The organism is Streptomyces sp. NPDC048288 (genome assembly GCF_043201555.1).
Lineage (GTDB): Bacteria > Actinomycetota > Actinomycetes > Streptomycetales > Streptomycetaceae > Streptomyces.
Genome location: NZ_JBICZD010000017.1, coordinates 114,633 through 170,235, shown reverse-complemented (window position 1 = coordinate 170,235; position 55,603 = coordinate 114,633). Strand labels below are relative to the sequence as shown.

Below are 55,603 nucleotides of genomic sequence, written 5' to 3'. Positions count from 1 at the left end.
ACGGTCGGGGACCTGCACCTGCCGGGGATCGTGGGATGGGCGCTGGCCGGGGACCGGTACGCCGACGACGAGGCGATGCTGCGGTTGCTGGAGCCGTACGCGGGGCAGCGGCACCGGGCGGCCCGCCTGATCCTGCTGAGCGGGCAGACCCCGGCGCGGCGGGCACCGCGGATGCCGCGGGGGGACATCGGCCGGTTGTGAGGTGCGGGTGGGTGGGCGCAGCTATGTAGCTGACGCGAGTACAGCGCCCCTTCAGGGGCGCGGGGAACTGCGCGGCCAGCCCCCACGCACCCGCAGACGTACGGCTACCGGTCCGAGGAGAACCGCACCGCCCCCGCCGGGATCCGGGCGTCGCACCACACCCGCGCGCCCTCCTTGAGTTCGTTGTCGGCGCCGATGACCGCGCCGTCGCCGATGACCGTGCCCGTGAGGACCGCGCGTTCGCCGACGCGGGCGCGGTTGCCGATGAGGGAGTCGGTGATGACCGCGCCGGTCTCGATGACGGCGCCCGGCAGGATCGTCGAGCCGAAGACCCGCGCGCCCTGCGCCACGAACGCGCCCTCGCCCACCACCGTGCCGCCGGTCAGCTTGGCGTCCGCCGCCACCCGTGCCGTGGGCAGGATCAGGCGGTCGCCGCAGCGGCCGGGGACGGCGGGGGACGGGGCACGGCCCAGCACGAGGTCGGCGGAGCCGCGGACGAAGGCCGCGGGCGTGCCGAGGTCCAGCCAGTAGGTCGAGTCGACCATGCCCTGGAGATGGGCGCCGGCCGACAGCAGCTGCGGGAAGGTCTCCCGTTCCACCGACACCGGACGGCCCTGCGGGATCGTGTCGATGACCGAGCGGCGGAAGACGTACGCCCCCGCGTTGATCTGGTCGGTGACGATCTCCTCCGGCGTCTGCGGCTTCTCCAGGAACGCCAGGACGCGGCCGGTTTCGTCGGTGGGGACCAGCCCGTACGCGCGCGGGTCCGTCACCTTCGTGAGGTGGAGGGAGACATCGGCGGCCGTCGACTCGTGCGTGGCCACGAGGGCGCGGATGTCGAGCCCGGTCAGGATGTCGCCGTTGAAGATCAGCACCGGGTCGTCGGGGCCCGAGTGCAGCCGGGACGCCACGTTGCGGATCGCGCCGCCGGTGCCGAGCGGTTCCTCCTCGGTGACGTACTCGATGTGCAGGCCGAGTGCCGCGCCGTCGCCGAAGTACGGTTCGAAGATCTCCGCCAGGTAGCTCGTCGCGAGGACGATGTGGTCCACGCCCGCCGCTCTGGCTCTGGCCAGCTGGTGCGTCAGGAACGGCACGCCCGCCGCCGGGACCATCGGCTTGGGTGTGTGGACCGTGAGCGGGCGCAGCCGGGTGCCTTTGCCGCCGACCAGGAGGATCGCTTCTGTCACCTGTCGTCTCTGCTTCCTGCCGGGACCGGCCGAAACTCTGTGTCGGCCGGCCAGTGTATGCAGACCGTGCGACGGCGCCCTCGACGGCCGCGCGGAGGCGCGCGGTATCGGCATGCGGTTTTCCCCCGACTGTCCCCGACGGCGTTGAACGCGGCCCCCGTGCTCAGCGTCCCTGGAGGTGCGCGGAGCTGGTCCGGGCCGAGCCGAGCTTGGCGTAGAGCTTGGCGCCAGGACACTCGGTGGCGTACCCGTCCCTATGGCCGGAGATCACGTTCAGTCGTACGTTCTTCCCCTTTGGGTAGAGATTGCCACCTCCGGACTTCAGATATGTCTTTCCCTTGGGATTGGCCCCGAAGAGCCCGAGCTTCCACGCGGTGAGCTTGGCGACGGCGGTCACGGCGGCGGCGGACGGCTTGTGCGAGCCGTAGGTGCCGATCACCGCGATACCCATGCTGTTGTTGTTGAAGCCCAGGGTGTGGGCGCCCCTGACGGCCTTCGCCACTCCCCCGGCGCGGCCCTCGTAGATGGTTCCGCACTTGTCGACGAGGAAGTTGTAGCCGATGTCCCGCCAGCCCATGCTCACCACGTGGTAGCGGTAGATACTGCGGATGACCGACGGGGCCTGGGAGCACGTGTAGCCGTTCCCGGAGGCGGTGTGGTGGACGAAGGCCGCCTTGATCTTGCCGGTGTAGACGAACCCCCTCTCGCGCAGCGACTCGTCGGCTCCCCAGCCTCGGCGGGTGACGATCTTCGGGCGCGGTCCGATGTACGGCCTGGCGAGCAGGGCGTCGGTGTCGTTCAGTTCGGACAGTTCGCGTTCGGTGTCCTCGCGGCTCAGCGCGGGGATCTCGGTGGTGTCGACGTCCGTGAGGTCGGAGTTGACGGCGGCCGACGCGTCGTCCTCGGTGTTGGTGCGGGGGCCGTCGGCGGGCTCGTCGTAGGGCGGGGTGTCGTCGCCGGGGTCGACGAGTTCCAGGCGCAGCCCCGCGGGCAGCAGGTCGCGCCCGCCGACGGGCGGTCCGCCGGCCGGGCCCGAGGCGTCGTCGTCGGCGTCGGCATCGACTCCGTCTCCGTCCCGCTCTCCGGCGCGTACGCGTACGTCCACTCCGTTCGAGTCGCCGACCCACAGGGGTGCGGTGGCGCCGTGGACCCGGCCCGAGGCGGCTTCCGCGGTGCCCGGGTCGGCGCCGTGGTCGGCGTTGTGGGTCTCGACGTCCTGCCAGCCGGACCACCGGCCGGTGGCGGTGGACCGGGTGCGGACCTGGACCCGGCCGTCGAGTGCGGTCCCCGGGTGGTCCCAGACGACGCCGACGAGCGAGAAGGGCCGTACGTCGGCGCTGTACGCGCCCTGCTCGGGGGCCTGGCCGAGGACGCGTTCGCGGGTGCGGGGGGTGAGGGGCAGCGACTGGGTGCTGCCGCGGAGGGTGGTCGTGGTGGTCCGCTCTGCCGGTGCGGCGACGGCGGACGGCACGTTCAGCACGGCCGGCGGGAGGGTGAGGGCCGCCGCGCAGGTGACGCCGATCGAGGAAGTCAGGAGTCCACGCATGCCCCTGATATTGAACATAGTCATACATATCTGTCCATACGGGATCTGACGGCCCGTCGGGAACGGTTGCGCCGAACCGGTGGCCCCGCCGGTCGGTGCGGGCAGCGGGCGCGGCGTACGCTTGCGCGGGTGAACGCCACCGATCGCACCCCTGCCGACCTGCTGCGTTCCGCGCTCGCCGCGGATCCGGGACGCCCCCTGGTGACCTTCTACGACGACGCCACGGGCGAACGTGTCGAATTGTCCGTGGCCACCTTCGCCAATTGGGTGGCCAAGACCGCGAACCTGCTCCAGGGCGACCTGGCGGCTTCGCCGGGCGACCGGGTGGCCCTGCTGCTGCCGGCGCACTGGCAGACGGCGGTGTGGTTGCTGGCGTGCTCGTCGGTGGGTGCGGTGGCGGACGTCGCCGGCGATCCGGCCGCGGCCGACGTGGTGGTGAGCGGGCCGGACTCGCTGGAGGCGGCCCGGGCGTGCCGGGGCGAGCGGGTCGCGCTCGCGCTACGGCCGCTGGGCGGACGCTTCCCGACGGTCCCGGACGGGTTCGTGGACTACGCGGTGGAGGTGCCGAGCCAGGGGGACCGGTTCGCGCCGTTCTCGCCCGTGGATCCGGAGGAGCCCGCACTGATCGTGGCGGGCGCGGAGATGAGCGGCGCCGAGGTGGTGGAGCGGGCGCTCGGGGACGCGCCGGGGCTGGATCTGACCGGGCCGGGCTCGCGGCTGCTGTCGGGGCTCGGTTTCGACACGTGGGAAGGGCTGAGCGCGGGGTTGTACGCACCGCTCGCGGTCGGGGGGTCCGTGGTGCTGTGCCGGCGTCTGGACGAGCTGGGCGAGGAAGGGATCGCGAAGCGGATCGAGAGCGAGCGGGTCACCGCTTCGGCGCGGTGAGGTCCTCGTTCATCTGCGGGCCCAGGTAGGACCACTCACCCGGGTGGAGCAGTTGCCGCCGCCTCCGGCGCCCGCCCCGGGGCACTGTTGAGTAGTGACCGACGTCGTAGGGACATCCGCCACCGGGGACGGGCTTGCCCGGCGGCGGCGGAGGCGTTGGATACGGGGGACGGCTCTCGGTGCCGGTGTCGTGGTGGTCGCCGCGCTCGGGGGCGGCTGGGCGCTGTACGCGAAGCTGAGCCACAACATCACCGCCGACGACGCGGCCGCCGCGGAGCTGGCCCGGTACGAGCGGGAGCGGCCCACCGCGCTGGTGCGGGGCGCGCAGAACATCCTGGTGATCGGGTCGGACTCACGGGCCGGTGAGGGCAACCGGCGCTACGGCAAGGACTCGGGCACCGAGCGGTCCGACACCGCGATCCTGCTGCATCTGGCCGCCGACCGGCGCAGTGCCACGGCGGTGTCGCTGCCCCGGGACCTGATGGTGCACGTGCCCGGCTGCCTGCGCGGCGACGGGCGCCGCAGCGAGCCCTCCTTCACCCTGTTCAACTCGGCCTTCGAGGTGGGGGGTTCGGCCTGCACGGTCCGTACCGTGGAGAAGCTGACCGACATCCGCGTCGATCACTACGTGGTCGTCGACTTCAGCGGGTTCAAGAACATGGTCGACGCGATCGACGGGGTGCAGGTGTGCCTGAAGGAGCCGATCGACGACAAGGCGGCCAAGCTGCGGCTGCCCGCCGGGCGGGTCACGCTCGACGGGGAGCAGGCGCTGGGGTACGTACGGGCGCGCAAGTCGCTCGGGGACGGCAGTGACACCGAGCGGATGGACCGGCAGCAGCAGTTCCTGGGGGCGCTCGTCAACAAGGTGCAGAGCGGTGACGTACTGCTGAACCCGGCGAAGCTCTATCCGCTGCTGAACGCGGCGACCTCCGCCCTCACCACCGATCCGGAACTGGCCAGTCTGCGGGGTTTGTACCAGCTTGTTCGCGGGCTGCGGAACACCCCCACCGAACAGGTGCAGTTCCTCACCGTCCCGAGGGAGCCGTATGTGTACGACTCCAATCGTGACCAGCTCGTGGAGGGCCGGGCGGACGCGCTGTTCGCGCTGCTGCGGGCCGACCGGCCGGTGCCGGTGACCAAGAAGAACGCTTCCTCCGCCGACAACTCCCGGTCGCCCGAGTTTCGCGGGAACACCGCCGCCGAGGACAGGTGCGAGTGAGCCACCCGCCAAGGCGGCGAACTTCCGCGCCGTTCATTGTCAGTTAAATGAGACGGATTGCCCGCTTGTAGGGAGGATGAATTTGTCACTGGCGTCACTCGACGCTGAACTGGGCGGATAGTGTGAGCGCTCCGGTGCACCCAACCGCGAGGTCCGTCCTGGGGTCGTGCACTGCGAAACGTGACCGAGCGCCTTGATGGGGGGAAGGCGCCGCGTGGCCCCGACGGAGGATTCTGACAACCGTGGACGCGCAAGGCCGTGGGCGGGCGGACAACATCGATCCCGCAGACCAGTGGGTGCTCAATCCGAACACCGGTGAATACGAACTGCGACTGACTCCTTCCGCACCGCAGTCGTCACCGCAGTCGTCGGTGCCCGGACCGCGCAGACCGGCGCCGTCGCGCCCGGCTGCGGGCGGGACGCGGGAGGCGGCGGGCCAGGAGACGGCGAACCGGGAGGTGCCCGGGCAGCGCCGGCGGCGCGCCGAGCCCGAGCCGCCGGCCGGGCGGCGTTCGCGGCGGCCGGTGAAGAAGAAGTCGAAGGCCAAGAAGGCCCTGCTGTGGACCGGCGGCTCGATGGCCTTCGTGCTGGTCGCCGTCTCGGCCGCCGGCTACCTCTACATCAAGCACCTCAACGACAACATCACGTCCGTCTCCGACGACGGCGCGAGCACCGGTGGCTTCAGCAAGGACAAGGCGATCAACCTGCTGATCATCGGCACCGACAAGCGCACCGGCGCGGGCAACGAGGGCTACGGCGACACCGGCAGCGTCGGGCACGCCGACACCAACATCCTGCTGCACATCTCCAAGGACCGCTCCAACGCGACCGCGTTGAGCATCCCGCGCGACCTGATCGTGGACGTCCCGGACTGTCCGACCGAGCAGTCCGACGGCAGCCAGAAGGTCATCGCGGGCACGACCGACGTCCGCTTCAACACCAGCCTCGGCCAGGACGGCCGTACGGCCAGCTGCACCGTGCGCACGGTGACCGAGCTGACCGGGATCCAGCCGGACAACTTCATGGTCGCCGACTTCAACGCGGTCAAGACGCTGACCGACGCGGTCGGCGGGGTCGAGGTGTGTCTCGCCAAGGACATCGACGACAAGCAGTCGCATCTGAAGCTGTCCAAGGGCACCCACAACATCTCCGGCGAGACCGCGCTGGCCTTCGTGCGCACCCGGCACTCGGTCGGCTTCGGCGGTGACCTGAGCCGGATCCAGCTCCAGCAGCAGTTCCTGAGCGCGCTGATGCGCAAGCTCAGCTCCAACTCGACGCTCAGCAGCCCGAGCAAGCTGCTGAAGCTGGCCGAGGTCGGCACCAAGGCGCTCACCGTCGACTCCAAGCTGGACAGCATCGGCAAGCTGAAGGACCTGGGGCTGGAGCTCGGCAAGCTCAACCCGAAGAACCTGACCTTCACCACCATCCCGGTGCTGGACAACCCGGCCGAGACGGTGAAGGCGACCGTCGTGCTCAACGAGTCGAAGGCGCCCGCGGTCTTCCAGGCGATCAAGGAAGACGTGTCCTTCACCGCGGTCAAGAAGAAGCAGGCGAAGGCCAGCAAGGACGCGGCGGCCGCCCGGCTGAAGGGCACCAAGTCGGCCGCCTCCGAGGTGCGGGTACGGATCCTCAACGGCGGGGCCCCGGCCGGCAGCGCCCAGGAGACGCTCAGCTGGCTGCAGAACGACAAGGGCGTCACCAAGTCGGAGAACGCCGGCAACGCGCCCGCCGAACTCAGCAAGACCACGCTGGAGTACGCCCCCGACCAGGCCGACCAGGCACGTGAACTGGCCAGCCTCATGGGGCTGTCCGGCTCGGCGATGAAGCCGGGCAAGAGCGTGACCAACTCCCAGGGCCTGCCCGCGATCACGCTGACCCTGGGCAAGGACTTCCAGGGGGCGGGAGTGTCCCTCACCACACCGACAAAGGCGCCGGACGTGGACAGCAAGACGACGGCCGACAAGGTGACCTGCGCCAAGTAGTGACCAGCGGGCGCCCGGTAGCGGGGAGTTGCCCCCTCGCGACACCAAGTCATACCGAATAAGTAGGTAACCCTATGGGTCCGTCACGCGTCTAACCGGGCGCGGGGCGGACCCGTGTGGTCCGTGGTGCGTCCGACGGGGGGCGTTGGCGGCGGGCCTGTGTGCGCAGGGCGGGGAGGGCAGGGAGTTGACGCAGAGCGATGTGCGGGGGGAGGTGCCTGCGGTCGAGGACACGATGTCCCTCGCACCGAAGGCACCTGACACGCCGGGCGGATCCGGCGGCGGGCGTCGCAAGGACGGCTCGGGCGGTGGCGCGGGCGACGGCGCGAAGGGCGGCCGGCGCCAGCGCGCACGGCGTGCGCTGCGCTGGTCGGCGGCCGTGCTGTCGGTGGTGATCCTCGGTACGGCCGGTGCCGGTTACCTCTACTACCAGCACCTGAACGGCAACATCCAGAAGGGCCGGCGCGACATCGGCGACGCCAAGGCGCGCAAGACCGCGGCCAACGCGGCCGGCCAGACTCCGCTGAACATCCTGCTGATCGGCTCCGACAGCCGTAACTCCGACGAGAACGTGAAGCTCGGCGGCGCCAAGTACGACCGGGGCAGCCCGCCGCTCGGCGACGTGCAGATGCTGATCCACCTGTCGGCGGACCGGAAGAGCGCGGCGATGGTGAGCATCCCCCGGGACACCCGCGTCGACATCCCCAAGTGCACCGACCCGGCGACCGGCAAGGTGTACCCGGCGACCAACACCATCATCAACGAGTCGCTGGCCCGGGGCGGCGCCGGCTGCACGCTGGCCACCTGGGAGAACCTCACCGGGGTCTACATCGACCACTGGATCACGATCGACTTCGCGGGCGTGGTGAACATGGCGGACGCCATCGGCGGGGTCGACGTCTGTGTGAACCAGAACGTGTGGGACCGGCCGACGGCCGCGGTGCCCGGCGGCTCGGGGCTGAAGATGACGGCCGGCACGCACAAGGTGCAGGGCGAGAAGGCCCTGCAGTGGCTGCGCACCCGGCACGCCTGGGGCAGTGACCCGCTGCGGGCCAAGGCCCAGCACATGTACCTCAACTCGATGATCCGCACGCTGAAGGGGCAGAACGTCTTCACCGACACCGGCAGACTGATGGACCTGGCCGAGGCGGCCACCAAGTCGCTGACGGTCTCCGAGGAGATCGGCACCCCGAAGAAGCTCTACGACCTGGGCATGCAGCTCAAGTCGGTGCCGACGGACCGGATCACCTCGCTCACCATGCCGAACGTCCAGGACCCGCAGAACAGGGACCACCTGGTGCCGGACGGCACCAACGCCGACAAGATGTGGCAGATGCTCCGCGACGACGTGGCGTTCGACAAGAACGGCAAGAGCGAGAAGAGCGAGAAGGCCTCGGACGCGGCGAAGCAGACCGAGGCGACCAAGGAGCCCTCCGTCTCCGCCGGCCGGCTCGGCGTCCAGGTGCGGAACGCGACCGGCTCCGCCACCGAGGCCGCGGTCCCCGGCCGGGCCCGGACACTCGCCCAGGAACTGGCCGCCAAGGGCTACACACAGGCCTCGGCGGACACCTCGGCGGTCGCCCAGTCGGTGGAGAAGACGGTCGTGGAGTACCCGAGCGCGGACCTGCAGGGCGACGCCCAGGGGGTCGCCAAGGCGCTGGGGATCCCCATGAGCCAGGTGAAGCAGAGCACCGATGTGTCCGGCGTCACGCTCGTCGTCGGAACCGACTGGCGGGACGGCGCGGCGTACCCGAAGCAGTCCGCGCCGAAGGCCGGTGACCTGCCCGACAACGCCGACGCCATCAACGGCTCGGACACCAAGCAGTGCATGGACGTGTACGCGCCCTATCGCTGGTGACGGGCACGATCGGGCGGTTCCCACAGGTCCGCACAGGTACGCACAGGTGAGTCCTAGACGCCTGCATGACACTGCCGCCGTGCTCAGAGGAGCCCGGAGTCCCGGGCGCGGCGGCAGGTGTGAGCGGGAGGGCGGGCAGTGGTGCGCAGCAGTGTGCGGGGGGAGATGTCGGATGTGGTCTCCGCGGTCGAGGACACGATGCCCCTCACGCTCCGGACCGACGACGACGGCGGGCAGGACGGCGGACGGCGTGGGAACGGCGACCGCAGACGCCGCAGACGCCGTGTCGTGCGCTGGACGGCGACGGTGCTGACCCTGGCCCTGGCCGGCACCGCCACCGCCGGGTACCTGTACTACGAGCACCTCAACAGCAACCTCAAGAAGGAGACCCTGAACATCGGGGACTCCAAGGACCGCGCCACCAAGACCAAGGCGAACGCGGCCGGGCAGACCGCGCTGAACATCCTGCTGATCGGCTCCGACGCCCGGGACACCGCCGAGAACCAGAAGCTGGGCGGCGCCAAGGACATCGGCACCGCCGCCCGCGCCGACGTCCAGATGCTGCTGCACGTCTCGGCCGACCGCACCAACATGTCGGTGGTGTCGATGCCCCGCGACACGCTGGTCTCCATCCCCAAGTGCACCGACTCGAAGACCGGCAAGGTCTACGCGGCCACCGCCGACACGATGACCAACGCCTCCCTGGAGCGCGGCGGCCCCGGCTGCACGGTGGCCACCTGGGAGAAGCTCACCGACATCCACATCGACCACTTCATGATGGTCGACTTCTCGGGCGTGGTGTCCATGGCGGACGCGATCGGCGGGGTGCCGGTGTGCGTGGACGCCAACATCTACTCGCACACCTCCACCGGGCACGGCTCGGGCCTGAAGCTGAAGAAGGGCACCACCGCCGTCAAGGGCAAGCAGGCCCTGCAGTGGCTGCGCACCCGCTACGGCTTCGAGGACGGCAGCGACATAGCCCGTACCAAGGCCCAGCACATGTACATGAACTCGATGGTCCGCCAGCTGCGCTCCAACGCCACCCTCAGCAACCCCGACAAGCTCCTGGGGCTCGCCGAGACCGCCACCAAGGCGCTCACGGTCGACACCGGCCTCGGCACGGTCACCAAGCTCTACGACCTGAGCAAGGAGCTGAAGAAGGTCCCCACCAACCGCATCACCATGACGACGATGCCGTGGGTCTACTCCTCGGACGGCAACCGCGTCCTGCCCAAGCCCACCGACGCGGACAAGCTGTGGCGGCTGGTCCGCGAGGACATCGCGCTGGACGGCAAGGACAAGAAGAAGACGACGACCGCGACGAAGGTCACCGACAAGGCGGCGGCCGACGACAAGATCGCCGTCCAGGTGCAGAACGGCACGAGGAGCAGCAGCGAGAGCGCGGTCACCGGCCGGGCCGCCGCCGTCACCGCGTTGCTGGTCGGCAAGGGCTTCACCGAGGCGGCCGCCGACGCCTCGGCGCTGCTGAGCGAGGACCGCACGCTGGTGCGCTATCCGAGCGCGGACCTGGCGGGCGACGCCCAGCGGGTGGCGAAGGCGCTGGACATCCCCACGAGCCAGGTGAAGAAGTCCACGGACGTCTCCGGGGTCACGCTGGTGGTCGGCGCCGACTGGCGCTCGGGCAGCAAGTACACCGCCGCCGACGACACCACCCCGGCCTCGGCGAGCGCCCTCAACGCCTCGGACACCAAGGCGTGCATGCACGTCGACCCGGACTACACCTGGTAGTCCGGGCCGTACGGGGGCCGGTGCTCAGCGGGAGGCGGAGCTGAGCACCGCGGGACGACGGGACGCGATGACCCGCTTCGCCAGCGACCTGGGGCTGGTCAGGAAGCCCCAGCCCCACGTCATGTGCATGGTGGCGAGGGCCAGGGGGATCCGCAGGCGCGCCTTGAGCGGCAGCCCCTTGCCCGCCGGGACGGACCCGGCGACGATCGCCGCGAGATAGCCGCCCGGTATCACGAACCCGAACGGGGTGACCAGGGCGCCCACCACGACCCCGGCCGCCATCGCGCACAGCGCGGTCGGCGGGGCGAGGTAGCGCAGGTTGATGGAGCCCTCGTGGTAGCGGGCGACGACGTGCCGCCAGCGGCCGTAGTCCTTGTACTGCTTGGCGAGGGCCCGCACGCTCGGCCTGGGGCGGTACGACACCCTCAGCTCCGGCGAGAACCAGATCAGCCCGCCGGCCTCGCGGATCCGGAAGTTCAGCTCCCAGTCCTGGGCGCGGATGAACTCCTCGTTGTAGCCGCCCTGTTGCTCCAGGGCCTCGCGCCGGAAGACGCCGAGGTAGACGGTGTCGGCGGGGCCGGCCTCGCCGCCCGTGTGGAAGGCCGCGTTGCCGACGCCGATCTTCGAGGTCATGGCCGCGGCGACCGCGTGCTCCCAGTCGTTCTCGCCCTCGGCGTGCATGATGCCGCCGACGTTCTGGGCGCCGGTCTCCGCCAGGAGGCGGACGGCGGTGGCGATGTAGTTCGGGGAGAGCATGCCGTGGCCGTCGACACGGACCACGATCGGGTGCCGGGACGCCTTGATCGCGGCGTTCAGCGCGGCCGGGGTGCGGCCGGTCGGGTTCGGGACGGTGTGCACGCGGGGGTCTTCGGCCACGAGCTCGGCGGCGATCTCGTCCGTGCGGTCCTTGGACGGACCGAGGGCGATGACGACCTCCAGCTCGCCGGCGTACTCCTGCGCGAGGATCGCTTGGACGGCCCCGCGCAGATGCCGTTCCTCGTCGAGGACGGGCATGATCACGGAAACTGCGGGGTGCCGCACGTCGGGCTTGGCGTTCATAGGGGGCTCACGTTACCGCGAACGGGGGACACCGGTGCGCGCCGCCGGGGCCGTAGCGCGGGCTGAAGGTCGTATCGGCCTACCGTGCTCATGGATCCCACGTACGGCCTCGTCCGGAGGTGTCCTTTGGCCGCCAGCCCGCCCCGGTCCCCCGCCCGGCCCGCACGGCCGCAGCGCAGACCGCAGCCCACCCGTCAGGCCCCGCGGCCGCCGGTACGACCCATGAGGCCCCGGCGGCCGCGCTGGGCCATGCGGGCGGTGACCACGCTCTCGGTGGTGGTGCTGGCGTCGGCCGGGATCGGGCACTCGGTGATGGCCAGCCTGGACGCGGACATCGCCCGGGTCGACCCGTTCAAGGACATGAAGAACCGTCCCGCCGCGGGTCACGGCATGAACGTGCTGCTGGTCGGCACCGACGGCCGCGACCAGGTCACGGAGCGGGAGCGGCGCAAGTACCGCCTGGGCGGGGCGCCCTGCCACTGCACCGACACGATCATGATCGTGCACATCTCGGCGGACCGGGAGCGGGCGACGGTGGTCAGCCTGCCGCGCGACTCGTACGCCGAGGTCCCGCCGCACGTGGACGAGACGACGGGACGGCAGCACGCCGCGCATCCCATCAAGCTGAACGCGGCCTACGCGGAGGGCGGCCCGCAGCTGACGGTCCGCACGGTCGAGGACATGACGCATCTGAAGATCGACCACTATCTGGAGGTCGACTTCATCACGTTCATGCGGACCGTGGACGTGCTCGGCGGGGTCCGGGTCTGCACCGCCCAGCCCCTGAAGGACTCCTACACCGGCCTCAACCTCTCCCCCGGCACCCACACCCTCAACGGCGGCCAGGCCCTGCAGTACGTCCGGGCCCGGCATGTCGACGGGGCGAGCGATCTGGGGCGGATGAAGCGGCAGCAGCGGTTCCTGGCCGCGCTGATCGAGCAGGTGTCGGCGAACGGGGTGCTGCTCAACCCGATCAGGTTCCGGGACGTGACCCGGGCGGTGCTCGGTTCGGTGCGGGCCGACACGGGGTTCGGCACGGACGAGCTGCTGGACCTCGGGCGGGCGATGCGGAACTTCTCGCCCTCCTCGTCCGAGTTCACGACCGTGCCCATCGGGCAGCTGGCGTACCCCGTGAAGGGCATCGGCTCGACGCTGAAGTGGGACCGGGCCCGGTCGGACCAGCTGTTCCGGTCCCTGCGCGACGACCGGCCGCTGGAGCCGCCGGCACCGCCGAAGCCGAAGCCGCGCGGTCCGGTGCCGGCCACCGTGGAGGTGGCGCCGGCCCAGATCCGGGTCCAGGTGGAGAACGGCACCGGGACGGCGGGGCTCGCACGGCGGATGGACGCGGCGCTGGCCGCGACGGGCTTCGCGACGACCCACCAGCCGGTGACCGCCCCGCGGCACGACGTACGGCGGACGGTGATCTCCTACGACCCCCGCTGGGACCGTTCGGCGCGGTCGCTTGCGGCGGCACTGCCGGGGAGTGAGGTGCGGGCGGTGCGGGGGATGGGGCCGGTGTTGCGGGTGACGACCGGGGCGGACTTCAAGGGACAGGTCCGCACGGTGCGCGCGGACGATCCGGCGCCGCAGGGGGCCGCTGCCGTTGTGCGGGGCGACGAGTCGGTGTGCTGAGCGTGGTGTCTCGGGTGCGGGTGAGTGGGGGCTGGTCGCGCAGTTCCCCGCGCCCCTAAAGGGGCGCAACCGGCACCGCCCTCGCTCAGTCCTCGAAGCCCTCGGCGATGCGGCGCTCGCGCAGTTCTCTGATCTCCCGGCGCCGCGCCAGCCGGTGGGTGCGCCTGATCTGGGCCTCCTGGTAGCGGCGGCGGTCGTTCTCGGTCTCGGGTACCACCGGCGGCACCCGGCGCGGCTTGCCGTCCGCGTCCACCGCCGCGAAGACCAGGTAGGCCGAGCCGACCTGGGTCGCCGGGGCCGACTCGTTCCAGCGCTCGGCCAGGACCCGCACGCCCACCTCCATGGAGGTCCGGCCGGTCCAGTTGACCTGGGCCTTGACATGGACCAGGTCGCCGACGCGGACCGGCTCCAGGAACGCCATCTCGTCCATGGACGCGGTGACGGCGGGACCGCCCGAGTGCCGGCCGGCGACCGCGCCCGCCGCGTCGTCGACGAGCTTCATGATCACACCGCCGTGCACCGTGCCGAGGAGGTTGGTGTCGTTGTGGGTCATGATGTGGCTGAGGGTGGTCCGGGACGCGGACGTCGGCTTGCCGGGTATGTCGGGTTCCGCCTCGGGGGCCTGGTCTGTCATGGCCCCCACCTTATGCCGAAGCGACATTCGCGGAATTTGTGTCGGGTTCGCAACAGCGGTGACCTGATTTTCCGACGACCCTTGTAACGGGCACCACCGCTGCCTGCACACTGGGGCCCATGAGCGAATGGCCCCAGGAATGGTCGAACGACAGCCGCGGCAACCGGTACGGCCGCGGCAGCGCCGGCGCGCAGCCTGAGGGCGCCCGCGTGATGCGCCAGGTACGGCGCGGAGATCCGTCGGCACCGCCGTACGGCGGCCCGCAGCAGGGCGGCGGTTACGGCGGGGTCCCGCAGCAGCCGTCGTACGGCAACGCGGGCGGGTACGACGGCGGCGGCGGGTACGACGACGGGTACGACAGCGGCTACAACACGGGCCAGGTCTACGGCGGCGGCCCCGGGGGCGGGGGACCCGGCGGCGAGTACGAGCGTGGACCGCGGCCGGCTCCGAACTGGCGCAAGCGGATCAAGTGGACGGCGATCGTCGTCCTCGGTGTGGTGATCGTCACCTCCGTGTCGACCTACTTCTGGGCCGACTCCAAGCTGCACCGGGACGTCGACCTGTCGAAGGTGATCGACCGGCCCGCGGCCGGCGACGGCACCAACTACCTGATCGTCGGCTCCGACAGCCGCCAGGGCCTGTCCGACGCGCAGAAGAAGGCGCTGCACACGGGCTCCGCCGAGGGCAAGCGCACGGACTCGATGATGATCCTGCACGTCGGCGACAGCGGCGACACCCTGATCTCACTGCCGCGTGACTCGAACGTGGAGATCCCGTCGTACCAGGGGTCGACGTCCGGCAAGGTCTACAAGGGCACCGGCCGGACCACGAAGCTCAACGCGGCGTACGCCGAGGACGGTCCGACCCTTCTGGTCCGCACGGTCGAGTACAACACCGGGCTGCACATCGACCACTACGTCGAGATCGGCTTCGCCGGCTTCGCGAACATCGTGGACGCGGTCGGCGGGGTCACCATCGACATCGACAAGGGCTTCAAGGACAAGTACTCGGGCGCGGACTTCAAGGCGGGCAAGCAGACCCTGAACGGCGAGGAGGCCCTCGCCTTCGTCCGCACCCGGCACGCCTTCGCCGCGTCGGACCTCCAGCGCACCAAGAACCAGCAGAAGTTCCTGGCGGCGCTGGCCCACCAGGTGGCCACCCCGGGGACGATCCTGAACCCCTTCAAGCTCTACCCGACGCTCGGCGCTGGCCTGGACTCCCTCACCGTCGACAAGGACATGAGCCTGTGGGACCTGGGCTCGATGTTCTTCGCGATGAAGGACGTCAACGGCGGCAACGGCGTCTCGATGAACATGCCGATCTCCGGCTCCACCGGAGGCAACCTCGTCTGGGACAAGGCGAAGGTGAAGACCCTGGTCGACGAGTTGAACAACGACCAGAAGGTCACCGTCTCCGGCAACTAGCGAACGGCTGGGCCGTACCGGCGGCGAGCAGTGCCACATGGGGAAGGGCCAGGCGCCCTTCCCCATCGGCGTATCCGGCGGCGAGCCGCTCGTACTCCTGCCTGATCCGTACGACCGTCCCCGCCTCCTGCGAGGTCAGCACCAGTCCGACGGTGGCCACCCCGCCGGCGGCCCCGCCCCACCACTCGTCGAGCCCGGCCCGGTGCTCCCACTCCAGTTCCGTGGCCTCGGCACGGCGGAACCCGGCCTCCGCGAGCAGCCCCGCCAGGCCCTCGGCGGTGCGCGGGAAGTCCTCCGCCGGATCGAGGCGGGGCAGCCGCGCCGGCGGTACGGCGCCGCCCGCCGCGCAGGCCTGCCCGAGCAGTTCCTGGCCCGCCCCGCGCCGGGCCGCCCAGGTCGTCACGGCGAGCCGGCCGCCCGGGCGCAGGACGCGGTGGAGTCCGGCGAGGGCGGCCCGGGGGCGGCCGAGGTGGTTGAGGACGAAGTTGCCCACGACGGCGTCGAAGGTGGCGGCGGGGAAGGGGAGTTCGGGCAGGACGGCGACGCGGGCGTCGACTCCGCGCTCGCGGGCCGCGGCCACCATGCCGGCGTCCGCGTCCACCGCGGTCACCCGGGCACCGCGGGCCAAGGCCGCCAGCGCCGCCGTGCCCGTTCCGGTGCCGACGTCGAGGAGCCGTGTCCCCTCGGTGACGCCCGCCGCGTCCAGCAGGGGGGTCACGGGGTGGGCGCACAGCCGGGCGAAGCTGTCGGCGTACGCGGCGGCCCGGCCGGCCCACATGGCCCGCTCGGCGGCGTCGAAGGTGTCGGCGGTCATGGGGCAAGCGTGCCGGGTCATACGTCGAGGGCACCCGGGCGGGGTGCCCTCGACGGGGTTCAGCGGGGTGTCACATGGAGACGCCCGCCATCGAGCGGCACATCTCGGCGCAGCGGCGACACGCCTCCGCGCAGCGCTTCATCTGTGGGTCGTCCGGCATGGTCATACACGCCTCGGCGCACATGTCGCAGGCCTTGGCGCACATCGCGCACATCTCGGGCGAGAGCGGCGAGCGCCGCATCATCATGTCGGCGCACATCCGGGTCATCTCGGAGCAGTCCATCAGCGCGCGCATGATCCGCATGTGGGCGGGGCCGCCCTCCATGGACATGCAGGAGCTCATGGTCTCCTCGCACATCGTGTGGGTGGCCATGCACATGTTGACGCATTCCTGCATCTGCTTGGACATGGCCGTCATGGGTCCGGTCTGGGTCATGGCTCCTCCAGGGGAGGGGGAGGGCCCGGGGCGGGCCCCGTTCGCTTTCGTTCCTAAGCCCGACCGGCCGGTAGTGCCATTCGGGGCGGCCATGGAAAAGGCGCCCCGAGGGGCGCCTCTTCGCCGGATGCCGGTGCGGTTACGGCAGGTTGCGGGCCATGACGATCCGCTGGACCTGGTTGGTGCCCTCGTAGATCTGGGTGATCTTCGCATCGCGCATCATGCGCTCGACGGGGTAGTCACGGGTGTAGCCGTAGCCGCCGAGCAGCTGGACGGCGTCCGTGGTGACCTCCATGGCGACGTCGGAGGCGAAGCACTTGGCCGCCGCGCCCTGGAAGGTGAGGTCGGCGTCGCCGCGCTCGGAGGCGGCCGCGGCCTGGTAGGTGAGGGCGCGGGCGGCGGTGATCTTCATGGCCATGTCGGCGAGCATGAACTGGATGCCCTGGAAGTCGGCGATCGGCTTGCCGAACTGCTTGCGCTCCTGGACGTAGCCCTTGGCGTAGTCGAGGGCGCCCTGGGCAACACCGAGCGCCTGGGCGGCGATGGTGATCCGGGTGTGGTCCAGGGTCTTCATCGCGGTGGCGAAGCCGGTGCCCTCGGCGCCGATCATGCGGTCGGCGGGGATGCGGACGTTGTCGAGGTAGACCTCGCGGGTCGGCGAGCCCTTGATGCCGAGCTTCTTCTCCGGGGCGCCGAAGGAGACGCCCTCGTCGGCCTTCTCGACGACGAAGGCGGAGATGCCCTTGGTGCGCTTGTCCGGGTCCGTCACGGCCATCACCGTGTAGTAGTCGGAGACGCCCGCGTTGGTGATCCAGCGCTTCACGCCGTTGAGGACGTAGTGGTCGCCGTCGCGGACCGCCTTCGTCTTCATGCCGCCCGCGTCGGAGCCCGCGTCCGGCTCGGAGAGGGCGTACGAGAACATCGCGTCGCCCTTGGCGAGCGGGGTCAGGTACTTCTTCTTCAGGTCCTCGCCGCCGGAGAGGATCACCGGGAGCGAGCCCAGCTTGTTCACGGCCGGGATGAGGGAGGAGGAGACGCAGGCGCGGGCCACCTCCTCGATCACGATGACCGTGGCGAGCGCGTCGGCGCCGGCCCCGCCGTACTCCTCGGGGACGTGCACCGCGTGCAGGTCGTTGGCGACCAGCGCGTCCAGCGCCTCCTGCGGGAAACGGGCCTCCTCGTCGACCGCGGCGGCGTACGGGGCGATCTTCGCCTCGACCAGCGCGCGGACGACGTCACGGAGCATGTCGTGCTCCTCGGACGGGCGGTACAGGTCGAAGTCAGCCGATCCGGCCAAGGTCTCTCACTCCAGACGCAGTGGTGCTGACGCTAATTACTGTTAAGTAACTCAAAGTTTAGAACGCGGCCCACGGATAGGTCACGTGAGCTTGGCGACAGCGGGAAAGTTGCCCGGAAGACGGCCCGGTTATGCTCGGGCCGCAGCCCGCACCACCGTCCCCGAGCTGGAGCATCCATGAGCCTCAAGATCACTGTGATCGGCACCGGCTATCTCGGCGCCACGCATGCCGCGGCCATGGCCGAGCTGGGCTTCGAGGTGCTCGGTCTCGATGTCGTGCCCGAGAAGATCGCGATGCTGGAGCGCGGCGAGACCCCGATGTACGAGCCGGGCCTCGACGAGCTGCTGCGCAGGCACGTGGCCGGCTTCGAGGGCTCCAGCGGGCGGCTGCGCTTCACCACCGACTGGGCCGAGGTCGGCGCCTTCGGCGATGTCCACTTCGTCTGTGTGAACACCCCGCAGAAGCACGGCGAGTACGCCTGCGACATGTCGTACGTCGACTCCGCGATCGCGTCGCTGGCCCCGCATCTCACCGAGCCCGCGCTGGTCGTCGGCAAGTCGACGGTGCCGGTCGGTTCGGCGGAGCGGCTGGCCGCGTACCTCGCGGAGCACGCGCCCGCCGGGGCCGATGCGGAGCTGGCCTGGAACCCGGAGTTCCTGCGCGAGGGCTTCGCCGTGAACGACACGCTGCACCCCGACCGGATCGTGGTCGGCGTGCGCAGCGAGCGTGCGGAGAAGCTGCTGCGGGAGGTGTACGCGACGCCGGTCGGCGAGGGGACGCCGTTCGTGGTGACCGACTTCCCGACGGCCGAGCTGGTGAAGACGTCCGCGAACTCCTTCCTCGCCACGAAGATCTCGTTCATCAACGCGATGGCGGAGGTGTGCGAGGCCGGCGGCGGTGACGTGGTGAAGCTGGCGGAGGCGATCGGGTACGACGACCGGATCGGGAAGAAGTTCCTGCGGGCCGGGATCGGGTTCGGCGGCGGCTGTCTGCCGAAGGACATCCGGGCGTTCATGGCGCGCGCCGGTGAGCTGGGTGCCGACCAGGCGCTGACCTTCCTGCGCGAGATCGACTCCATCAACATGCGGCGCCGGGGGCAGATGGTCGAGATGGCCCGGGAGGCGCTGGGCGGGGGGTCGTTCCTCGGGAAGCGGGTCGCGGTGCTCGGCGCGACGTTCAAGCCGGACTCGGACGACGTGCGGGACTCGCCGGCGCTGAATGTCGCCGGGCAGATCCATCTGCAGGGCGGGCAGGTGACGGTGTACGACCCGAAGGGGATGGAGAACGCTCGGCGGCTGTTCCCGACACTTGGCTACGCCGTCAGCGCCGGGGAGTGTGTGCGGGGCGCCGATGTGGTGCTGCATCTGACGGAGTGGCGGGAGTTCAGGGAGCTGGATCCGGCGGTGCTGGGTGCGGGGGCCGCGGCGAAGGTGATTCTCGACGGGCGGAACGCGTTGGATCCTGAGGTCTGGCGGCGGGCCGGGTGGACGTATCGGGCGATGGGGCGTCCGACCGCGTGAAGGTGCGGGTGAGTGGGGGCTGAGCGCGCAGTTCCCCGCGCCCCTTTCGGGGCGCTCCAGTGCGGGGCGCTTCGAAGAACTGGGGGCGCTTCATAGACATAGGGCCAGGCGACACCGGTTCGGCCGAGGCTCAGTCGGCCGAACCGGTGTCTTGTTGCATTCTGCACCACTGGGCACTTGCGTCGCGGGGGAACTGGCTGTGTGTTACGTGTCCTTGGCGCGGTAGCGGCGCATCTTGGCGCGGGCGCCGCACACCTGCATCGAGCACCAGCGGCCGCGGCCGGCGGGGCTGCGGTCGTAGTAGGCCCAGTGGCAGGTGTCGGCCTCGCAGGCCTTGAGGCGGGTCCAGGTGCCCTCGACCAGGGACGTGGCCACGGCGGCGGCGATCCGGGAGAGGAGCGGGGCCGTGTCGGCGGGGGCGAGGGTCGCCGAGCCGTCGAGGGGGTCGACGGCGAGGTACAGGGGGGCGTGGGCGAGGAGTTCGCCGAGCGGGGTGACCTCGCGGTGCGGGGGGTGGCCGGCGTGCGCGAGGAGGGTGGCGCGCAGGGACTCGCGCAGGTCGCGGGCGGCGGGGAGCCCGGCCTCCGTGATGCCGAGGCGCGCCCGGCCGTCCGGCGTGTCGAGGGTGTCGGCGCCCGACTCCAGGTCCACCGTGTTCACCAGGGCCTCGACCAGGGCCAGGCCGCCCGGCGCGGGCGATCTCTCACTCATGCCTGCAAGTTACCTCCGCAATTCCCTTGCGACGTTACCTCCACTGCGGGAGCATCAGGTAACCGTTACCGGTTACCTCTCCTTAAAGGTAACTCTCGATCGCGAGGAGGAAGTCATGGCTCTCGCCAAGCTCGGAGTCGTCGTCCTGGACTGTCCCGACCCGTCCGCGCTCGCCGGTTTCTACGCCGGGGTGCTGGGCGGCAGCGTCGAGGGGGACGGGGACTGGGTGGACCTGGCGGTGCCCGGCGGGCAGGCGCTGGCGTTCCAGCGGGCGCCCGGGTTCGTGGCGCCGCAGTGGCCCGCGCCCGACGACTCCCAGCAGCTCCATCTGGACCTGACGGTGGAGGACCTGGACACGGCCGAGCAGGGGGTGCTGGAGCTGGGCGCCAAGCCGCTGGACGCGGCGGACCGGGCGCGCGGCTTCCGGGTCTACGCCGACCCGGCGGGTCATCCCTTCTGCCTGTGCCGGGCCTGACGACCGGCTGACGGGCCCGGTCAGGCGTCCGCGTCGGCCGGGCGGGGCGGCTGGTTGGGCTCCCTGCGGCGCTGGGTGGCGCGGGCGGTGAAGTCGGCGCTGCGCAGCACTCGCTGGACGTTTCCCCAGGTCAGCAGGGAGATTTCGGCCTCGGACCAGCTGCGTCGGAGCAGTTCGGTGATCAGGTGGGGGTAGCGGGAGGTGTCGGCGAGGTCGCGGGGGTGGGTGGCGCCGGAGTCGTAGGTGCCGGACAGGGCGACGCACTCGGGTCCTGCCACCACGCGGATGTGGTCGAGGTGGTCGGCGACGTCCGGGACGGTCGGCCCGGTCTGCTCGGCGGACAGCGGCACCATGCACAGGCCCCGCTGCTCCCCCAGCCGCACCAGCAGTTCGTCGGAGAGGTTGGCGGGGTGCGGGCGCAGGGACGCGGCGGCGGAGCGGGTGCACAGGACCGGCGTCTTGGAGAGGGCGAGCACCCGGGCGAGGGTGGCCTCGGGGGCGCCGGACAGGTCGGCGAGCACGCCGAGCCGGTTCATCTCGCGGATGACCTCCTCGCCGAACCGGGTCAGCCCCTCCCGGCCCGCCCAGGCCACGTCGGTCAGGGTGAGCACGCGCAGCCCCAGGGACTGCAGGACGCGCAGGATGCCGAGGGAGTCGTCGAGGGCGGCGGCGGAGGCCGGGCCGAGCACCACGGCGACCCGGCCGCAGTTGCGGGCGTCGATGACCTGTCCGGCGGTCCGCACCAGACGCAGCCCCTCCGGATGCGTCTCGACGACCCGGCGCGCCAGGTCCAGCTGCTCCAGCGTGGCCCCCACGGCCCGGCCGCCGCGCTCCGCCTCCGGTACCCGCAACGACCAGAACAGCGCGCCCACATGCCCCTCGCGCAGCCGGGGCACGTCCGTGTCCACGGCCGTCTCGCCCAGCTCCAGGTCGTACCAGGGCAGCGGGGCGAGCGCCCGGGGCAGCTCGCTGTAGCCGTCCGCGACCGGATGCACGGCCAGCAGGGCGTGGGCCCGCTCCAGGAGTTCGGCGCCGGACGCCGCCGGGAACGGGAACGGGTCGTCCGGGAGGCAGTCGTCCTCGCCGACCTCGGTCGTGGTGGGGATGTCGTGCTGGAGGTCGGCCATGAAGGGCTCCGTACGTCGTGGTGACCTACGTCGTGAAGGGGCTGTAGCCCACCGTCGCACGCCCGGCCGGGAGGGTTCCTGGTGGATGGTGCGTTCGGGGGTACGGGCCCCGCACGCGGCCCTCCGTACGCCGTCCTCGCACGCGGTTCCCCGCTCAGCTCTCCCGCGCGGCCCTGATGACCTCGTCCAGCGTCTCCCGCGAGCGCACCAGGTCGGCGATCATGCGGTCGATCCGGTCGCGCTCGGCGGCGAGGTCGGCCGCCAGCCTCGGCGTGGCGACGGCCGAAGGGCCGCCGTCCTGGTCCCGCATGCAGGGCAGCAGGTCCTTGATCCGGGTGCTGTGCAGCCCGGCGGCGAACAGCTCCTGGATCCGTACGACCCGGTCGACCGCCGCCTCCGGATAGTCGCGGTGCCCGCCGGACGTCCGGTCGGCCGTCAGCAAACCCTGCGCCCCTGCTCGTCGGAGCAGCGCAGCGACCGCTCGCTCACCGCGGTCCGCCGGGCCAGTTCTCCGATCCGCATGCCGCCCCCGGGAGGACTTGAATCTGACATCAATGTGAGGTTCTACGGTACGCGCCATGACACGGACCACGACGGACTTCCTGGCACCGGCCCGGCTCGGCGGGCTCGAACTCCCCAACCACCTCGTGATGGCCCCGCTCACGCGCAACCGCGCGGCGGCCGACGGCACCCCCACCGACCTCATGACCACGTACTACGCCCAGCGCGCCGCGGCCGGTCTGATCATCGCCGAGGCGGCCACCCCCAACGCGGTCGGCCAGACGTACCCGAACATCACCGCGATCCACACGGACGCGCACACGGCGGGCTGGCGGAAGGTCACGGACGCGGTCCGGGCGTCCGGCGGCCGGATGTTCCTGCAGCTCCAGCACGGCGGCCGGGTCAGCCACCCGGCGACCACCGGGCTGACCCCGGTCGCGCCCTCGCCGGTCCCGCTCCCGGAGACGATCTTCACCCCGGACGGGCACCGCCCGGCCGTCGTGCCCCGCGAGCTGAGCCGGGAGGGGATCCGGTCGACCGTCGCCGACTTCGCCGCCGCGGCCCGCCGGGCGCTGGACGCCGGTTTCGAGGGGGTCGAGGTGCACTCGGCCAACGGCCATCTGCTGCACCAGTTCCTCGCCGCCGGCACCAACCGCCGTACCGACGCCTACGGCGGCTCGGTCGCCGGGCGGATCCGGTTCACGGCGGAGGTGACGGAGGCGGTGGCCGCCGCGATCGGGGCGGACCGGGTGGGGGTGCGGATCTCCCCCGCGAGCACGGTCAACGGCATCGAGGAGGGCGACACCGAGACCCTCTACCCGGCGCTCGTGGCGCGGCTGGCGGAGCTGGAGCCCGCCTACCTGCACCTGGTGCACGCCGACCCGGACGGCCCGCTGTTCCACCGGCTGCGCACGGCCTGGACCGGGACGCTGATCGCCAACCCGGTGCTGCACGACCTCACCACCGAGGAGGTCACCGGGGCCGCCCGGCGCCTGCTGGCCGCCGGGGCCGACCTGGTCGCGCTGGGCCGCCCGTTCCTCGCCAACCCCGACCTGGTCGCCCGGCTGCGCCTCGGCGCGCCCCTCAACCCGGTGCGGGACCGGTACTTCATGTACGTGGGCGGGGCGGCCGGCTACACCGACTACCCCGCCCTGGCCGGTCAGCCGTCCAGCTCGGACAGGGTGGCGTTCGACGGGCCGCGGGTGGCCTGAAGGCCGCGGGCCACGTCCTCCGCCGCGCCCAGCACCCGGACCGCGTTCTGCCAGGTGAGCTTCGCCAGGTCGGCGCGGGACCAGCCGCGGTCGAGGAGTTCGGCGATCAGGTTGGGGTAGCCGGAGACGTCGTTCAGGCCGTCCGGGGTGAAGGCCGTGCCGTCGTAGTCGCCGCCGATGCCGACGTGGTCGATGCCCGCCGCCTCGCGCATGTGGTCGAGGTGGTCGGCGACCGTGGCGGCCGTGGCGATCGGGCGCGGGTGGCTCTCCTCGAAGGCCCGGTGGACCTTCATCGCCTCCTCGGTGGTGTCGAGGTGGTGCAGGCCGTGCGCGCGCATGTTCTCGTCGGCCGCCGCCGTCCAGTCGACCGCCGCCTGGAGCACGAACTTCGGCACGAACGTCACCATCGCCATGCCGCCGTTGGCGGGGAGGCGTTCGAGGACGTCGTCCGGGACGTTGCGGGGGTGGTCGCAGACGGCCCGGGAGGAGGAGTGGGAGAAGATCACCGGGGCGGTGGTGGTGTCGAGGGCGGCGCGCATGGTGGTGGCCGCCACGTGGGACAGGTCCACCAGCATGCCCAGGCGGTTCATCTCCCGCACGACCTCGCGGCCGAACGCGGAGAGGCCGCCGACGTTCGGCTTGTCGGTCGCCGAGTCCGCCCAGTCGTTGTTGTCGTTGTGGGTGAGCGTCATGTAGCGCACGCCCAGCTCGTACAGACCGCGCAGGGTGCCCAGCGAGTTGTCGATCGAGTGACCGCCCTCCGCGCCCATGAGGGAGGCGATACGGCCCTCGGCGCGCGCCGCCTCCATGTCGGCGGCGGTCAGCGCGGCCCGCAGGTCGGCCGGGTAACGGGCGATCAACTGCCGTACGCAGTCGATCTGTTCGAGGGTGGCCGGGACCGCGCCCGGCAGGTCCGAGCGGACGTACACCGACCAGTATTGCGCACCGACCCCGCCCTCGCGCAGCCGCGGGATGTCGGTGTGCAGATGGGCGTTCTGGTGGCCGGCGATGTCTCGGGCGTCGAGGTCGTAGCGGACCTGCTCGCGCAACGCGTACGGCAGGTCGTTGTGGCCGTCGACGACCGGGAACTCGCGCAGCAGGGACCGGGCTTCATCGAGGGACGTCATTGCGTATTGCTTCCCGGAGTCCTACTTGCCGAAGCCGAAGCCGTTCGAGCCCTCGGCCTTGGAACGCAGCCGCTTGCCCTTCTCGGTCGCCTGGTCGTTGAGGTCCTGCTGGAACTCGCGCATCTTCTGCAGCAGGTCCTCGTCGTGCGCGGCCAGGATCCGGGCGGCCAGCAGACCGGCGTTGCGGGCGCCCGCGACCGAGACCGTGGCGACCGGCACACCCGCCGGCATCTGCACGATGGAGAGCAGCGAGTCCATGCCGTCGAGGTACTTCAGCGGAACCGGGACGCCGATGACCGGGAGCGGGGTCACGGAGGCGAGCATGCCCGGGAGGTGGGCCGCTCCCCCGGCGCCCGCGATGATCGCCTTCAGTCCGCGGTCGGCGGCCTGCTCGCCGTACGTGATCATCTCGCGCGGCATCCGGTGCGCGGAGACGACATCGACCTCGTACTCGATCTCGAACTCGTCCAGGGCCTTGGCGGCGGCCTCCATCACGGGCCAGTCGGAGTCCGAACCCATGACGATGCCAACAACGGGGCTCATTCGGTGATCGTGCCTCTCAGGTAGCCGGCAGCGTGACGTGCGCGCTCGAGAACGTCGTCCAGGTCGTCGCCGTAGGTGTTGACGTGGCCGACCTTGCGGCCGGGCTTCACGTCCTTGCCGTACATGTGGATCTTCAGTTTGGGGTCGCGGGCCATGCAGTGCAGGTACGCGGAGTACATGTCCGGGTAGTCGCCGCCCAGGACGTTGACCATCACCGTCCACTTGGCGCGGGGACGCGGGTCACCGAGCGGCAGGTCGAGGACCGCCCGTACGTGGTTCGCGAACTGGCTGGTGATCGCGCCGTCCTGGGTCCAGTGGCCGGAGTTGTGCGGGCGCATCGCCAGTTCGTTGACGAGGATGCGGCCGTCGCGGGTCTGGAACAGCTCGACGGCGAGGTGGCCGACGACCCCCAGCTCCTTGGCGATCCGCAGGGCCATCTCCTCGGCCCGCAGGGCGAGCGACTCCTCCAGCTCGGGCGCGGGCGCGATCACGGTGTCACAGACGCCGTTGACCTGCTGCGACTCGACCACCGGGTAGGCGACGGCCTGGCCGTGCGGGGAGCGTACGACGTTGGCGGCGAGCTCGCGGACGTAGTCGACCTTCTCCTCGGCGAGGACCGGCACGCCGGCCCGGAAGGGGTCGGTGGCCTCCTCCGCGGTCTCGACGACCCACACGCCCTTGCCGTCGTAGCCGCCGCGCACGGTCTTCAGGACGACGGGGAAGCCGTCGCCCTCGGCCGCGAACCGGACCACGTCCTCCGCGTCGGCCACGATCCGGTGCCGGGGGCACGGGATGCCGATCGCGTCGAGCTTCGCCCGCATCACGCCCTTGTCCTGGGCGTGCACCAGCGCGTCGGGACCGGGGCGCACGGGGATGCCGTCCGCCTCCAGGGCCCGCAGATGCTCGGTGGGGACATGCTCGTGATCGAAGGTGATCACGTCGCAGCCGCGCGCGAACTCACGCAGCGTGTCCAGGTCGCGGTAGTCGCCGACGACGACATCGCTCACCACCTGGGCCGCGGAATCCTGAGGAGTGTCACTGAGGAGCTTGAACCTGATGCCCAGCGGGATGCCCGCCTCGTGCGTCATACGCGCGAGCTGACCCCCGCCGACCATGCCGACTACCGGGAACGTCACGCCCCCAGGGTATCGGCCGCGCCGAGTGGCCGGTTTCCCCTCTTGCGAACAGGGCTCTTACCTGACACTTCGGCGTCTCTTGCCCCGCTTTTCCGGTGCTCTTTCCAAGCCGTTTCCGACCTGTGTCGCCATCCACAGGCGTGGGACATACTGGGTCGTTAGCATGGCTGGGTCGCCAATTCCTACGGACGGGAGCCCGCACAACCATGGAACGTGGTTCCTCGGGGCTGCAACGGCTCGTACGCGAGGTCGCCAAATTCGGCGCCGTCGGCGGGGCCGGCATTCTCGTCAATCTCGGCGTTTTCAACCTGGTCAGGCACGTCACCGAACTGCCGGTGGTGCGGGCGAGCGTCATAGCGACGGTCGTGGCCATTGTCTTCAATTACGTCGGCTTCCGCTACTGGACGTACCGGGACCGTGACAAGAACGGCCGTACCAAGGAACTCACCCTGTTCCTGCTGTTCAGCGCGGTCGGCCTGGTGATCGAGAACGGTCTGCTGTACCTGGCGACCTATGGATTCGGCTGGGACAGCCCGCTGCAGAGCAATGTCTTCAAGTTCGTCGGCATCGGCGTGGCGACCCTGTTCCGCTTCTGGTCGTACCGCAGCTGGGTCTTCAAGACCCTGCCGGCCCGCGAGACGGTCGCCGACGCGGAGGCCATCCTGGAACAGGCGGCCGACACCGGGAAGCCCAGGCAGCGGGTCCGCCAGAACTCCCTCGCGGACTAGGACCGGGCCGGACCGGGCGAGACCGGATCGGGCCAGACCGGATCGGACCGGCCTAGCGGACCATCGGCCGGTCCTCGTCCGACGGCTTGTGCGCGGGCGGGGTGCGGGACAGGAACAGGCCGAACACCGGCGGCTGGGCCTGGAGCAGTTCCAGCCGGCCGCCGTCGGCCTCCGCGAGGTCACGGGCGACCGCGAGCCCGATCCCGGTGGAGTTCCGGCCACTGATGGTCCGCTCGAAGATCCGGTTGCCGAGGTCGGCGGGCACCCCGGCCCCCTCGTCCGTCACCTCGACGACCGCCTGGTTGCCGGTGACCCTGGTCCGCAGCGCGACCGTGCCGCCCCCGTGCATCAGCGAGTTCTCGATCAGCGCGGCCAGCACCTGCGCCACCGCGCCGGGCGTGCCCACCGCGCGCAGATGCCGCTTGCCCGAGCTGACGATCGCCCGGCCCGCACTGCGGTAGGCGGGCCGCCACTCGGCGAGCTGCTGCTGGATGACCTCGTCCAGGTCGAAGGAGACGGCGGAGCCGGTGCGCGGGTCACGCGAGTTCGTCAGCAGCCGCTCGACGACGTCCGTCAGCCGCTCCACCTGCGTGAGCGCCACGTTCGCCTCCTCCTTCACGATGTCCGGGTCGTCGGTGAGGGTGATCTCCTCCAGACGCATGGACAGCGCGGTCAGCGGAGTGCGCAGCTGGTGCGACGCGTCGGCGGCGAGGCGCCGCTCGGCGGTGAGCATCCGCCCGATCCGCTCGGCGGAGGAGTCCAGCACATCGGCGACCCGGTCCAGCTCCGGGACGCCGTACCGCTTGTGGCGCGGGCGCGGGTCGCCCGACCCCAGCCGCTCCGCGGTCTCGGCCAGGTCGGTCAGCGGGGACGCCAGCCGGTTGGCCTGCCGGATGGCCAGCAGTACGGCGGCGATCACCGCGAGCAGCGCGACGGCCCCGATGATCAGCAGCGTACGGCCGACCTCCCGGGTCACCGTCGACCGCGGCTCCTGGACGGTGACCGTCTCACCCTCCTCGCCGTCGGCCGTGTAATGGATCACATCGCCCTCGGGCTTCGCCCCGAGCTCGATCGGCGCCTTCCCCGGGATCCGGATGACGGCGTACTGATCCTTGCCGACCTGACTGCGCAGTATCTCCGCGGTGATGTTCTCGTCCCCGAGAATCCGGCTGTCGACGATGCTGGCAAGCCGAAGCGCCTCGGAGTCGACCCGCTCCTGGGCACTGTTGCTGATCGTCCGCGACTCGACGATCACCAGGGACACGCCGAAGACGGCGATGACGACGAGAACAACGGCGAGGGTGGACTGGATCAGACGACGGCGCACGACACTCTCCGGGAAACGGCCACTTCAGCGCCCCGAAGGGGCGCGGGGAACTGCGCGACCAGCCCACGACGACGGCCGGTCGCGCACACCACACAAGCCACCCACGGCGTAACGCGCGTAGCCGACCTAGCTCTTCTCGAACCGGAACCCGACACCACGCACCGTGGCGATGTACCGAGGGTTCGCCGCGTCGTCGCCCAGCTTCTTGCGCAGCCACGAGATGTGCATGTCGAGCGTCTTGGTCGACGACCACCACGTGGTGTCCCAGACCTCCCGCATCAACTGGTCCCTCGTCACCACGCGCCCGGCGTCCCGCACCAGCACCCGCAGCAGGTCGAACTCCTTCGCGGTGAGCTGGAGTTCCTCCTCGCCCATCCACGCGCGATGCGACTCCACGTCGATCCGCACCCCGTGCGTGGCCGGCGGCTGCGCGGGCTCCGCGGCACCGCGCCGCAGCAGCGCCCGCACCCGGGCGAGCAGTTCGGCGAGCCGGAACGGCTTGGTCACGTAGTCGTCGGCGCCCGCGTCCAGGCCGACGACGGTGTCCACCTCGTCGGCCCGCGCGGTCAGGATGAGGATCGGCACGGCGTGGCCCTCGGCCCGCAGCCGGCGCGCGACCTCCAGGCCGTCCATGCCGGGCAGCCCGAGGTCCAGCACGACCAGATCGATGCCGCCCTGCATTCCGGCGTCGAGCGCGGTCGGTCCGTCCTCGCGCACCTCGACCTCGTAACCTTCCCGGCGCAGTGCGCGGGCCAGCGGCTCCGAGATGGACGCGTCGTCCTCGGCGAGCAGTACACGGGTCATGAGGTGATGGTAGTCCGCTTACGCGCAGTACTGGAGTGTGATCGGCACCCGGGATTCTTACCTTGGGGCACAGTGGTACGAACCTATGGGCGACAGGTGAGATCGTAGGACGGACCTTCGAAACCGCGCGCGCGGTTCCCCCGACACCTGTGATCCGTGTCTCAAGTCCTTCCATATCCGGCAGTGTCCTGACGTACAGTGACGTGAACGCCTGTAGTACACCCGGGGACCTTTGGTGGGCATCTTGACGCTGAAGGTCTCTTTTGTGTGCGGGCTGGCCTGCCAGCCTCGAAAGGAATGACCTCTGGCCGGGCTCCGGACGCGACACAGCGTCACGGGGCGTGGATCCCGGTGGTCGCCGTCCGCCGCCCCGTGATCCGGGGCGGGCTCCCCCTGGGCGTGGGGTGGACGGTCCGACCCGCCGGTGCCGGCCGCTCCCCCCACGGGCGCGCACAGCCCCACCGCGCGCTCCGACCAGCAAGGAACGACCATGGCGTCCAGCCTGACGAAGGACTCGGTCCGACCGGGCACCCCCGGTTCCGAGAAGACCTTCTTCGGCCACCCCCGCGGACTGGCCACTCTCTTCATGACCGAGATGTGGGAGCGATTCTCCTACTACGGCATGAAGGCCCTGCTCCCGCTGTACCTGGTCGCTCCCGGCGGCCTGCACATGAGCGCGGCCACGGCGACGGCGATCTACTCCGTGTACCTGTCGCTCGTGTACCTGCTCGCCCTGCCGGGCGGCTGGTTCGCCGACCGTGTCCTCGGCCCCCGCAAGACGGTCGCCGTCGCGGGCGCGATCATCATGCTCGGCCACCTGACGCTGGCGCTGCCCAGCTCCGGCACCTTCTTCGCCGGCCTCGGCCTGGTCGCCATAGGTTCCGGTCTGCTGAAGGCCAACATCTCCACGATGGTCGGCCACCTGTACGACGGTCCGGACGACCCGCGCCGTGACGGTGGCTTCACGCTCTTCTACATCGGCATCAACCTGGGCGCGTTCGCCGCGCCGCTGGTCATCGGCACGGTCGGCGAGAACTACAACTGGCACCTCGGCTTCGCGCTGGCCGCGGTCGGCATGGCGCTGGGCCTCGCCCAGTTCCTGCTCGGCACCCGCCACCTGAGCTCGCGTTCGGACATCGTCCCCACCCCGCTGTCCGACGCGGAGAAGAAGGCGACGCTGACGAAGGCCGGCTTCTGGGCCGCCGTCGCGGCGGTCTTCTACGTCGTCGTCGGTGTCTCCGGCGTCTACACCCTGAACTGGCTGCTGGTCCCGATCACCATCGCCGGTCTGGTGATCCCGGTCGTCGTCATCGGCCGCATCAAGCGGGACAAGGACCTGGACCGCGCCGAGCAGTCCAAGATGAGCGCCTACATCTGGTTCTTCGTGGCCGCCGCCGTCTTCTGGATGATCTACGACCAGGGCGGTTCGACCGTCTCCCTGTTCGCCGACGCCTCCGCGAAGAACACGATCTTCGGCTGGAACTTCCCGGTCTCCTGGTACCAGTCGGTCAACCCGGTCATGATCATGGCGTTCGCGCCGGTCTTCGCCTGGGCGTGGCTGGCGATGGCCCGCCGGGGCAAGGAGCCGAGCACGGCCGTGAAGTTCGCCGGTGGTCTGGTGCTGATCGGCGCGTCGTTCTTCCTGTTCCTCGCGCCGCTGTCGATCGCCGACGGTGGTCACAAGGCCGCGGCGATGTGGCTGGTCGGGATCTACTTCGTGCAGACCGTGGGTGAGCTGATGCTGTCCCCGGTGGGTCTGTCGGTCACGACGAAGATGGCTCCGGCGAAGTACGCGTCCCAGATGATGGGTGTGTGGTTCCTCGCGGTCACCGCGGGCGACGCGACGACCGGGCTGCTGTCCATCGCGGGCGTCGACCTCAACAAGACGGGGATCGTGGCGTTCCAGGCGGTGCTGGCGGTGCTGGCCGGTGTGGCCGTGTGGATGTACCGGAAGAAGGTACGCGAGCTCATGGGCGACGTTCACTGATCGTCTTCTGACGGAGGGCCACCGCATCTTTTGGATGGGGTGGCCCTCGTGCGTTTTCGGCAATCGGTTGTGTGTGGCTGGTCGCGCCCACGCGGCGGAGCCGCACATCAGATGCAGCCCCGCGCCCCTAGGGAATTACCTCGTCCTCTTTCGAGGCATGAAGGTGAAGACCGCGCCGCCCAGGAGGATGGCCGTTCCCGCCACCAGGCCCAGGGCCTTCAGTGCGCCGTTGCTGCTGTCACCGGTCTCGGCCAGGCCGCCGCTGCTCGATGACGACGAACCGCCGGAGGTCGTCGTGCTGCCCGACGCGCCGCTCGCCTGTTCCGTGGTGTCGAGGGTCAGGGAGACCTCGGTCTTGGTCGGGGTGCAGGTCGTGGTCGTGCCCAGTGCCTCGACGGTCAGGACGCCCGGCGACAGCGTCGACTCGCCGCTCGCGCCCGGCTTGTAGGTGCCCGTCAGGTCGGGGATCTTGATCGGGTCCCCGGTCTTGATCGCTTCGGAGTTCGTCGGGCCCTCCACGTGGACCGTGCCCGTGTCGGCGCCGCCCAGAACCACCTCCATCGACGGTTTCACCTTGTCCGCCGGGATGTCGGCGGGGCTGTCCATGACCGATCCGTTGAACTGCACGGTGAGGTCGAAACTGCCGCCGTCCTTCTTGGCGTTGATCTGCACCGGCGAGGTCGCGCTCTTGTCGCCGATGGGCGTCTTGCAGGCGTAGGGGATGTCGACCTCCTTGCCCGTGAAGTCGGTCTGGCCGGTGCCGTCGGAGGCGGAGGCCGACGCGGAGGCCGACGCGGACGTGGAGGCGGAGGCCGAGTCGGAGGGGGACGCGGACGCCGACGCCGATGCCGATGCCGAGGTGCTGTCCGACGGGCTCGCCGAGTCGGTCGAACCGGTGCCGGTCACCTCGATCGTGGCCGCCTGCGGCACCGTCCCGGACGGGGTGCACACGGTGTCCGTGCCGTACGCGTTGACCGTGTACGCGTCCGGGGTGAGCGTCACCGAGCCCGGTGACGTCAGTTTCAGCGAGCCCGTCATGTCGGACAGCACCATGTCGCCGCCCTTGGGGATCGCCGGGTTCTCGCGCGGCCCCTGCATCGCGATGTCGGCGGTCTGGGCGCCGGCCGCCTTGACCGTGCCGGACGGCTGGACGGTGTTCGCGGGCAGGTCGATGATGTCCGGGTTCTTGGACGCGGCCTGCACGAACTTCCAGGTGATGTCGACCGTGTCACCGACCTTCGCGGTGGCGGGTGCGGTGATCTCGACCTTGGTGGTGCCGTCGATCGGGTCGGCGACCCCGGCGGGCGGTACGCAGTGGGTGGCGAACGACACCTCGGCCGCCTGTGCGGTCCCGGCGGCCGCGCCCAGCAGGACGCCCGCCCCGCCGAGGACCAGCGCGGCCGCCGCCGCACCCGCTCTGACCGGTGTCACTCTCCTTCGCATGATCATGTGGGTCCCTTCGTGGTGGGAGTCGTAGGACTCGCCGGACTGTCGTCGTGCGGTGCGGAGAGCCGACCGGTGGCCGTGCCCGGATCGGTGTCGGGGGTGAACCACGGCAGGGTCGCGGTGGTGGCGGGGGCGGGTTCCGGCGTGCGCGGGCGCGGCAGACGCAGGGTCGGGCGGTGCATCCCGCGATGGCGGATGCCGCCGGCGCGGGGCGGTCGTACCCGGTCCACCACCGCCATGCCGATGCGGAAGACCGCCGCCGGTACGACCACGCAGAGCAGGATCCAGAAGAGGGTCACGCCCCACGGGCGGCCGACGCCCCAGGGCTGCTCGGCGAGGACCTTGCCGTCGTACTTGAGGGAGACGGTGTAGTCGCCGTGCGCTCCGGCGGAGAGTTCGACGGGCAGTTCGACCCGCGCCTTCTTGCCGGGTGCGAGGGTGCCGCGCCACTGCTGCTCGTCCCACTGCGGGGCGAACACGCCGTGCGAGGTGCCGACTTGGAAGACGGGGTCCTTGAGGGTGCTCGACCCCGCGTTGCCGATGGTGAAGACGAGGGTCCGGGAGGGGGGTGCGCCGAACCAGGTCAGCAGGCCCGAGGAGCCGTCGAGGCGGGTGTCGGTGAGGATGGAGAGACGGCCGCCGGTGGACTCGGCGGGCAGCGCCTTCACGGGGTGTCCGGCGACCTGGAAGACGGCGTCCGCGTCGGCGTCCGCCCCGGTCACGGTGGCCACGTGCACCACGCAGGGGCAGGGCACCGGCGGTTCGGCGACCGGGAGCCGCTTGCTGAAGTGGCCGTCGGCGTCGGTGGTGACGGCCCGGCCGTCGGCGTTGGCACAGGAGTTGGTGCCGCCGATCACGCCCCGGGACGGGCTGGCCTGGCCGCAGATCAGCATCATCAGCAGGGTGTTCGACCGCCAGCCGGTGCCGCTGACCGTGATCGAACCGCCGGTTCCGGCCTGGGACTCGGAGACCTTGACGGCCGGACCGCCGGCCGCCGCCGCCATGGGCGCCGCGGGCGCCAGCAGCAGCGCGCACACCGCCGCCAGTATCAGGACCGCACGCACTCTCACCTCGCCGCTCCCGTCAACTCGACGTCCGTGTCCGTGCCCGTCGTGGGCAGGGCTCCGGCCGACCCGTTCCCGCGCCGCCCGCGCAGTCGTACGACCGTCACGGCGGCCCCCGCCGCCCCGGCCGTCAGCACGCCCGCGGCCCCGGCCACCGCGCCCCAGGGCACGAACCGGGCGCTCGTGCCCGCGGTGTCGTGCGCGCCGCCCGCCGCCGTCGCCGTCAGCCGGACGTCGACCGCGTCCAGGGCCGGGTGGCCGGACCATGGTTCGCTGAGTTCGGTGCGGGTGCCGGGGGCGAGGCGGACCGGGAGGGCGCGCGGCGCCCGGTCCAGCAGGACCCGGCCGAGGAGGCCGTGGGCGCGCACCGCCAGCTTCGGTACGAGCACGGTCGTACCCCTGTTGACCAGCTCGTACGTGATGCGGTCGCCGTGGACGGCGAGGTGTTCGACGGTCAGCGCGGACAGCGTGGGGCCGCCGACCCTGAGGCGGATGCGGACGGTGGCGGTGCGGCCGTCGGTGTCCTTGGCGACCAGCGTGCCGGAGCGGTCGCCGGGGGCGGCGCCGGCCGGGACGGTCATCGTGAAGGGGACCTCGGCGCGGGTGCGGGCCGGGACGCGGATGTCCGGCTCGGCGAAGGTGAGGGGCACGCCGGTGCCCGACAGCCGTACCGTGACCGGCCGTCCGCCGGGGTTGCGCACCGACACGGTGTCCTGGAGGACCGTTCCGGGGGCGCCCTCGGCGTAGACGGACGGGCGGCCGGCGCCCGCGGGCGCGAGGGACCAGCCCTCGGCGGCCGCCGCGCGCGGGGTCGCGGCGAGCAGGGTCAGGACGGTGACGCCGAGGACACGGGCGGCGGACTGGGCGGACGGCATGGGCGGCTCCAGCGGTCGGACCCGGCGGGTCAGCGGCGTACGGTCTGGTTCCGCCGGGTCAGCCAGAGGGTGCCGGCCGCGCCCGCGAGCAGCACGGTGCCGCCGAGGGTGCCGAGGGCGACGAACGAGTCCTCGGGGCCGGTCTTGGGGAGGGTGCCCGCGGAGTCGGCGCCGGTGCCGCCGGAGGACGACGAGCCGGAACCGGTGGAGCCGGATCCCGATGCCGTCACGTCCAACGTCAGGGCGGGGCCGGGGTTGTTGGTGGGGTTGCAGGTCGTCGTCGTGCCGAGCGCCTTGATGGTGAGCGTGCCCGGGGTGAAGGTCACCTTGCCGCTCTTCTCCGGCGTGTAGGTCCCGCTCAAGTCGTTGATCTTGATGGGGGTGTTGGCGGGGATCGCGGCCTGGTTGGGCGAGCCGGTCACGTTCATCGTGCCGCTGTCGGCGCCGCCGAGCTTGATGGTGGCGCTGGGGTTCATCGCGCCCTTGCCGAGTTCGACGGGGCTGGAGGAGACGCCCTTCTGCCAGGACATCGTGATCTTGTAGCCGCTGCCGCTCTTGACGCCCTTGATGTCGATCGGGGAGACGGCGCTCTTGTTGCCGATCGGCGTCTTGCAGGCGTAGTTGACGTCGACGACGGTGGCGTGCGCCGCCGGGGCGGCCAACAGCACCGCCGACCCGGCCAGCGCGGCGGCGGACACGAGCGCGGCGGTTCGCTTGGAGGACGACACGACGGTCCACCTCATTCCTGACGGCGTATCAGATGGGCCGTCAAGGTACGCCGGGGCTCATGAGGAGGGAAGAGAAAGGGCGTGGCGGAAGTGTGGGGATGCCAAACGCCCCGTCAGGGGCGCGGGGAAACTGCGCGACCAGCCCCCACCGACCCGCAGCCGCGCACGAACACCAGGCCGCTGCCTCTTAGGCAGGTGCCCCCAACTCCGCCCAAACGGTCTTCCCGGCCGCCCCTGGCGTCCGTACGACCCCCCAGTCCAGACACAGCCGCTGCACGATGAACATCCCGTGCCCACCCGGCCGCCCCGCCCGATGCGGCGTCCGCGGCGCCGGCTGCCCGGCCCCCCGGTCGGACACCTCCACCCGGATCACCTTGTTGTCGCAGGCCAGGAACAACTCATCCGGCCCCTCCGCATGGAGACACGCGTTGGTGACGAGCTCGGAGACCACGAGCAGCACATCCTCGGCGGCCGCCCGCCGGTCGGCGGTGGCCGCCGGCAGCCACCCCCACGCGTACAGCGCCTGCCGGGCGAAGTCGCGGGCGAGTGGCACGACCCCGCTCTCGCCGTCGAGACGGATCCTGCGGACCTGACGACCCCCCGACGAGGCGGACGGCGTCCCGGACGCCGTCCCCTCGGACATCCCGGAAGCGCCGCTGGGCTCCGGGCCGCGGTCGCCCGGCGGGTAAGGCCGGGTGGTGCTCATCAGCGCTTCACCTCACCGTTTCACCGGTTCACGATTCAAAGAGTTCGCGTGCTGCAGTGTCGTACGGACCCGTCGGCATGAGCCACTCAAGCGTGGCCGGGTGGGTCGCCAACAGATCCAGAATCTCTCCTGCCCGACCGATCCGCCGGAACACCCCCCGGTTCCGGACGCCGGGCCCGGGCTCAGCCCTTGTCGCCGGTTTCGTCGGCCAGGGCCGCCTCGACGGAGTCGTGGACGGTGAAGACCGCCTCGGCCCCGGTGATCTCGAAGACCCGGGCGACGACGGGCAGCATCCCGGCGAGGTGCACCCCGCCACCGGCGGCCTCGGCCCGCAGCCGGGCGCCGAGCAGCACGTTCAGCCCGGTGGAGTCGCAGAACTCAAGGCGTGAGCAGTCGACGACAAGGCGTGAGAAGCCTTTGTCGAGGAGATCGTCGAGCGGCTCGCGCAGCAGATCGGCGGTGTGGTGATCGAGCTCACCCGCCGGAATCACGACGGCGCTGGAGCCCTCTTCCCGCACCTCCACCAGCAGCCGGCCCGACTGTGCGCTGCCGACCGTCCCGTGGTCCATTGCCGTCTCTCTCCCGAGGTCGTGACCGCTTCTGCCACCGTCTGACCGATGTCTGACGATGCCCACCGATGTCCGCCGAACGCCGTGTCGACGCCCTCGAACATTACGCCTTCTGCACGCAACCCGACACCCGAACAACCTCTCAAATCCGGACACATGCCAATAGAACGGACTTGCGAGTGGCTCGGCGGAGCGGGTAGGGCTAGTAGGGACACGCAAACCGACACGGCCGGCTTTGGAGGCGCCGCACACCGCAGTGCACGCACGGCTTCGGCAGCCTTATGCCGAGAACGATGGAGGACACCATGTCACCCCGGCTCGACGCATCGCATACCCGGACGGCGACGTCGACACCCCCACCGGAACAACTGGATGCCATCGAGGGCAGTGTCGCGGGGCTCGGACTCCCCGAGATCCCCCCGTACGACGAGGTCGGCGCGGTCGACGCGCGAGCCCTGTCCAAGACCCTCTTCGAGCGGCTGGAGTCGCTGGAGGAAGGCACGTACGAGTACGCGTACGTCCGCAACACCCTCGTCGAGCTGAACCTCGCGCTGGTCAAGTTCGCCGCCTCCCGCTTCCGCTCGCGCAGCGAGCCGATGGAGGACATCATCCAGGTCGGCACGATCGGCCTGATCAAGGCGATCGACCGCTTCGAGCTGTCCCGCGGTGTCGAGTTCCCCACCTTCGCGATGCCGACGATCATCGGCGAGATCAAGCGTTTCTTCCGCGACACGTCGTGGTCGGTACGGGTCCCGCGCCGCCTCCAGGAGCTCCGCCTCGACCTCGCGAAGGCGGGCGACGAACTGGCCCAGCAGCTGGACCGCGCCCCCACCGTCGCGGAGCTGGCCGAACGCCTCGGCCTCTCCGACGACGAGGTCGTCGAGGGCATGGCCGCCTCCAACGCGTACACCGCCTCCTCCCTGGACGCGCAGCCGGAGGAGGACGAGTCCGAGGGCGCCCTCGCGGACCGCATCGGCTACGAGGACCACGGCCTCGAAGGCATCGAGTACATCGAGTCCCTGAAGCCGCTGATCGCCGAACTCCCGTCCAGGGACCGGAAGATCCTCTCCCTCCGCTTCGTCGCGGGCATGACCCAGTCGGAGATCGGCGACGAACTCGGCATCTCCCAGATGCATGTGTCCCGGCTGCTCTCCCGGACGCTGGTGCAGCTGCGCAAGGCGCTGACGCTGGAGGAGTGAGCCGGGTCGGCGGTCGTACCGCCGGGGCGACGGGGGGACCCCGCGCCCCGGCCCGCCACGTCTTTGGCCAAAGCTCCACGCGCAGCGGCACCCACGCCCCAAACTGGCCGGTACGTCAGCAAGGATGCCCGGCGACAAGGGGTGCACGATGGTCCAGGACAACCCGCCCTCGGACGCGCGCCTGACCGAACTCCTGCGCACCCCCACCGCCACCGCGTACCCCGCGCTCCAGGAACTCCGCGGCCGCCACCACGCCGCGGTGCTCGCCTACGCCCGCCTCTGCACGGCCGGCGACGCGGCGGCCCGCCGGCTGACCGCGGACACCTTCACCACCGCCGCCCGCGAGATCGCGGGCGGCGCCGAGCCGGTCGTCCCGCTCCGCCACCATCTGCTCCTGCTGACCGCCCGGCTGGCCGCCGACTGGTCGCACGACGAGCGCTCCGCCGCCCTGGACCCCACCTTCCTCCTGGTCCTCAACTCCTCCGGCACCGGCGGCGCCCCGACCCCGCCCCTGCTGCCGGCGTTCCAGTCCCTGCCGTCCCGCTCCCAGGGCCTCATCTGGTACGACGTCGTGGACCGCGAACCCCGCGCCCTGACCGTCGCCCACCTCGGCCTGACCCCCGAGGACGTCCGCCACGGCACCCCGCCCGCCCTGCACTCCCTGGCCCAGGCCTGTCTGCGCACCCGGCTGGCCGCCTCCGACGACCCCCGCTGCGCGGACTTCCGCCGCCTGATCGAGGAGTCGGTACGCCCGGAGAACCCCCGGTACAGCACCGACCTGCACGCGCACATGGCGCACTGCCCGCACTGCACGGCGGCGTTCGAGGACCTCACCGCGCTGCGCGACACCCCGCGCGAGACGCTGGCGGAGGGGCTGCTGCCCTGGGCCGGAACCGCGTACGTACGACACGACGCCCCGCCGGCGCCGCCCGCCGACCCCCTGCCGCCGCACCGGCGCCGGCCCCCGTCCCGCCGTCTCCTGCTGACCTCCACGGCCCTGGCCGCGGCCCTGATCCCGCTGCTCCTCTACCTCCTGACCCGCCCGGACGCCCAGGCCCGGACCGGGACGGCCGCGACACCACCGCCCACGAGCCCCCAGGTGACCGTGACGGCGACGACGACCGTGTCTCCCACGGAGGCTCCTTCGCCGTCGCCGTCCCTCGTGCCCCCCACGTCCAGTGCTATGTCACACAGCGCGACCCCCACCCCGACCCCGTCCCCCACACCGAAGCCCCCGGGCGCCGCCTACACCCAGATCGTGAACGCCGCCACCGCCCGCTGCCTGGACGTCCTCGACGCCGACTTCGACAACGGCACCGACGTCGTCACGGCCCCCTGCTCCGGCTCCGCCACCCAGCGCTGGCGCGTCGACGAGTCCCGGGGCGTCCTGCAGTCCGCCGAGGACCCCGACTTCTGCCTGGACAGCCGGGGTTCGGTCGACAACGGCGTCGGCATCTGGCAGTGCTCCTCGGTCGACGGCGACCACGGCATCAACCTCCGCTTCACCGTGACCCCCGACGGCGAGATCCGCCCGGCCATCGCCCTGGAGACGGCCCTCACCCCGAACGGCGACGACCAGCTCTCCCTGGACCGGGTCACCGACAGCACCCCCCAGCACTGGCGGGCGGGGGCGCGCTGACTCAGCCGGCGACCCGTACGCCCCGCCGCCACACCCCGCTGACCAGGGGAACGCCCGGCCGGTAGGCCAGGTGGACGTGGCTCGGGGCGTCGAGGAGGGTCAGGTCGGCGTACGCGCCGGGGGTCAGGCGGCCGATGTCGTCCCGCCTCAGGGCCTGCGCGCCGCCCGCCGTCGCCGACCAGACCGCCTCGTCCGGGGTCATGCCCATGTCCCGTACCGCCAGGGCGACGCAGAAGGGGACGGAGGAGGTGAAGGAGGAGCCCGGGTTGCAGTCCGTGGAGAGGGCGACGGTGACGCCCGCGTCGAGGAGGCGGCGGGCGTCCGGCCACTCGGCCCGGGTGGAGAACTCGGCGCCGGGGAGGAGGGTGGCGACGGTCCGGCCGTGGGCGAGGGCGTCCACGTCGGCGTCGGTCAGGTGGGTGCAGTGGTCGGCGCTGGCCGCGTCCAGTTCGACGGCCAGCTGGACTCCGGGGCCGTAGGAGAGCTGGTTGGCGTGGATGCGCGGGGTCAGGCCCTTGGCCCGGCCGGCCGTGAGGATCGCGCGGGCCTGGTCGCCGTCGAAGGCGCCCTTCTCGCAGAAGACGTCGATCCAGCGGGCGTGGGGGGCGCAGGCGTCCAGCATCTCGCCGGTGACGAGGGAGACGTAGGCGGCCGGGTCGTCGGCGTAGTCCGGGGAGACGATGTGGGCGCCGAGGTAGGTGACCTCGTCGGTGTGGAGCGCGGCGATGCGCAGGGCCCGTGCCTCGTCCTCGACCGTCAGGCCGTAGCCCGACTTGGTCTCGAAGGTGGTGGTGCCCTGGCGGAGGGCCTCGGCGAGGTAACGCGTGAGGTTCCGCTCCAGTTCCTCGTCCGTGGCCGCCCGGGTCGCCGCGACCGTCGTCCGGATGCCGCCGGCCGTGTACGAGCGGCCGGACATGCGGGCGTTGAACTCCTGGGTGCGGTCGCCCGCGAAGACCAGGTGGGAGTGCGAGTCCACGAAGCCCGGCAGCACCGCCCGGCCGCCCGCGTCGACCCGGTTGTCAGTGGCGGGTGCTTTGCTGGATTCACCGGTCCACACGACACGGTCGCCGTCGATGACGACGGCCGCGTCCTGGATCAGACCGAGAGGGGAGTTGTCACCGAGGGAGGGGTCGTTGGTGACCAGCGTGGCGATGTTGGTGATGACGGTGCTGCTGCTCATGGGGGCCTCGTCGGAGTCCTTGTGGGGGCTGGTCGTCAGGTGCGGAGCGCCTCGACGGCCCGCGCGAGGGCCTGGGGCACATCGGATACGAGGGTGTGCGCGCCGTCCCGTACGACGTGGCGGCCCGCGACGACCGTGTGCCGTACGTCCGCTGCCGTCGCCGCGAATACGGCCGTCTCGGCGCCGAGCCGCGGCACCGGTCCCGCTGTTCTGACCGAGTCGAGCGCGATCGTCGTGAGGTCGGCGAGCATGCCGGTCTCGATGGCGCCCGCGTCGTTCCAGCCGAGGGCGGCGTGGCCGTCGGCGGAGGCGGCGCGCAGCAGGGCGGCGGCCGTCCAGTGGCCCCGGGTGCGGGTGCGCAGCCGCTCGTTCAGCTCCATCGCGCGGGCCTCTTCGAGCAGGTCGATGACGGCGTGGCTGTCGGAGCCGAGGGAGAGCGGGGAGCCCGCGCGCTGGAGGGCGACGGCCGGTCCGATGCCGTCGGCCAGGTCGCGCTCGGTCGTCGGGCACATGCAGGTGCCGGTGCCGGTGCCGCCGAGCAGGGCGATGTCCTCGTCGGTGAGGTGGGTGTTGTGGACGCCGGTGGTGCGGGGGCCGAGGACGCCGTGGTCGGCGAGCAGCCGGGTGGGGGTGACGCCGTGGGCGGCCAGGCAGGCGTCGTTCTCCGCCGTCTGCTCGGAGAGGTGCACGTGCAGCGGGGCCCGCCGCTCCTCCGCCCAGCGGGCCACGGTCGCCAACTGGCCCGCGGGCACCGCCCGTACGGAGTGGATCGCCGCTCCGATCCGTGCGTGATCCCGTTCCTTGAGAACTGAACAGCGTTCGGCCCAGGCCTCCGCGCTGCCGTCGGAGAAGCGGCGCTGGTGGGCGTTGGGCGGCTCGCCGAAGCCCGCGGACAGATACGCGGTGTCCAGGAGGGTGATGCGGATACCGGCGTCGGCGGCGGCCGCGATCAGCGCCTCGCCCATGGCGTTGGGGTCGGCGTACCGGGTGCCGTCGGGGGCGTGGTGCACGTAGTGGAACTCGCCGACGCAGGAGATGCCCGCGAGCGCCATCTCGGCGTACACCGCGCGGGCGAGGGCGTGGTAGGTGTCCGGGGTCAGCCGGTCGGCGAAGGAGTACATCAGCTCGCGCCAGGTCCAGAAGGTCCCGGAGCCGACCTGGACGGTGGAGCGCAGGGCGCGGTGGAAGGCGTGCGAGTGGGCGTTCGCCAGCCCGGGGAGGGTGAGACCGCGCAGGATCTCGGCGCCCGGCGGCGGCGCGGGGACCTCCGTCCGCACGGCGGTGACGCGGCCGTCGGCCACCTCCACGGCGACGCCCGGCTCGACACAGGTGCCCAGCCAGGCGTACTCCAACCAGTACGTCGTCCGTGTCGTCACGCGCGGGCCAGCCCTTCCAGTACGTCGGCGAGCGCGCTCACCCCGGCCACGCAGTCGTCCTCGGCCGCGAACTCGGCCGGGGAGTGCGAGACGCCGGTGGGGTTGCGCACGAACAGCATGGCGGTCGGGATGCTCCCCGAGAGGATCCCGGCGTCGTGTCCGGCACCGGTGCCCAGGACGGGCACGGTCAGGCCGGTGTCCCGGCCGAGGATGCGGCCCAGCTCGTCGCGCAGGGCGTGGTCGAACTCGACGACCGGGGTGAAGGACTCCCGGACCACGTCAAGATCGATGCCGTGCGCCTCCGCGTACTCCCGGGCCGCCTTCTCGATGCCGCCGACAACGGTGTCGAGGGTGGCCTGGTCGGCGGCGCGGGAGTCGAGCCAGCCGCGCACCAGGGACGGGATGGCGTTGACGCCGTTCGGCTCGACGGCGATCTTGCCGAAGGTGGCGACGGCACCGGCGAGTTCGGCCTCGCGGCGGGCGGCGAGCACGGTCTCGGCGTAGGACAGCATGGGGTCGCGGCGGTCGGCCAGCCGGGTGGTGCCGGCGTGGTTGGCCTCGCCCCGGAAGTCGAACCGCCAGCGTCCGTGCGGCCAGATGGCACTGGCGACGCCGACCCGGTCCCCGGACAGGTCCAGCGCCCGGCCCTGTTCGACATGGAGCTCGACGAAGGCGCCGATGCGGGCGAGCCGCTCGGGGTCGGCGCCGATGGCGTCGGGGTCGTGTCCGGCGGCCTCCATGGCCCGGGGAAGGCTGACCCCGTCACCGTCGGTCAGCCGGTGCGCCTGCTCGACGGTCAGCTGCCCCGCCGTCAGCCGCGATCCGACGCAGGCGAGCCCGAACCGGGCGCCCTCCTCGTCGCCGAAGTTGACGATGGCGAGGGGACGGGTGAACTCCGCCCCCCGCGCGCGGAGTTCGTCGAGCGCGGCGAAGGAGGACACGACGCCGAGCGGGCCGTCGAAGGCGCCGCCGTCCGGCACGGAGTCCAGGTGCGACCCGGTGACGACGGCGTTGCCGGCGGCGGGGTCACCGAGCCAGGCCCACTGGTTGCCGTTGCGGTCGACCTCGTAGGTCAGTCCGCGCGCCTCGGCCTGCTCCTGGAACCAGGCGCGGCAGTCGGTGTCGGCACCGGTCCAGGCGTAGCGCCGGTAGCCGCCGGAGGCGGAGCTGCGGCCGACCGGCAGCAGCTCCGCCCACATGCTGTGGAAGGTCACGCGTCGTCACCTTCACGCATCGGCACGCGCACGCCCCGCTCCTGCGCGACCGACTCCGCGATGTCGTACCCGGCGTCGACGTGCCGGATGACGCCCATCCCGGGGTCGTTGGTGAGCACGCGGCGGATCTTCTCGCCGGCCAGCTTCGTACCGTCGGCGACGGTCACCTGTCCGGCGTGGATGGAGCGGCCCATGCCGACCCCGCCGCCGTGGTGGATGGAGACCCAGGAGGCGCCGGAGGCCACGTTGACCATGGCGTTGAGCAGCGGCCAGTCGGCGATCGCGTCGGAGCCGTCGAGCATGGCCTCGGTCTCGCGGTAGGGGGAGGCCACCGAGCCGCAGTCGAGGTGGTCGCGGCCGATGGCCAGCGGTGCGGCCAGCTCGCCGCTCGCCACCATGTCGTTGAAGCGCTCGCCGGCCTTGTCCCGCTCGCCGTAGCCGAGCCAGCAGATGCGCGCGGGCAGGCCCTGGAAGTGGACCCGCTCCTGGGCCATCTTGATCCAGCGGCTGAGGGACTCGTTCTCCGGGAAGAGGTCGAGGATGGCCTTGTCGGTCTTGGCGATGTCGGAGGCCTCGCCGGACAGGGCGGCCCAGCGGAAGGGGCCCTTGCCCTCGCAGAAGAGGGGGCGGATGTAGGCCGGGACGAAGCCGGGGAAGGCGAACGCCCGCTCGTAGCCCGCGAGCTGTGCCTCGCCGCGGATGGAGTTGCCGTAGTCGAAGACCTCGGCGCCGGCGTCCATGAAGCCGACCATGGCCTCGACGTGCCTGGCCATGGACTCGCGGGCGCGGGTGGTGAAGCCCGCCGGGTCCTTGGCGGCGGCGTCGGCCATGTCCTCGAAGGCGACGCCGACCGGCAGGTACGACAGCGGGTCGTGGGCGGAGGTCTGGTCGGTGACGATGTCGATCGGGGCGCCCTCGGCGAGCATCCGCGGCAGCAGCTCGGCCGCGTTGCCGAGCAGGCCGATGGAGAGCGGGCGGCGGGCGTCGCGGGCCTCGGTGGCCAGCTGGAGGGCGTGCTCCAGGCTGTCGGCCTTCACGTCGAGGTAGCGGTGCTCGATACGGCGCTCGATGGCGCGCGGGTCGCAGTCGATGCAGATCGCGACGCCGTCGTTCATCGTCACGGCGAGCGGCTGGGCGCCGCCCATGCCGCCGAGGCCGGCGGTGAGGGTGATGGTCCCGGCGAGGGTGCCGTTGAACTTCTTCGCGGCGACGGCGGCGAAGGTCTCGTAGGTGCCCTGGAGGATGCCCTGGGTGCCGATGTAGATCCAGGAGCCGGCGGTCATCTGGCCGTACATGGTCAGGCCGAGGGCCTCCAGACGGCGGAACTCCTCCCAGTTGGCCCAGTCGCCGACCAGGTTGGAGTTGGCGATGAGGACGCGCGGGGCCCACTCGTGGGTCTGCATCACGCCGACCGGGCGGCCGGACTGGACCAGCATGGTCTCGTCCTGCTTGAGGGTGCGCAGGGTGCGGACCATCGCGTCGAAGGAGCGCCAGTCGCGGGCGGCCTTGCCGGTGCCGCCGTAGACGACGAGCTTGTCGGGGTGTTCGGCGACCTCGGGGTCGAGGTTGTTCTGCAGCATCCGCAGGGCGGCTTCCTGCTGCCATCCCAGGGCGCTCAGTTCCGTACCGCGCGGCGCTCGTACGGGGCGGGGTCCTGACATGGTCTGCCTCCTGAAGTTTCTGCGGTTATTCACATCCTGGACCGCTGAATAGAACTAGTCAATACATCCGTCCGCCAGCGTGCGCCCGGTCCGGATGTTTGGCTGGACTTATGGGCCTTATCGGTGCGGACGACGACATGTCGGGGAGCGTCGTGGAAGCTAGCGAAGAGATCGAAGAGACCAACGAGATCGACGGGACCGAAGCGGGCGGGGACGACGGTGAGCGGGTCGTGCGGCGGGACGCCGCCGTGCGGGCGGCGGTGGAGCAGGGGCTGCTGGGGCCGGACGCGCCGATCGTAGGCCTGTTGGACGTCACGGGCATCCGTGCCTCGGCCGCGGCGCTGCACCGGGCGTTCGAAGCGGTCGCAGCGCCGGGCACCGCCATCCTGCACGCCTTCGCGGTGAAGGCGAACCCGCTGGTGCCGGTGGTGCGGCTGCTGGCCTCGGAGGGCATCGGCGCCGAGGTGGCGAGCGCGGGCGAGCTGGCGCTGGCCGGGGCGGCCGGGGTGCCGGTGGCGCGGACGGTGTTCGACGCGCCCGCGAAGACCGAGGCGGAGCTGCGCGAGGCGCTGGCGCTCGGCGTGGCCGTGAACGCGGACAACCCGCAGGAGCTGCGGCGGATCGACGCCCTGGTCCGGGGCGGCGGCGCGGGGACCTCCGTCCGCCCGGCGCTCGGGCTCCGGGTGAACCCGCAGATCGGGGCCGGCACCATCGGGTCCACCTCCACCGCCACCGCGACCTCGAAGTTCGGGGTGGGGCTGCGCGACGAGGGGGCCCGGGAGTGGGTGATCCAGGCGTTCGCGGACCGGCCGTGGCTGACGCGGCTGCACGCGCACATCGGCTCGCAGGGGATCTCGCTGTCGCTGCTGGCGCGGGGCGTGGCGGAGACGTACGCGCTGGCCGAGGAGATCAACGCGCGGACCGGCCGGCGGCAGGTCGACACCCTCGACATCGGGGGCGGGCTCTCGGTCAACCTCGCGTCGGAGGTGACGGAGCCGACGTACGCGCAGTACGCGCGGCTGCTCGCGGAGGCGGTCCCGGGGCTGTTCGACGGGCGGTACGGGCTGGTGACGGAGTTCGGGCGGTCGCTGCTGGCCCGGCACGGGACGGTGGTGGCCCGGGTCGAGTACGCCAAGAGCTCCGGCGGGCGGCGGATCGCGGTGACGCACGCGGGGGTGCAGGTGGCGTCGCGGACGGTGTACGTGCCGGGGACCTGGCCGCTCAGGATCGCCGCGTACGACGACAAGGGGCGGCCCAAGGAGGGGCCGGCGGTGGTGCAGGACGTGGCGGGGCCGGCCTGTTTCTCCGGCGACCTGCTCGCCGAGGGACGCGCGCTGCCGCTGCTGGAGCAGGGGGACTTCGCCGTCGCGCTGGACACCGGGGCGTACTACTTCGGCACCCACTACTCCTACAACTCCCTTGCTCGGCCCGGGGTTTACGGCTTCACGCCGGACGGCGACGGGGGCCTGGCGTTCGCCGTCGTACGGGAGCCGCAGACGGTCGCCGAGATCGTGGCCGATTCCGGAGGGGCGCACGCGGACGCGCTCACCACCCTGCGCACTTCCGAGCGCCATTGAGACAGGAGGGACACAGGGATCAACTGGTGTGAAAAGCAGCCCAGTTGACCAACACTAGCCTGCCGGGCGCACGTTCCACTGGAAAATGCCAAACGACTCACCCCTCCCGCACACGATGCGTAGTGTCTGCGTCACTCAACCGGAGTCCCAGGGGGCGGGAGGGGAGCCAGGGTGCCCGGAATCGACGAGTGCTTACTGGAAGCGATGCGTCTGCCCGGTGCCCGGGGGGCCGCGCTGGTGGACTGGACGAGCGGGCTGGCCCTGGGCACGGTCGGGGAGGCACCGGGCGGTGACCACGAGACCACCGCCGCGGAGGCCGCCGAGCTGGCCCGGCTGGCCGCCGAGCACGGGGCGTTCAGCACCGGGGACGACATCGACGTGAGCCCTCCGGTGGAGGACCTGATCGTCAGCAACCGGGACAGCTACCACCTGCTGCGGTTCGTGGTCACGTCCTTCGACGCCACGGTGTTCCTGCACCTGTGGCTGGCCCGCGAGGACGGCAACCTCGCCCTCGCCCGGATCCGGCTCGGCGAGATGGCCGAGCGGCTGGTGCTGGGATGACCGTGGTCGAAACACCTCCGCCGCTGCCGGTCCGGGACCGGGCGGCCGCACCGGACCGGGCGCCCGGCGCGCTCTCCCCGATGCTGATCCGCCTCGCCGAGGAACGGGCCACCGGTGTCCTGATCCGCGAGCACGGCACCCTGCACCTGGCCGAGGGCCGCGTGGTGCACGCCGAGAGCCCGCTCGCCCCCGGCCTCGACGTGCTCCTCACGGCCCACGGCACGCTCGACCCGGCGGTCTGGCCGTGGACCGACGACATACCGGCCGCCGCGCACCGGCTGCTCGCCGCCGGTCTGCTGCCGAGAGGCGCGCTGGAGGTCGCCCGGCTCGGCGCGCTGTTCGACGCCGGGTACTTCGCGCTCGCGCCGAGCAGCACCCCGGGCCGGTTCCGGTACGGCGCCACCTCCGCGGCCGGACCGTTGCCCGCGATCCCCGTCACCGCCCTGGACCGCGAGACCCTGCGCCGGCGCGAGCTGCTGGACCGTCTGTGGCCCGACCCGGCGATGGACGGCGCCCCGCTGATCCGCGCCGACCCCCTCGCACCGCCGCCGGTCACCCTCCGGCAGCGGGCGGTCCTGGACCGGGTGGACGGCGTCCGCACGGCCCCGGAGATCGCCCGCGAGCTGGGCCGGCCGGCCTTCCACACGCTGGTGGACGTACGACGGCTGGCGGCGGCCGGGCTCCTCGTCAAGGGGCGTCCCGTGGCCTCCGCTCCGCCCCGGATCCCCCCGGTCACCGACCCCGACATCGCGCTGCTGAAGAGGCTCAGGGATGCGCTGGAGGCCCTTTGAACGGCACCGCCCCGCCGAGAGGAGACAGCTGATGGCGGCAGAACCCGGCAGCTCCGACAGAGAGGCCGTCCTCGACGAACTGCGCCGGCTGCGCAGCCGGATGCCCCAGCTCACCGGCGCGCTCGCGGCCGGCGTCGACGGCCTCGTCGTCGCCCATGACCTGCCCGGAGTCGACCCGGAGGGCCTCGCCGCGCTGACCGCGGCCGAGCTGGGCGTCGCCGTCCGCGTCTCCGACGCCACCGGCAAGGGCGAACTCAGGGAGCTGCTGGTGCGCGGCGAGGACGGCTATGTCGCCACCTACGCCGCCGGCCGCAGTGCCGTCCTCACCCTGCTCGCCGAGGACCGGGTGAACGTCGGCCGGCTGCACCTGGAGGGGCGGCGCGCCGCCGCCCGGATCGGCGAGCTGGTGGACGCGGCCGAGGACGCCGCCAAGGCCCTGCGGCCCGCCCGCGCCACCACCCCACGGACCAGAACCACGCGCACGCCACGGACCAGCACCACCACCGACGCGCGCACCGCAACCGACAGTTGAGAGGAACCAGAAAGTCATGGCCAACACCGAAACCGCGCTGAAAGAGTGCCTGACCTCCATCGAGGGCGCCACCGGCGTGGCGCTCGTCGACTACACCAGCGGGATGGCGCTGGGCACGATGGGCGGCAGCAAGTCCTTCGACCTGAACGTGGCCGCCGCCGGCAACACCGATGTGATCCGCGCCAAGATGCGCACCATGGAGCACCTCGGCCTCAAGGGCGACATCGAGGACATCCTGATCACGCTCTCCAACCAGTACCACCTGATCCGGCTGCTCAAGGGCCGCGGCGGCAACGGCCTCTTCCTCTACCTGGTCCTCGACCAGGCCCGCGCCAACCTGGCGATGGCCCGCCACCAGCTGAAGCGGATCGAGGAGGACCTGGAGGTCTAGAAGACCTTCAGACCAGCGCCGCGGTGTGCCGGCGGGACCCGCCCGGGGCCGCGTCGCCCGCCGCGATGCCGGTGCCGCGGTAGGCCTTGACGGTCTTGCCGGCCGGGCGGCCGCCGCGCTGGTCGAGCCAGTCGACGCGCAGCCACATCAGCTGCTCCTCGGCCCTCTCCCGGCGGCCGAGCCAGGCCGCCTTCAGCCGCAGCCCGGTGCCGGTCCCGGCGAGCAGCATGCCGCCCGCGGCGGGCACCGCGAAGGAGCTGCCGAGCGCGACGGCGAAGGCCAGCAGCAGCCACCAGCGGTGCCCCCGGCGCCAGTTGCGCACGGTCACCGCCCGGTCCTGGAGGACGTCGTGCTTCCCGGCCCGGGCGGCGCCGTGCAGCAGCGCGGTGTACCGCTTGCGGCGGGTGAGCGCCACGACGGCGGCGCCGACGAGGAACAGCGCGGCCCCGGCCAGCACCCCGATCCGCCGCCCGGTGATCCCCGGGGGCAGCACGCCGACGCCGGCCGCGAACACCCCGGACCACCACAGCGGCGCGGCCCCGGCCCGTACGACCACGGCCACCCGGGCCAGCCCCTGTCCGCCGCGCCCCTCTCGTCCCGCACGCGCCATGCCCGCTGCCTCCTCGCCGGTCTCGTCCCTGTCCGTGGGGTGGGACGCTAACCAGCGAACGTGAGACGAGTCTTAAAGCCGGGCCGGGCGCGCAGGCTCACTCCACGAAGAGGCCCCGCGCCGCCGCCCGGGTGTCGAACTCCTCCAGGCGCGCCTGCGCGTCCGGCAGGTCGTCGCACATCGCCTCCAGCAGCACCCGGCCGAGCAGCATCGGCGCGCACGCGGTGTCGAAGGCGAGGCCGGTGCCGACGGCGGCGGGCAGCAGCAGGTCGGAGACCTTGGCCACCGGCGCGAACGCGGAGTCGGCGACGGTCACGACGGTCAGCCCGGCCTCCTTGGCATAGCCCAGGGTGTCCACGACCTCGCGCGGATGCCGGGGCAGCGCGAAGCACAGCAGGGTGGAGGCGCCGGCGAGGACGGCCGCGTCGATCCGGTCGTGGATCATCGTGCCGCCCTCGTTGAGCAGCCGGACGTCCGGGTGCACCTTGGCGGCGAAGTACGCGAAGCCGTACGCCTGGGAGGCGGCGGCGCGCAGCCCGAGGACCGGGAGCGGCCGGGAGGCGGCCAGCAGCCGTCCCGCCTGCTGCACCGGGCGCGGGTCGGCGAGCACCTCGGCCAGGTGCCGCAGGTTCTCGATCTCGGCCTCGACGGCCTGCTGGTACTCGTTGTACGACCCGTTGCCCGCCGTCTGCTCGGGGGGCACGACCTCGCGCAGGTGCCTGCGCAGCGCCGGGTAGCCGTCGAAGCCGAGGGCGACCGCGAACCGGGTGACGGAGGGCTGGCTGACCCCGGCCAGGTCCGCCAGCTCCACGCTGGACAGGAACGGCACGTCGGCGGCGCGCCGCACCATGCTGTGCGCGATGCGCCGCTGGGTCGGCGTGAGCCGGTGCCCCTCGAAGAGCGCCTGCAAGCGAGTCGCAGGGCTGTCGGTCACGTTCATGACGTGCTCCCCCTCCAGATGTCCGTGAACCGGTCGAGCAGCGCGGCCGCCGCCGTGACGTCGTCCGTGAGCGGCCGGTCGGCCGGGTCCGCCTCCAGCACCGCCTCGGCGAGCTCCAGCGCCCGGCCCGCCCCGAGCCCGGGTTCGGGCCTCAGTTCGCGCTGGCGCAGCGCCCGTACGGCGGCGACGAGTTCGCAGCCGACCACCAGACGGTACGCACGACAGGCGCGCAGCGTTTGACGGGCGGCGAGCGAGGCGAAACTGGCCTGCTCCTCGACGCCTCGGGAGAGTACAGCGTGCCCGAGGGAGGCGGGCGCGGAGAAGGCGCGCAGATCGCCGAGGGCGGCGCCGGCGGCGTACTCCAGGATCATCACGCCGGAGGAGGCGGGCTCCTGGTCGGCGAGGAAGGGGCGCAGGCGGGTGAAGGCGGGCTCGTTGAGGGAGGAGAGGCGGGACGTGGACAGGCGCGCGACCTGGGTGACCGCGAGCCGGAAGTGGTCCAGGGCGAGGGCGAGCTGGGCCTGGTAGAAGCCGCCGTGGTGGTAGGCGGCGAGGTCCTCGGCGGAGATGAGGGGGTTCTCGGCGGCGGCGTTGATCTCGATGGTGAGGACCTGTTCCAGGGCGTCGGCCGCGTCCTGGGCCGGGCCGTGGATCTGGGGCAGGCAGCGGAAGCCGTACGGGTCCTGGATCCGGCCGAGCGGCGGGGTCGGCCGGTCGGCGGCGCCGATCAGCTCCCGCATCCGGCGGGCGACCTCGGCGCTCCCCCGGTGCGGGCGGGCCGCGTGCACGGGGGCCGCGAACGCCTCGTGGGAGCCGTCGACGGCCAGCAGGGACAGGGCCGCCACCACCTGGGTGGCCTCGATCAGGCCGCGCAGCTCGTGCAGGGCGAGCGCCGACTGGCCGAGGGTGAGGGCGTTGCTGCTGATCAGGGCGAGGGCGTCGTTGTTGTCGAGGGGCTGGGGCGCGGGTGCGCCGGCGCCCCGCCAGGGGTGCTCGCCGACCAGCGCGAGGCCCACCTGGGCCAGCGCCGCGATGTCCCCGGTGCCCACCGAGCCGAACTCGTTGACGGCCGGGTACGCGCCCGACTCCAGTGCCTCGCACAGCGCGGTGACCACGCTCGGCCGCAGCCCGGCGCCGCCGGCCAGCAGCTGGTTGGCCCGCACCGCGAGCATGGCGCGGACCTGCCGGGCGGGCAGTTCGTCGCCGATCGCCCCGGCGTGGCTGCGCAGCAGCCGCAGTCCGTGTCCGGCGGCGGCCTCGGTGGGCACGGTCTCGTTCCGGTTGGCGCCGACGCCGGTGGAGCGGCCGTAGACGCGGCCGGTCGCGGCGATCTGCCGGGCGGCGTCCCAGGACTCCTCGGCACGGCGCATCCCGTCCGTGCCGGGGACCGGCCGGGCGGTGCCGTCGGCGAGCCGGACGACGTCCGCGACACCCATGCCGATGCCGTCGAGGACCACCAGGCCAGAGTGTGATGTTCCGAGAGCGTCCACGATACGAGACGACATCACGCCCAAACTCCCCTCAATCCGGACACTCGATCTTGCGTTGCGGTCATCCGTTACCTCGGATTAACGCCAGACCGTTGACAATCCATTCACTTACCGAGAACTCTGCATGACGTTATACAGCCGGGCAAGGGACATCTCATGATCCAGTTCGACGCGGTCCACAAGCGCTTCCCCAACGGCACGACAGCAGTCCATGATCTCTCTCTGGAGATGCCGGAGGGCGGGGTCACCGTCCTGGTCGGCTCCTCCGGTTGCGGCAAGACCACCACCCTGCGGATGATCAACCGGATGGTCGAACCGACCTCCGGCACGATCAAGGTGAACGGCAAGGACGTCACCGAGCAGGACGCCGCCGAACTGCGCCGCTCCATCGGGTACGTCATCCAGCAGGCCGGCCTCTTCCCGCACCGCACGGTGCTGGACAACGTCGCCACCGTCCCGCTGCTGCTCGGCTGGAACCGGAAGAAGGCCCGCGCCCGCGCCGCCGAACTCCTGGAGACCGTCGGCCTGGCAGCCGACGCCGGCAAGCGCTACCCGCACCAGCTCTCCGGCGGCCAGCAGCAGCGCGTCGGCGTGGCCCGCGCGCTCGCCGCCGATCCGCCGGTGCTGCTGATGGACGAGCCGTTCGGCGCGGTCGACCCGGTGGTCCGCACCCAGCTCCAGGACGAACTGCTGCGGCTCCAGAAGGAGCTGAACAAGACCATCGTCTTCGTCACGCACGACGTCGACGAGGCGGTCCGGCTCGGCGACCGGATCGCGATCTTCCGCACCGGCGGCCACCTGGTCCAGTGCGCCCCGCCCGCCGAACTCCTGGCCCGTCCGGCCGACGACTTCGTGGCCGACTTCCTCGGCGCCGAGCGCGGACTGAAGCTGCTCTCGTTGAAGACCCTCGCCGGGGTCCCGCAGGGCCCGGCCCCCGAGGGCGGTGCCTGGACCCTCGTACTCGACGCCGAACGCAAGCCCCTGCACTGGGCGGCCAAGTCCGCGGACACGGAGACCGAACTCCCGGTACGGCCGCTGAAGGACGGCGACTCGCTGCTCTCGGCCCTCGACGAGTCGATCGCCTCCCCGACCGGGCTGGTCGCCCGGGTCGACGCGCAGGGTGTGCTGACCGGTGTCTCGTCCCGCGACGACATCCACGTGCACGCCGGCCAGGCCCACTCCGAGGCCCGGGTGGTGGCCGCATGACCATCGACTGGTCGTGGATAGGCGACCACACCGACGACCTCACCAGCCTCACCCTCTCGCACCTCCAGGCCGCGATGACCGCCGTCTTCTTCGGCCTGCTGATCTCGCTGCCGCTCGCGGTCCTCGCCCACCGGGTCCGCCCGCTGCGCGGTTTCCTGCTCGGCCTGTCGAACGTGCTCTTCACGATCCCCTCGATCGCGATCTTCGTCCTGCTGCTGCCGATCAGCGGCCTGACCCGGACCACGACCGTCATCGGCCTGACCGTCTACACCCTGGTCGTGCTGCTCCGGAACACGGTCGAGGGACTGGACTCGGTCCCGGCGAAGACCAAGGAGGCGGCGAAGGCGATGGGGACGCGCCCGCTGCGCACCCTCCTCACCGTCGAACTCCCGCTCGCGCTCCCCGTGATCTTCGCGGGCATCCGGATCGCGACGGTCATGTCCATCTCGCTGGTCTCGGTCGCCACCTACATCGGCGACGGCGGTCTCGGCCAGCTCTTCACCGACGGCTTCCAGCGCGACTTCCCGACCCCGGTGATCGTGGGCGTGGTCCTCACGATCCTGCTCGCGGTGGTCGCGGACGCGCTGCTGGTGGCGCTCCAGTACGTACTGACCCCGTGGCGGCGGAGGCGAGCCTGACATGTTCGAACTCTTCAAGAACCTCGGCACCTGGCTGACCAGCGGCTCCAGTTGGGCCGGATCCGACGGCATCGCCCACCGCCTCGCCGAGCACCTCCAGTACTCGCTGCTCGCCACCCTCATCGCGGCGGCGATCGGCCTGCCCCTCGGCCTGCTGATCGGCCACACCGGCAAGGGCGCGTTCCTCGCCATCAACCTGGCGTCCTTCGGCCGCGCGCTGCCGACCGTCGGCCTGGTGGTCCTGGTCTTCCTGGCGGGCGGCCTCTCGATGCTGCCGGTGTACGTGGCGCTGGTCGCCCTCGCGGTCCCGGCGATCGTCACCAACACCTACGCCGGGATGACGGCCGTCGACCCGGACGTGAAGGACGCGGCCCGCGGCCAGGGCATGCGCGGCCACCAGGTGCTCGTCCAGGTCGAGCTGCCCCTCGCGCTCCCCCTGATCATGACGGGCCTGCGCCTCGCCCTCATCCAGGTCGTGGCCACCGCCACCATCGCCGCGTACGTCTCCTTCGGCGGCCTCGGCCGCTACGTCTTCGACGGACTCGCCCAGCGCGACCTCGTCCAGGTGCTCGGCGGCGCGGTGCTGGTCGCGCTCGTCGCCGTCGTCCTCGATCTGCTGCTGAGCAGCCTCCAGCGCTTCCTCTTCCGCCACCGCACTGCCTAGGGAACCCGAGATGAACCGTCGTACCCTCCTCGGTGGCCTGCTCGCCGCCGGTTCCGTCCCCGCCCTCGCCGCCTGCTCCAGCGGCATCACCTCCCTGAACGAGAGCAGCGGTTCGACCGCCGGCGGCGGCTCCAGCAAGGGCGGCATCACGATCGGCACCGCCAACTTCACCGAGAACCAGGTGCTCGGCTACCTCTACGCGGCCGCGCTCCAGAAAGCTGGCGTGAAGGTCAAGGTCCGCCCCAACCTCGGCACCCGGGAGATCGTGATCCCCGCGCTCAAGGCCGGCGACATCGACCTGCTCCCCGAGTACCAGGGCGCCCTCCTCAACTACCTGGCCCCGAAGGACGCCTCCGCCGAGCCGGGCACCATGCAGAACGCGCTCACCCTCGCGCTGCCCGCCGGGCTCCAGGTGCTGCCGTACGGGCAGGCCGCCGACTCCGACTGCTTCGTCGTCACCCGGGCGACCGCGCGGAAGTACGGCCTGACCTCGCTGGCCGACCTGGCCAAGCAGAACGGCAAGCTGGTCATCGGGGCCGCGCCCGAGGTGAAGAAGCGGCGGGTGGGCGCGGTCGGCCTGCAGGAGGTGTACGGGGTCGAGTTCAAGGAGTTCAAGTCGCTGGACTCCGACGGGCCGCTGGTCAAGGGCGCGCTGAAGAAGGGCGACGTCGACGTGGCGAACCTCTTCACCACCGACACCGACATCGCGGCCAACGACTGGGTGGTGCTGGCCGACCCCAAGAACCTGATCCCCAGCCAGCACATCGTCCCGCTGATCGCCGACCGCAAGGCCGACGACACCGTCCGCAAGGCCCTCGCCCGGCTGGGCAACGTCCTCACCACCGACCAGCTCACCCAGCTCAACAGCCAGGTCGACAACGACAAGAAGGACCCGGAGGACGTGGCGGCCGCGTACGCGAAGCAGCACGGGCTGGCCTGACCGGCACCGCGCGCGGCGGCCGATGATCTGCCGACGGAAGTGTCAAATATCCGCAAACAGGCACGGGGAGTAATCGACTGACTGCCTACGGTGATGGGGCGTCATCGGCACCACACTCCTGAGGAAGCGTCATGGCCTCGAACCGCAGGGCCTTTCTGACCGCCACCGCCACTGTCACCGCGACCGTCACCGCCACCGCCGTCGGCGTCCTGGCCGCCGTCTCCTCCCCGGCGGCGGCCGGCACCGCACCCGACACGGCCGCCGCCGCGCTGGACGAACTGCTCGCCGGCAATCGCCGGTACGCGGCCGGCCGGCCCCGCCGCCCGCGCGACATCGCCGGCCACCGCCGCCGGCTGGCCGCCGGACAGCACCCGTTCGCGGTGGTCCTCGGCTGCATCGACAGCCGGGTCGTGCCCGAACTCGTCTTCGACCAGGGCCTCGGCGACCTGCTGTGCATAAGGACCGCCGGGCAGGTGCTGGACGAG

At 71.7% G+C, this 55,603-nt stretch carries 52 protein-coding genes and 1 pseudogene (2 of these 53 only partly in view); 25 read left to right on the top strand and 28 right to left on the bottom strand.

The genetic code is table 11. The annotated features are described in order from the left end of the window. A protein-coding gene (locus tag ACGFZS_RS43790; protein WP_393799817.1) for a DNA-3-methyladenine glycosylase family protein crosses the window boundary here: on the top strand, positions 1–201 show its 3' end. It extends 810 nt beyond the left edge of the window; the window shows 201 of its 1,011 coding nt (coding positions 811–1,011); its start codon lies beyond the left edge, outside the window; the stop codon is at positions 199–201. Between the two features lie 104 nt (positions 202–305). Here ACGFZS_RS43790 and ACGFZS_RS43785 read toward each other — a convergent pair whose 3' ends face one another. Both ACGFZS_RS43785 and ACGFZS_RS43780 read right to left on the bottom strand, forming a co-directional pair. Beyond that, complete coding sequence (locus ACGFZS_RS43785; RefSeq protein ID WP_393799816.1) at positions 306–1,388, bottom strand: sugar phosphate nucleotidyltransferase; 1,083 nt, start codon at positions 1,386–1,388, stop codon at positions 306–308. Positions 1,389–1,551: 163 nt separating this feature from the next. Further along, the gene (locus ACGFZS_RS43780) at positions 1,552–2,952 is read right to left on the bottom strand and encodes a peptidoglycan recognition protein (protein WP_393799836.1); all 1,401 of its coding nucleotides are present in this window, start codon (positions 2,950–2,952) and stop codon (positions 1,552–1,554) included. Between the two features lie 111 nt (positions 2,953–3,063). Between ACGFZS_RS43780 and ACGFZS_RS43775 the strand changes: the two genes are divergently transcribed. The 5 genes from ACGFZS_RS43775 to ACGFZS_RS43755 all read left to right on the top strand — a co-directional run bounded on the left by ACGFZS_RS43775 (position 3,064) and on the right by ACGFZS_RS43755 (position 10,627). Then, on the top strand, positions 3,064–3,819 hold the full coding sequence (locus ACGFZS_RS43775; RefSeq protein WP_393799815.1) for a TIGR03089 family protein: 756 nt from the start codon (positions 3,064–3,066) through the stop codon (positions 3,817–3,819). 94 nt (positions 3,820–3,913) lie between these two features. After that, positions 3,914–5,038, top strand: a complete 1,125-nt coding sequence (locus ACGFZS_RS43770) for an LCP family protein (RefSeq protein ID WP_393799814.1) — start codon at positions 3,914–3,916, stop codon at positions 5,036–5,038. 242 nt (positions 5,039–5,280) lie between these two features. Continuing rightward, positions 5,281–7,020: an LCP family protein gene (locus tag ACGFZS_RS43765; protein ID WP_393799813.1), complete on the top strand. Its 1,740-nt coding sequence runs from the start codon at positions 5,281–5,283 to the stop codon at positions 7,018–7,020. A gap of 235 nt (positions 7,021–7,255) precedes the next feature. Then, positions 7,256–8,878 (top strand): LCP family protein, encoded by a 1,623-nt coding sequence (locus ACGFZS_RS43760; protein WP_393799812.1) that lies wholly within the window; start codon positions 7,256–7,258, stop codon positions 8,876–8,878. Between the two features lie 165 nt (positions 8,879–9,043). Continuing rightward, on the top strand, positions 9,044–10,627 hold the full coding sequence (locus tag ACGFZS_RS43755; protein WP_393799835.1) for an LCP family protein: 1,584 nt from the start codon (positions 9,044–9,046) through the stop codon (positions 10,625–10,627). Between the two features lie 24 nt (positions 10,628–10,651). Here the strand turns inward: ACGFZS_RS43755 and ACGFZS_RS43750 are convergent, their stop codons facing one another. Further along, positions 10,652–11,686, bottom strand: coding sequence for a glycosyltransferase family 2 protein (locus ACGFZS_RS43750; RefSeq protein ID WP_393799811.1), 1,035 nt, complete (start codon positions 11,684–11,686; stop codon positions 10,652–10,654). Between the two features lie 90 nt (positions 11,687–11,776). Here ACGFZS_RS43750 and ACGFZS_RS43745 point away from each other — a divergent pair, with 90 nt between their 5' ends. After that, positions 11,777–13,318, top strand: a complete 1,542-nt coding sequence (locus ACGFZS_RS43745) for an LCP family protein (RefSeq protein ID WP_393799810.1) — start codon at positions 11,777–11,779, stop codon at positions 13,316–13,318. Between the two features lie 85 nt (positions 13,319–13,403). On the opposite strand, the gene ACGFZS_RS43740 is transcribed toward ACGFZS_RS43745, so the two are convergent. Next, the gene (locus tag ACGFZS_RS43740; protein WP_393799809.1) at positions 13,404–13,979 is read right to left on the bottom strand and encodes an acyl-CoA thioesterase; all 576 of its coding nucleotides are present in this window, start codon (positions 13,977–13,979) and stop codon (positions 13,404–13,406) included. A gap of 92 nt (positions 13,980–14,071) precedes the next feature. Here ACGFZS_RS43740 and ACGFZS_RS43735 point away from each other — a divergent pair, with 92 nt between their 5' ends. After that, on the top strand, positions 14,072–15,376 hold the full coding sequence (locus ACGFZS_RS43735) for an LCP family protein (RefSeq protein WP_393799808.1): 1,305 nt from the start codon (positions 14,072–14,074) through the stop codon (positions 15,374–15,376). Here the strand turns inward: ACGFZS_RS43735 and ACGFZS_RS43730 are convergent. The 3 genes from ACGFZS_RS43730 to ACGFZS_RS43720 all read right to left on the bottom strand — a co-directional run bounded on the left by ACGFZS_RS43730 (position 15,357) and on the right by ACGFZS_RS43720 (position 17,923). Then, positions 15,357–16,190 (bottom strand): class I SAM-dependent methyltransferase, encoded by an 834-nt coding sequence (locus ACGFZS_RS43730; RefSeq protein ID WP_393799807.1) that lies wholly within the window; start codon positions 16,188–16,190, stop codon positions 15,357–15,359. The two genes, ACGFZS_RS43735 and ACGFZS_RS43730, sit on opposite strands and share 20 nt — an antisense overlap. A gap of 70 nt (positions 16,191–16,260) precedes the next feature. Next, positions 16,261–16,626: a four-helix bundle copper-binding protein gene (locus ACGFZS_RS43725; RefSeq protein WP_355717395.1), complete on the bottom strand. Its 366-nt coding sequence runs from the start codon at positions 16,624–16,626 to the stop codon at positions 16,261–16,263. A gap of 139 nt (positions 16,627–16,765) precedes the next feature. Continuing rightward, on the bottom strand, positions 16,766–17,923 hold the full coding sequence (locus tag ACGFZS_RS43720) for an acyl-CoA dehydrogenase (RefSeq protein ID WP_359213033.1): 1,158 nt from the start codon (positions 17,921–17,923) through the stop codon (positions 16,766–16,768). Between the two features lie 177 nt (positions 17,924–18,100). Between ACGFZS_RS43720 and ACGFZS_RS43715 the strand changes: the two genes are divergently transcribed. Next, positions 18,101–19,444, top strand: a complete 1,344-nt coding sequence (locus ACGFZS_RS43715; RefSeq protein WP_393667852.1) for a UDP-glucose dehydrogenase family protein — start codon at positions 18,101–18,103, stop codon at positions 19,442–19,444. Between the two features lie 204 nt (positions 19,445–19,648). On the opposite strand, the gene ACGFZS_RS43710 is transcribed toward ACGFZS_RS43715, so the two are convergent. Next, positions 19,649–20,155, bottom strand: coding sequence for a CGNR zinc finger domain-containing protein (locus ACGFZS_RS43710; protein WP_393799806.1), 507 nt, complete (start codon positions 20,153–20,155; stop codon positions 19,649–19,651). 115 nt (positions 20,156–20,270) lie between these two features. Between ACGFZS_RS43710 and ACGFZS_RS43705 the strand changes: the two genes are divergently transcribed. Next, positions 20,271–20,630, top strand: coding sequence for a VOC family protein (locus ACGFZS_RS43705; protein WP_393799805.1), 360 nt, complete (start codon positions 20,271–20,273; stop codon positions 20,628–20,630). A gap of 20 nt (positions 20,631–20,650) precedes the next feature. Here the strand turns inward: ACGFZS_RS43705 and ACGFZS_RS43700 are convergent, their stop codons facing one another. Both ACGFZS_RS43700 and ACGFZS_RS43695 read right to left on the bottom strand, forming a co-directional pair. Then, positions 20,651–21,757: a dipeptidase gene (locus ACGFZS_RS43700; protein ID WP_393667847.1), complete on the bottom strand. Its 1,107-nt coding sequence runs from the start codon at positions 21,755–21,757 to the stop codon at positions 20,651–20,653. A 154-nt stretch (positions 21,758–21,911) separates the two neighbouring features. After that, positions 21,912–22,279, bottom strand: a pseudogene (locus ACGFZS_RS43695) (MerR family transcriptional regulator). 56 nt (positions 22,280–22,335) lie between these two features. Between ACGFZS_RS43695 and ACGFZS_RS43690 the strand changes: the two are divergent. Further along, entirely contained in the window at positions 22,336–23,469 is a 1,134-nt protein-coding gene (locus ACGFZS_RS43690; protein WP_393799804.1) for an alkene reductase, read from the top strand. Here the strand turns inward: ACGFZS_RS43690 and ACGFZS_RS43685 are convergent. The 3 genes from ACGFZS_RS43685 to ACGFZS_RS43675 are packed head-to-tail and all read right to left on the bottom strand — an operon-like array spanning position 23,418 to position 26,275. Next, positions 23,418–24,596, bottom strand: coding sequence for a dipeptidase (locus tag ACGFZS_RS43685; protein WP_393799803.1), 1,179 nt, complete (start codon positions 24,594–24,596; stop codon positions 23,418–23,420). The genes ACGFZS_RS43690 and ACGFZS_RS43685 overlap by 52 nt on opposite strands. 21 nt (positions 24,597–24,617) lie before the next feature. Then, entirely contained in the window at positions 24,618–25,115 is a 498-nt protein-coding gene (purE, locus tag ACGFZS_RS43680; RefSeq protein WP_359213139.1) for a 5-(carboxyamino)imidazole ribonucleotide mutase, read from the bottom strand. A 20-nt stretch (positions 25,116–25,135) separates the two neighbouring features. Then, complete coding sequence (locus ACGFZS_RS43675) at positions 25,136–26,275, bottom strand: 5-(carboxyamino)imidazole ribonucleotide synthase (protein WP_393799802.1); 1,140 nt, start codon at positions 26,273–26,275, stop codon at positions 25,136–25,138. Between the two features lie 206 nt (positions 26,276–26,481). Between ACGFZS_RS43675 and ACGFZS_RS43670 the strand changes: the two genes are divergently transcribed. Then, a complete protein-coding gene (locus tag ACGFZS_RS43670) occupies positions 26,482–27,003 on the top strand; it encodes a GtrA family protein (protein ID WP_355717357.1) in 522 nt (173 codons plus the stop codon). Between the two features lie 52 nt (positions 27,004–27,055). Here the strand turns inward: ACGFZS_RS43670 and ACGFZS_RS43665 are convergent, their stop codons facing one another. Further along, positions 27,056–28,330: an ATP-binding protein gene (locus ACGFZS_RS43665; RefSeq protein WP_393799801.1), complete on the bottom strand. Its 1,275-nt coding sequence runs from the start codon at positions 28,328–28,330 to the stop codon at positions 27,056–27,058. Positions 28,331–28,456: 126 nt separating this feature from the next. Next, on the bottom strand, positions 28,457–29,134 hold the full coding sequence (locus tag ACGFZS_RS43660) for a response regulator transcription factor (RefSeq protein WP_355717352.1): 678 nt from the start codon (positions 29,132–29,134) through the stop codon (positions 28,457–28,459). A gap of 490 nt (positions 29,135–29,624) precedes the next feature. Between ACGFZS_RS43660 and ACGFZS_RS43655 the strand changes: the two genes are divergently transcribed. After that, complete coding sequence (locus ACGFZS_RS43655) at positions 29,625–31,121, top strand: oligopeptide:H+ symporter (protein ID WP_393799800.1); 1,497 nt, start codon at positions 29,625–29,627, stop codon at positions 31,119–31,121. A 135-nt stretch (positions 31,122–31,256) separates the two neighbouring features. Here the strand turns inward: ACGFZS_RS43655 and ACGFZS_RS43650 are convergent, their stop codons facing one another. From ACGFZS_RS43650 to ACGFZS_RS43625, 6 genes are all read right to left on the bottom strand, one after another. Then, complete coding sequence (locus tag ACGFZS_RS43650; protein ID WP_393799799.1) at positions 31,257–32,570, bottom strand: hypothetical protein; 1,314 nt, start codon at positions 32,568–32,570, stop codon at positions 31,257–31,259. Further along, the gene (locus ACGFZS_RS43645; RefSeq protein WP_393799834.1) at positions 32,567–33,571 is read right to left on the bottom strand and encodes a neocarzinostatin apoprotein domain-containing protein; all 1,005 of its coding nucleotides are present in this window, start codon (positions 33,569–33,571) and stop codon (positions 32,567–32,569) included. Before ACGFZS_RS43645 ends, ACGFZS_RS43650 begins: the two co-directional genes overlap by 4 nt. A gap of 62 nt (positions 33,572–33,633) precedes the next feature. Further along, the gene (locus ACGFZS_RS43640) at positions 33,634–34,506 is read right to left on the bottom strand and encodes a hypothetical protein (RefSeq protein WP_393799798.1); all 873 of its coding nucleotides are present in this window, start codon (positions 34,504–34,506) and stop codon (positions 33,634–33,636) included. 29 nt (positions 34,507–34,535) lie between these two features. After that, positions 34,536–35,234 (bottom strand): LPXTG cell wall anchor domain-containing protein, encoded by a 699-nt coding sequence (locus tag ACGFZS_RS43635; protein WP_393667918.1) that lies wholly within the window; start codon positions 35,232–35,234, stop codon positions 34,536–34,538. A gap of 187 nt (positions 35,235–35,421) precedes the next feature. Then, on the bottom strand, positions 35,422–35,940 hold the full coding sequence (locus tag ACGFZS_RS43630) for an ATP-binding protein (RefSeq protein WP_365695378.1): 519 nt from the start codon (positions 35,938–35,940) through the stop codon (positions 35,422–35,424). A gap of 182 nt (positions 35,941–36,122) precedes the next feature. Beyond that, positions 36,123–36,509 (bottom strand): STAS domain-containing protein, encoded by a 387-nt coding sequence (locus ACGFZS_RS43625; RefSeq protein ID WP_359212995.1) that lies wholly within the window; start codon positions 36,507–36,509, stop codon positions 36,123–36,125. Between the two features lie 305 nt (positions 36,510–36,814). Between ACGFZS_RS43625 and ACGFZS_RS43620 the strand changes: the two genes are divergently transcribed. Beyond that, a complete protein-coding gene (locus ACGFZS_RS43620) occupies positions 36,815–37,708 on the top strand; it encodes an RNA polymerase sigma factor SigF (RefSeq protein WP_393799833.1) in 894 nt (297 codons plus the stop codon). 148 nt (positions 37,709–37,856) lie between these two features. Further along, the gene (locus ACGFZS_RS43615) at positions 37,857–39,347 is read left to right on the top strand and encodes an RICIN domain-containing protein (protein WP_393799797.1); all 1,491 of its coding nucleotides are present in this window, start codon (positions 37,857–37,859) and stop codon (positions 39,345–39,347) included. Between the two features lies 1 nt (position 39,348). On the opposite strand, the gene hutI is transcribed toward ACGFZS_RS43615, so the two are convergent. From hutI to hutU, 4 genes are read right to left on the bottom strand one after another with little or no spacing between them, the layout of a single operon-like run. Beyond that, complete coding sequence (hutI, locus tag ACGFZS_RS43610; RefSeq protein ID WP_393799796.1) at positions 39,349–40,527, bottom strand: imidazolonepropionase; 1,179 nt, start codon at positions 40,525–40,527, stop codon at positions 39,349–39,351. 35 nt (positions 40,528–40,562) lie between these two features. Then, positions 40,563–41,903, bottom strand: coding sequence for a formimidoylglutamate deiminase (locus ACGFZS_RS43605; RefSeq protein WP_393799795.1), 1,341 nt, complete (start codon positions 41,901–41,903; stop codon positions 40,563–40,565). Continuing rightward, the gene (locus tag ACGFZS_RS43600) at positions 41,900–43,117 is read right to left on the bottom strand and encodes an allantoate amidohydrolase (RefSeq protein WP_393799794.1); all 1,218 of its coding nucleotides are present in this window, start codon (positions 43,115–43,117) and stop codon (positions 41,900–41,902) included. Before ACGFZS_RS43600 ends, ACGFZS_RS43605 begins: the two co-directional genes overlap by 4 nt. Continuing rightward, on the bottom strand, positions 43,114–44,778 hold the full coding sequence (gene hutU / locus ACGFZS_RS43595) for a urocanate hydratase (RefSeq protein ID WP_393799793.1): 1,665 nt from the start codon (positions 44,776–44,778) through the stop codon (positions 43,114–43,116). Before hutU ends, ACGFZS_RS43600 begins: the two co-directional genes overlap by 4 nt. Before the next feature lie 137 nt (positions 44,779–44,915). Here hutU and ACGFZS_RS43590 point away from each other — a divergent pair, with 137 nt between their 5' ends. From ACGFZS_RS43590 to ACGFZS_RS43570, 5 genes are all read left to right on the top strand, one after another. After that, positions 44,916–46,355, top strand: coding sequence for a diaminopimelate decarboxylase (locus tag ACGFZS_RS43590; RefSeq protein ID WP_393799832.1), 1,440 nt, complete (start codon positions 44,916–44,918; stop codon positions 46,353–46,355). A 171-nt stretch (positions 46,356–46,526) separates the two neighbouring features. Continuing rightward, complete coding sequence (locus ACGFZS_RS43585; protein WP_359212981.1) at positions 46,527–46,916, top strand: hypothetical protein; 390 nt, start codon at positions 46,527–46,529, stop codon at positions 46,914–46,916. Continuing rightward, positions 46,913–47,707: a transcriptional regulator gene (locus ACGFZS_RS43580; RefSeq protein ID WP_393799792.1), complete on the top strand. Its 795-nt coding sequence runs from the start codon at positions 46,913–46,915 to the stop codon at positions 47,705–47,707. The genes ACGFZS_RS43585 and ACGFZS_RS43580 overlap by 4 nt, the downstream gene beginning before the upstream one ends. Before the next feature lie 31 nt (positions 47,708–47,738). Beyond that, complete coding sequence (locus tag ACGFZS_RS43575; RefSeq protein ID WP_393799791.1) at positions 47,739–48,239, top strand: roadblock/LC7 domain-containing protein; 501 nt, start codon at positions 47,739–47,741, stop codon at positions 48,237–48,239. A 16-nt stretch (positions 48,240–48,255) separates the two neighbouring features. Further along, positions 48,256–48,630 carry a hypothetical protein gene (locus ACGFZS_RS43570; RefSeq protein WP_355717317.1) on the top strand — a complete coding sequence of 125 codons (375 nt, stop codon included), beginning with the start codon at positions 48,256–48,258 and terminating at the stop codon, positions 48,628–48,630. A gap of 7 nt (positions 48,631–48,637) precedes the next feature. Here ACGFZS_RS43570 and ACGFZS_RS43565 read toward each other — a convergent pair whose 3' ends face one another. From ACGFZS_RS43565 to ACGFZS_RS43555, 3 genes are all read right to left on the bottom strand, one after another. Next, positions 48,638–49,240 (bottom strand): hypothetical protein, encoded by a 603-nt coding sequence (locus tag ACGFZS_RS43565; RefSeq protein WP_393799790.1) that lies wholly within the window; start codon positions 49,238–49,240, stop codon positions 48,638–48,640. Positions 49,241–49,337: 97 nt separating this feature from the next. Continuing rightward, a complete protein-coding gene (locus ACGFZS_RS43560; RefSeq protein ID WP_393799789.1) occupies positions 49,338–50,180 on the bottom strand; it encodes a MurR/RpiR family transcriptional regulator in 843 nt (280 codons plus the stop codon). Beyond that, positions 50,177–51,685 (bottom strand): aromatic amino acid ammonia-lyase, encoded by a 1,509-nt coding sequence (locus ACGFZS_RS43555; protein ID WP_393799788.1) that lies wholly within the window; start codon positions 51,683–51,685, stop codon positions 50,177–50,179. Before ACGFZS_RS43555 ends, ACGFZS_RS43560 begins: the two co-directional genes overlap by 4 nt. 141 nt (positions 51,686–51,826) lie before the next feature. On the opposite strand from ACGFZS_RS43555, the gene ACGFZS_RS43550 reads away from it, so the two are divergent. The 5 genes from ACGFZS_RS43550 to ACGFZS_RS43530 all read left to right on the top strand — a co-directional run. Beyond that, the gene (locus tag ACGFZS_RS43550; protein ID WP_393799787.1) at positions 51,827–52,876 is read left to right on the top strand and encodes an ABC transporter ATP-binding protein; all 1,050 of its coding nucleotides are present in this window, start codon (positions 51,827–51,829) and stop codon (positions 52,874–52,876) included. Beyond that, entirely contained in the window at positions 52,873–53,514 is a 642-nt protein-coding gene (locus tag ACGFZS_RS43545) for an ABC transporter permease (protein ID WP_355717305.1), read from the top strand. Before ACGFZS_RS43550 ends, ACGFZS_RS43545 begins: the two co-directional genes overlap by 4 nt. Before the next feature lies 1 nt (position 53,515). Next, a complete protein-coding gene (locus tag ACGFZS_RS43540; RefSeq protein ID WP_359212961.1) occupies positions 53,516–54,178 on the top strand; it encodes an ABC transporter permease in 663 nt (220 codons plus the stop codon). A 10-nt stretch (positions 54,179–54,188) separates the two neighbouring features. Beyond that, positions 54,189–55,118: an ABC transporter substrate-binding protein gene (locus ACGFZS_RS43535; protein ID WP_393799786.1), complete on the top strand. Its 930-nt coding sequence runs from the start codon at positions 54,189–54,191 to the stop codon at positions 55,116–55,118. Positions 55,119–55,249: 131 nt separating this feature from the next. Then, positions 55,250–55,603, top strand: the 5' portion of a protein-coding gene (locus ACGFZS_RS43530) for a carbonic anhydrase (protein ID WP_393799785.1). The gene runs 333 nt beyond the window's last position; only the first 354 of its 687 coding nucleotides appear in the window; it begins with the start codon at positions 55,250–55,252; its stop codon lies off the right edge, out of view.

What these genes read in the sequence shown, in the direction of transcription:
- ACGFZS_RS43705 (WP_393799805.1), top strand. Translation starts at nt 20,271, where the DNA reads ATGGCTCTCGCCAAGCTCGGAGTCGTCGTCCTGGACTGTCCCGACCCG.
- ACGFZS_RS43745 (WP_393799810.1), top strand. Translation starts at nt 11,777, where the DNA reads ATGGATCCCACGTACGGCCTCGTCCGGAGGTGTCCTTTGGCCGCCAGC.
- ACGFZS_RS43685 (WP_393799803.1), bottom strand. Translation starts at nt 24,596, where the DNA reads ATGACGTCCCTCGATGAAGCCCGGTCCCTGCTGCGCGAGTTCCCGGTC.
- ACGFZS_RS43670 (WP_355717357.1), top strand. Translation starts at nt 26,482, where the DNA reads ATGGAACGTGGTTCCTCGGGGCTGCAACGGCTCGTACGCGAGGTCGCC.
- ACGFZS_RS43625 (WP_359212995.1), bottom strand. Translation starts at nt 36,509, where the DNA reads ATGGACCACGGGACGGTCGGCAGCGCACAGTCGGGCCGGCTGCTGGTG.
- ACGFZS_RS43710 (WP_393799806.1), bottom strand. Translation starts at nt 20,155, where the DNA reads ATGAGTGAGAGATCGCCCGCGCCGGGCGGCCTGGCCCTGGTCGAGGCC.
- ACGFZS_RS43630 (WP_365695378.1), bottom strand. Translation starts at nt 35,940, where the DNA reads ATGAGCACCACCCGGCCTTACCCGCCGGGCGACCGCGGCCCGGAGCCC.
- ACGFZS_RS43640 (WP_393799798.1), bottom strand. Translation starts at nt 34,506, where the DNA reads ATGCCGTCCGCCCAGTCCGCCGCCCGTGTCCTCGGCGTCACCGTCCTG.
- ACGFZS_RS43565 (WP_393799790.1), bottom strand. Translation starts at nt 49,240, where the DNA reads ATGGCGCGTGCGGGACGAGAGGGGCGCGGCGGACAGGGGCTGGCCCGG.
- ACGFZS_RS43750 (WP_393799811.1), bottom strand. Translation starts at nt 11,686, where the DNA reads ATGAACGCCAAGCCCGACGTGCGGCACCCCGCAGTTTCCGTGATCATG.
- ACGFZS_RS43580 (WP_393799792.1), top strand. Translation starts at nt 46,913, where the DNA reads ATGACCGTGGTCGAAACACCTCCGCCGCTGCCGGTCCGGGACCGGGCG.
- ACGFZS_RS43560 (WP_393799789.1), bottom strand. Translation starts at nt 50,180, where the DNA reads ATGAACGTGACCGACAGCCCTGCGACTCGCTTGCAGGCGCTCTTCGAG.
- ACGFZS_RS43715 (WP_393667852.1), top strand. Translation starts at nt 18,101, where the DNA reads ATGAGCCTCAAGATCACTGTGATCGGCACCGGCTATCTCGGCGCCACG.
- purE (WP_359213139.1), bottom strand. Translation starts at nt 25,115, where the DNA reads ATGGGTTCGGACTCCGACTGGCCCGTGATGGAGGCCGCCGCCAAGGCC.
- ACGFZS_RS43735 (WP_393799808.1), top strand. Translation starts at nt 14,072, where the DNA reads ATGAGCGAATGGCCCCAGGAATGGTCGAACGACAGCCGCGGCAACCGG.
- ACGFZS_RS43700 (WP_393667847.1), bottom strand. Translation starts at nt 21,757, where the DNA reads ATGGCCGACCTCCAGCACGACATCCCCACCACGACCGAGGTCGGCGAG.
- ACGFZS_RS43650 (WP_393799799.1), bottom strand. Translation starts at nt 32,570, where the DNA reads ATGATCATGCGAAGGAGAGTGACACCGGTCAGAGCGGGTGCGGCGGCG.
- ACGFZS_RS43555 (WP_393799788.1), bottom strand. Translation starts at nt 51,685, where the DNA reads ATGTCGTCTCGTATCGTGGACGCTCTCGGAACATCACACTCTGGCCTG.
- ACGFZS_RS43690 (WP_393799804.1), top strand. Translation starts at nt 22,336, where the DNA reads ATGACACGGACCACGACGGACTTCCTGGCACCGGCCCGGCTCGGCGGG.
- ACGFZS_RS43780 (WP_393799836.1), bottom strand. Translation starts at nt 2,952, where the DNA reads ATGTTCAATATCAGGGGCATGCGTGGACTCCTGACTTCCTCGATCGGC.
- hutI (WP_393799796.1), bottom strand. Translation starts at nt 40,527, where the DNA reads ATGAGCAGCAGCACCGTCATCACCAACATCGCCACGCTGGTCACCAAC.
- ACGFZS_RS43645 (WP_393799834.1), bottom strand. Translation starts at nt 33,571, where the DNA reads ATGGCGGCGGCGGCCGGCGGTCCGGCCGTCAAGGTCTCCGAGTCCCAG.
- ACGFZS_RS43730 (WP_393799807.1), bottom strand. Translation starts at nt 16,190, where the DNA reads ATGACCGCCGACACCTTCGACGCCGCCGAGCGGGCCATGTGGGCCGGC.
- ACGFZS_RS43760 (WP_393799812.1), top strand. Translation starts at nt 7,256, where the DNA reads ATGTCCCTCGCACCGAAGGCACCTGACACGCCGGGCGGATCCGGCGGC.
- ACGFZS_RS43725 (WP_355717395.1), bottom strand. Translation starts at nt 16,626, where the DNA reads ATGACCCAGACCGGACCCATGACGGCCATGTCCAAGCAGATGCAGGAA.
- ACGFZS_RS43615 (WP_393799797.1), top strand. Translation starts at nt 37,857, where the DNA reads ATGGTCCAGGACAACCCGCCCTCGGACGCGCGCCTGACCGAACTCCTG.
- hutU (WP_393799793.1), bottom strand. Translation starts at nt 44,778, where the DNA reads ATGTCAGGACCCCGCCCCGTACGAGCGCCGCGCGGTACGGAACTGAGC.
- ACGFZS_RS43660 (WP_355717352.1), bottom strand. Translation starts at nt 29,134, where the DNA reads ATGACCCGTGTACTGCTCGCCGAGGACGACGCGTCCATCTCGGAGCCG.
- ACGFZS_RS43755 (WP_393799835.1), top strand. Translation starts at nt 9,044, where the DNA reads ATGTCGGATGTGGTCTCCGCGGTCGAGGACACGATGCCCCTCACGCTC.
- ACGFZS_RS43575 (WP_393799791.1), top strand. Translation starts at nt 47,739, where the DNA reads ATGGCGGCAGAACCCGGCAGCTCCGACAGAGAGGCCGTCCTCGACGAA.
- ACGFZS_RS43550 (WP_393799787.1), top strand. Translation starts at nt 51,827, where the DNA reads ATGATCCAGTTCGACGCGGTCCACAAGCGCTTCCCCAACGGCACGACA.
- ACGFZS_RS43620 (WP_393799833.1), top strand. Translation starts at nt 36,815, where the DNA reads ATGTCACCCCGGCTCGACGCATCGCATACCCGGACGGCGACGTCGACA.
- ACGFZS_RS43535 (WP_393799786.1), top strand. Translation starts at nt 54,189, where the DNA reads ATGAACCGTCGTACCCTCCTCGGTGGCCTGCTCGCCGCCGGTTCCGTC.
- ACGFZS_RS43590 (WP_393799832.1), top strand. Translation starts at nt 44,916, where the DNA reads ATGTCGGGGAGCGTCGTGGAAGCTAGCGAAGAGATCGAAGAGACCAAC.
- ACGFZS_RS43540 (WP_359212961.1), top strand. Translation starts at nt 53,516, where the DNA reads ATGTTCGAACTCTTCAAGAACCTCGGCACCTGGCTGACCAGCGGCTCC.
- ACGFZS_RS43570 (WP_355717317.1), top strand. Translation starts at nt 48,256, where the DNA reads ATGGCCAACACCGAAACCGCGCTGAAAGAGTGCCTGACCTCCATCGAG.
- ACGFZS_RS43655 (WP_393799800.1), top strand. Translation starts at nt 29,625, where the DNA reads ATGGCGTCCAGCCTGACGAAGGACTCGGTCCGACCGGGCACCCCCGGT.
- ACGFZS_RS43545 (WP_355717305.1), top strand. Translation starts at nt 52,873, where the DNA reads ATGACCATCGACTGGTCGTGGATAGGCGACCACACCGACGACCTCACC.
- ACGFZS_RS43740 (WP_393799809.1), bottom strand. Translation starts at nt 13,979, where the DNA reads ATGTCGCTTCGGCATAAGGTGGGGGCCATGACAGACCAGGCCCCCGAG.